Genomic DNA, 56,597 nt, shown 5'->3' with positions numbered 1-56,597 from the left:
GCTGCATCACCTCTTCGCCGAAGTCATCGACAACTCGATGGACGAGGCGCTGGCGGGCCATGCGACCTTCATCGAGGTGGACTTAAGCGCGGACGGGTTCCTGACCGTCACCGACAACGGTCGCGGCATCCCGGTCGATCCGCATCCGAAATTCCCCAAGAAGTCAGCACTCGAAGTCATCATGTGCACGCTGCACTCGGGCGGCAAGTTCGACTCCAAGGTCTATGAGACCTCGGGCGGTTTGCACGGCGTCGGCATCTCCGTTGTGAACGCCCTCTCCTCGCGCCTCGAGGTGGAAGTCGCGCGCAGCCAGAAACTCTATCGCATGACGTTCGAGCGCGGCCACCCGAAGGGCAAGCTCGAGGACCTCGGCAAGGTCAACAACCGCCGCGGCACGCGCGTGCGCTTCAAACCGGACACCGACATCTTCGGCGCCAAGGCCACGTTCAGGCCACAGCGCCTGTTCAAGATGACGCGCTCGAAGGCGTATCTGTTCGGCGGCGTCGAGATCCGCTGGAATTGCGCGCCCGAACTGCTCAAGGGCGTCGAGGACGTGCCGGCGGAAGCGACGTTCCACTTCCCCGGCGGCCTGAAGGATTATCTCGCCGCCGCGATCCACGCCGACACGCTGGTGCATCCCGACATCTTCTCCGGCAAGTCGGGCCGCAACGGCGCGCACGGCGCCTGCGAATGGGCCGTCGCCTGGACCGCGGATGCCGACGGCTTCCTGTCGTCCTACACCAACACCGTGCCGACGCCCGATGGCGGTACGCATGAGTCTGGCCTGCGAAGTGCGCTGCTGCGCGGCCTGAAGGATCACGCCGAACGCGTCGGCCAGGGCAAGCGCGCGGCCTCCGTCACCTCGGAAGACGTGATGGTCGGTGCGGCCGTGATGCTCTCGGTCTTCGTGCGCGAGCCTGAATTCCAGGGCCAGACCAAGGATCGTCTCGCCACCGCCGAAGCGCAGCGCATCGTCGAACAGGCGATGAAGGATCCGTTCGACCACTGGCTCTCGGGCAATCCGAACCAGGCCAACAGGCTCCTCGACTTCGTGATCGATCGCGCCGAGGAGCGCCTGCGCCGCCGCCAGGAGAAGGAGACCGCACGCAAGACCGCCGGCAAGAAGCTTCGCCTCCCCGGCAAGCTCGCGGACTGCACCGACGCCGGCACCGAAGGCTCCGAGCTCTTCATCGTCGAGGGTGACTCGGCCGGCGGCAGCGCCAAGCAGGCGCGCGATCGCAAGACGCAAGCCGTGCTGCCGCTCCGCGGCAAGATCCTCAACGTCGCCTCAGCCGGCAAGGACAAGTTGACGGCGAACGCCCAGCTCTCCGATCTCGTGCAGGCGATCGGCTGCGGCCAGCTTGCGCATTATCGCGAAGAGGATCTGCGCTATCAGCGCATCATCATCATGACCGACGCCGACGTCGACGGCGCACACATCGCTTCACTGCTGATCACCTTCTTCTACCGGCAGATGCCGCGGCTGATCGATGAGGGCCACCTCTTCCTGGCCGTGCCGCCGCTCTACAAGCTCACCCACGGCTCCAAGTCGGTCTACGCCCGCGACGATGCGCACAAGGAGGCGCTGCTCAAGAGCGAGTTCAACGCCAATGCCAAGGTCGAGGTGAATCGCTTCAAAGGCCTCGGCGAGATGATGCCGGCGCAGCTCAAGGAAACCACCATGGACCCGAGCAAGCGGACGCTGCTGAAGGTGGTGCTGCTCGCCGACGATCGCGACACCACGGCGGATTCGGTCGAGCGCCTCATGGGCACCAAGGCCGAGGCGCGCTTCGCGTTCATCTCGGACAAGGCCGAGTTTGCCAACGAAGAGCTGCTCGACGTCTGAGCAGCTTCCTGACATCACGCGCAAAGCCCCTGGCCTCGGGCCGGGGCTTTGCTTTTTGCACGGCAACATCGCGGCCGTTGGCAGCCCAGAATCGAATCGCCGCGACTCGGCCAATGGGCTGGTTGGCCCCAAGGTGGAGCACGCCTTGCCTTCATTTCGGACAAGGCCGAATTTGCTAACGAGACATTACCGAAATTCCAGGTCCGAGATTTCCCGCAACGCATTGAAATTATGCGATTTTTAATGGGCCAGGCAACGACGCCCCAAATCCCTGCCGGCTGGTCTTTTCCGGCGACTGTGCCTGCCCGGCAACAGCATTTTGGCAGGAACCGTCTATAGTCCGGGCATCAGATCACACGGACTTCAGCGCGCTCGCGCCTGCCGGACAGACCTAAGGTTGGGGATTTCAACATGAAGAAGATTTTGCTCGCTCTGACCGCGGTTGCGGCGATGACGGGCTCGGCCTCGGCGGCCGACCTTGCGGCCCGCCCCTACGTGAAGGCCCCGGCCCCCGCGCCGGTTGCCAACTGGACCGGCTTCTACGTCTTCGGTGGCGGCGGCGGCGGCGTCTCGGCTTCTGACCAGTCCGTCCAGAGCACGGTCGGCCAGATCCCGCTCACGATCACCCAACGTCAGGGTGGTTCGGGCTGGTTCGGCACCGTCGGTCTCGGCTACGACTGGCAGTTCAGCGGCACCTGGGTCGCCGGCGTGTTCGCTGACGGTCAGTTCGGCAGCATCCGCGCCACCGTGCAGGATCCGATCGCCGGCATCACTGGCAACCAGAAGCTGGAAGACTCCTGGGCTGCTGGTGTTCGCCTCGGCTGGCTGGTCGCTCCGAACGTTCTCTCCTACGTCAACGGCGGTTACTCGGGCGCTCACTTCGGCAGCACGAACTTCCTGACGCTCGCTGGCGCTCCCACCGGTATCCACCTCAACGGCTTCAACCGCAACGGCTGGTTCATCGGTGGCGGCGTGGAAAACAACCTGAACATCTTCGGCATCACTGCGCCGGGCTGGTTCATGAAGACCGAGTATCGTTCGGCCTTCTACAACGCGAAGAACCAGACCGAGCTGGACAACGTCACCAATCTCCCGGCCATCACGGGTCACGACATCCGCGCCAACAGCTGGAACCAGACGATCTCGACCTCGCTAGTCTATCGCTTCAACTGGACCGGCCCGGTCGTCGCGAAGTACTGATCCGGCGTAAATCGCCAGACGTCAAAGCCCCGGCATCGTCCGGGGCTTTTTCGTTTTGGACATCTCAGCGGCTGACGCTCACCCTTGAGCGCTCCGTACGCGCCGACGAGCTGCGCCTCGATCGCCGCCCAATCGGCGCGCCGCGCTGCGACCGCCGGCATTGTATCCGCACCGAAGCTACGGTTAGTCTGCGCCCAAGTTTTCGCGGCGACGGCCGGACGATGCGCAATCGTTCCTGCCGCAACGCGACAGAAGCGGACTGATGGGGAGGACACGATGCGCAGATTTCTGCTGATCGCAGGCCTGTTTGCCCTCGCCGTCGGCTTGCTCTGGATCGGACAAGGCACGGGCATCATCGCCTGGCCCCGATCGAGCTTCATGATCGACCAGCTGCAATGGGCCGGCTATGGCGCAGCCATGGCCGGCTTCGGGCTGGTCCTGATCTGGCAGAGCAACCAATAGAAGAAACGAGGGAATAAAAGCATGACAACCAGTCGGTTCGATCTCCGCGGCAAGGTCGCGGTCGTCACGGGAGGCAATGGCGGTATCGGCCTCGGAATGGCCCGCGGGCTCGCCGACGCCGGGGCCGACATCGCCGTCGTCGGACGCAACGAAGCGAAGTCGAAAGCGGCGGTCGAAGAGCTCAAACAGCGCGGCGTCAAGGCCATCGCCGTCGCGACCGACGTCACTGACAAAGCCGCGATCGAAGCCATGGTCGCGCGCGTCGTGAAGGAGCTCGGCCGCATCGACATCCTCGTCAACAACGCTGGTATGAGCATCCGCAAGCCGCCGCACGAGCTCGAGCTCGACGAATGGAGCAAGGTGATCGACACCAACCTCACCAGCGCCTTCCTGTGCTCCAAGGCCGCCTACCCCGCGCTGAAGGCATCGGGCAGCGGCAAGGTGATCAATATCGGCTCGATGATGTCGATCTTCGGCGCGAGCTTTGCGCCGGCCTACGCGGCCAGCAAGGGCGGCATCGTGCAGTTCACGCGCGCCTGTGCCAACGCCTGGGCGCCCGACAACATCCAGGTCAACGCCATCCTGCCCGGCTGGATCGACACCGACCTCACGCGCGGCGCGCGCCAGCAGGTCGCCGGTCTCTACGAGCGTGTGCTCGCGCGCACGCCAGCCGCACGCTGGGGCGCGATCGACGATTTTGCCGGCATCGCTGTGTTTCTGGCATCACCCGCATCGGACTTCGTCACCGGCACTGCGATTCCCGTCGATGGCGGCTTCTCGGTGATGGCGTAAGATCGCTGCGTGCAATGAAAAAAAGCCCCGGGCAGCGCCCGGGGCTTTGCTTCGGTCTTGACGTTGCGCAGCTCAGTAGCGCGCGATGACCGGCGCGTCGAACTTGTAGCTCGCACGGACGACAGCCCACTGAATGTCGCGCGGCTTCGCATCGAACGTGTAATTACCTGCGGTGCCGCCGAGCTGATAGGTCTGGCTGCCGAAGGCCGCGTAGTTGTACTCGAGGCCGACGATCCAGTTGCGGGTGATGCCGTATTCCCAGCCGGCACCGACGGTCCAGCCGTTGGCCCAGTGGGTCTGACCGCCCGAGCCCGTTGCCGGTCCGACCGTGTCACTGACGTTGAGACGGTTGTTCACGCCGGCATAGCCGCCCTTGATGTAGAAGAGGTTGTTCTGCACGGCGAAGCCGGCGCGGCCGACAATCGTCGCGAGCACGTTGGCGCGCCAGGTGAAGACATCGTCAGCCGCGCCGAACGCGGTGTTGACGACCGTACCGTGGTTGTCCAGCCCGGAGATCGTGCCTTCCATGCCGAACACGTAGTTGTTGGCCTGCCAGTTGTAGCCGATCTGGGCACCGCCCATGACGCCTGATCCACGCTGACGATAGCCCTGCCCCGGCGTCAGATCGCCGAACGCGGCACCGGTCCCGTTGTTGATGAACTGCTCGTTGGTCCAGGCGCCGCCGATGTGGCCGCCGACATAGAAGCCGGTCCAGTTGAAGAGCGGCTCGATATAGGCGGGCGCCTTGGTGTAGGGCCGCGCGGCAAGATCAGCGGCGGAAGCAGCGCCAGTCGAAACGAGCGCGGTCGTGCAGGCAAAAGCAGCAATCAATTGGGAACGCATGGTACACCCCTTGTCCTCGATGGGCGCACGCTCACATGCAGTTCTTACTAAAATTGGAATCAACCGATCGGGCGTGTCGGGATTCGCTTTTCGACACTTCGAATCTGCTCGGGCTGTTGCAGCAGCGCAACGCGCGGCGATGGCTTTAATGCGCTGTTATCCCTACCGAATTCTTGTTTGCTCAACGCTTGCGATCACGACGTTTGCGCGGCTTTGGAATGCACATGTTCAGGACGGATGCCGAGCGCGAGCAGGCGCGCCGGAATGCCCTGGAGCCACGGCAGCGCCGTGATCAGACGAATGATCAACGGCACCTTCAGCGGCTGGTTGCCGGGCTTCAAGGCACCGCTGATGATGTGGTTCTGCACGACCACCTGCATCGCCTGCGTCATCTTCACCGGAAATTCGCGCCGAGCGCGCACGGCGTCGAGCTCCTCCTCGGACGGACAACCCCGACTGATCCTGTCGGCCAGGAGGTTCGCGGTCGCGACCGCGTCCTGCACGGCGAGATTGACACCGACGCCACCGACCGGTGACATCGCATGCGCGGCATCACCGATGCAGAGAAGCCCCGGCCGCGTCCAGCGCTTCAGCCGATTGATCGCGACGGTGAGCAGCTTGACGTCGTCAAAGCTCTTCACGTCGGCAATTCCGGAGCGGAGGATCGGCGCCATACGCACGACGTCGTCGAGCAGCGCCTGCAATCCCTTCGCCTTCACGGCCTCATACTGTCCCTTGGCGATGACATAGGCGCATTGCCAGTAGTCGCCGCGGTCGAAGGTGACCATCATCTTGCCAGGCTCGATGCGCGCGAACAGGTTCTCGGTCTCGTTCGCCCTGCGGCCGACGCGGAACCACAGCACGTCCATCGGTGCACCGATTTCCTCGACGGTGAGGCCCGCGCGCTCGCGCACGATCGAATGCCGGCCGTCGCAGGCGATGGTGATATCCGCTTCGATGTCGATCGGCCCCTCGGGCGTTGTCGCGCGCACGCCGGTGACCGTCTCGCCGCGGCGGATCAGATCGACAGCCTCCGTGCTCATCATCACCTTGAGCGAAGCGAAGCGCTCGCCGGCCTCACGCAGGAAATTCAGAAAGTCCCATTGCGGCATGAAGGCGATGAAAGGATATTTGGTGTGGAGCCGGCTGAGATCGGCGATCCGCACGTGCGTACCGCCGAACAGGCCTTCCATCTTCTGCAGGCGTTGATGCGGCAGCGTCAGGAAGCCGTCGATCAGCCCGAGTTCGTCCATCACCTCGAGCGTCGAGGGATGCACGGTGTCGCCGCGAAAGTCGCGGAAGAAATCCGCATGCTTCTCCAGCACCACGACATCGACGCCGGCGCGCCCCAGGAGATAGCCAAGCATCATGCCGGCGGGCCCCCCGCCAACGATGCAGCAGCGGACTTTGAGGGTGCGACCTTCGAGCGGCTGTTGCGACGTGCCTGGTTCCACGATCAGCTCTCCGCTAAGACTTTAGTCCTCATCGCACCGCAGCGAACCGGAATTGATTTGCCGCTGTCGCGAATGACCAGTAATTAGGCCGCAGAATACTACCGATTTCAGGATTGTCGCGTTGCGCACGATACTTCTATTGGTCGGCGTCTGGATATTGATCAACGTGCTTTTTGTCGTGGTCATGCTCCCGCCGCGCAAGCCGCGAAAATCGGATCCAGGAGAGCCCGGTCTGCTTGCCCCGGTGCGGGTCGACCAGAACACCCATCCGTTGGAGGAGCAGGACAAAACCTTGTTCCGCCACGTCATCATCTCGATCGCCCTGGGTGCGTTCTTTTCGCTCGCGCCGCTTTTGATGGAGGCGATCGACTCCATCAAGAGCTTCATCAGGAAGCATCGCGAATAGCGGCTGCCCGCAGAGGAGACGCTCAACTCGGGGCGTCAGTGCACGCTCAATTGTTGCTGCGGTTCGCCGTGCGGAAGCTCTTGATCTCCGAGACGCTGCCGTCGCGATAGGTCAGCTCGACCGAGATGAACTGCGTGGCCGGCGCGAGCTTCATGTAGAGCGGCATGCCGGCCGTGATCGCGCTGGGATCGCGCATGTCGCAAGCCGGCATCTTCAGCACCTGATTGGGCACGGCCGTGTCGATGCCGATGCGGACCTCGCGGATCGCGCAGCGATACGACACGAGATGCGTGTAGTAGACGAGCAGCCCGTTGAACTCGCGGAACGACAGCCAGCTCGTCGCGGTCATGTCGAGGATCTTGCGCTGGTCGCGGATCAGCGCAGCCTCGGGATCGAACTTGATCGGGAACGGACCCTGCATGTCGCCGGATTGATCGACATAGCGGACCTCGATCGTGCCGGACTGTGCGTCGGCAGGCAGCTCGATCGACGGGTTCGGCATCCGCTTGCGCGTGCGCGGATCGAGCGTGTCGATGAAACCGGTCTCGCGGAAGTCGCCGCCGCCGGCCATGCGCCAGGAAATTCCGAGCGTCGGATCGGCGAAGGAGAACACCACGGTCCAGCCGCCATTGTGACGCGAGAAGCTCGCGATCGGCGCGTTGGTGGATTCCTCCTTCGGCACGCGCGGCACCGACACCGGCGGCAGCGCCGCGACTTTCTGCGGCGGCGGTTCGGCCGGCCGGGCAGCTGCGGCGGCCACATCCTTCGCCGGGCCGCTCAGGAAGACGTCATCGACCATCTGGTCGAAATAGACCGGCACCTGCTTGTGCTTGACGGTCTCGGCCATCTCGCTGACGAGACGGCGGGTCCGCTGCGCCACCTGCACGAGGTTCTCGCCGGGCTGCAGCAGCTCTTTCGCGAAAGTGCGGGTGAACACCGAATTGGGATTGGCATCGTCGTTGGAGAGGCGATCGAGCGCGGTCTGGCGGGGACCTGCCGAGAACACCGAGAACACGCCCTCGGGCAGCTGCGTCATCGGCGCAAGCCCTCCGCCGCCGGCAACGGCGCGCGTGCCGGCACGCTCGAACGGATTGTTGCGGCAGGCGTCGAACACCAGGATCGAGGTCCGCGCCTTCTTGTTCTGAAGCCGCTCGATGATGCGGTCGGCCAGGATGGAGGCGTCGCGGACCAGCTCTTCCTGGCCCTCGGTCGCCGCCGGCACGTCGGTCGGCAGCAGAAAGTTCTGGCCCGCGATCTCGAAGCCGTGGCCGGCATAGAAGAAGAACGCGGTGTCGCCGGGCTCGATCGCCTTGTCGAAAGCGAGCAGCGTCTCGGAGAACTGCTGCCGGTTCTGGTTTTCAGCGACCATCACCGCGAAGCCGAGCTGCTTCAGCGTGTCGCCCATCGTGCGGGCGTCATTGACGGCCTTCAGGAGTTTCGGAACGTTCTTGTAGTCATTGTTGCCGACGACGAGCGCGACGCGCTTTTCGGCGTAGGCGACACTAGCGAAGCCGCTCAGGCTGGCCGCAAGGCCAAGCGCCGCCAAGATTCTGAAAAGCCGACGTGCCATCGAAATCCCCGTTGCGGGAAGGCTCCCCGACCGGTTCCATCGACCGGCCCTTTGCCCCTGCCGCTGCTGATGTCATAGTCGGCCGAGTGGCGGCGGCGGTTCAACAGGCAGGACAGCCCGCCGCGTCATATGACCTATGGCAGATTCTGGCGGAATCTGCTTTTTCTTTGTCGATTCCGTTTGAGGCCGGGGATTGCCGTGTATCGCTGGTGCACCGACGAGGTCGAACCGCACGAACGCTTCGACTACTGGCGCGAGGTCCGCGCCAAGGGACTGTTCGGCGTCACGGCGGAGCTCGAGCGCGAACGGCGCGCGGACTTTTTCGGCGAGTTCTCGCTGCGTCAGCTCGGCGGCGCCGGCTTCGTCGAGCTCAAGGCCTCGCCCTACACCGTCGAGCGCAGCAAGGCGGACATCGCCTACGCGCCGGGTGACAGCGTGTGCGTCTATCAGCAGCTCGGTGGCGGCGGCTGGTTCGGCGGCATGCGCGGCAGCGATTTCGCGATCCCCAATGGCAGCTTTGCCACCAGCCATACCGACCTGCCCTACCGCACCGTGCCGCTCGGAGCCGCCGGATTCCACCTGCGGATCCTGAAGGTCCCTGTCGGCGGCATTCCCACCCAGGACCGGCGCATGCGCGAGCTTGTGCCGAAGACCTTCAACGATCCCGCCCTGGCCCCCCTGCTCAACTCCTGCTTTGCCGATCTCGGCGAGACCGCCGGGGACGACGGATCGCCCGAGACCACGACGCTCGTCCAGGCGTTGGCGCATCTGGCGCTGATCGAGCGTGGTATCGTCGGCCCGGGCAGCCGGCGTGGCCAGGCCGCGCTGCGGACCGCCCGCCTGTCGCTGGCGCGCCGCCTGATCGCGCAGCATCTGAAAAACCCGGACCTGACGCCGGCGATGGTGGCGGACCTGCTCGGCGTCTCCGTACGCCACCTGCACATGCTGTTCGAGATGGCCGAGAAGAGCTTCTCGCAGACCGTGACGGACGAACGACTGAAGCAGAGCCGCCGCCTGATGCGCGAAGCGCCGGAGCGGCTGATCGCGGATATCGCTACGGCCTGCGGCTTCGAGAGCCTGGCGACCTATTACCGGGTGTTCAATGCCGCCTACGGCATGGCCCCCGGTGATTTCCGGGCCCAGGGCTCCGAAGGGCGCTGACGGTTCCCGCCGGACCGGCTGGCAGAGGCGGAAAAGCCGAGCCGCGCCCGCAATTTGAGCAAAAACCTTAGGGTTTTTAGGGTCTTCCCGCGCCTGCTCCATTGACTTTGGCCGATTCCACCCTATGTTCCGGTCGACGCGGCTCGGTGTCGAAGAGCGATTCCTGAGCCTGGCGCTTTGTTCGCGTAAGTCAGCACCCCCAGCTTCCTTGAGAGCGCGCCGTTTCGGGGTGGAGCGCGGCAGCCTTTTTACCCTCGATTCCGAACGGCGGTTTCGACCAGAGGCTCAATGTCCTTTTCAAATCTCGGACTATCCGAAAAAGTCCTCGCCGCAGTGGCGGCCACCGGTTACACCAACCCCACCCCCATTCAGGAACAGGCGATCCCCCACGTGCTCGCTCGGCGGGACGTCCTCGGCATCGCCCAGACCGGCACCGGCAAGACCGCGGCCTTCGTGCTGCCGATGCTCACCATCCTCGAGAAGGGGCGCGCCCGGGCGCGCATGCCACGCACGCTGATCCTGGAGCCGACCCGCGAGCTCGCGGCGCAGGTCAAGGAAAACTTCGACCGCTACGGCGCCGGGCAGAAACTCAACGTCGCGCTCCTGATCGGCGGCGTCTCTTTCGGCGACCAGGATGCCAAGCTGATGCGGGGCGTCGATGTCCTGATCGCAACGCCGGGCCGCCTGCTCGACCACACCGAGCGCGGCGGCCTCCTGCTCACCGGCGTCGAACTGCTCGTCATCGACGAAGCCGACCGCATGCTGGACATGGGCTTCATTCCCGACATTGAACGCATCTGCAAGCTCGTCCCCTTCACGCGGCAGACCCTGTTCTTCACCGCGACCATGCCGGCCGAGATCCGGCGCATCACCGAGGCTTTCCTGCACAATCCGCAGAAGGTCGAAGTTTCCAAGCCCGCCACCACCGCCGTCACCGTCACGCAGTCCCAGGTCCCCGCAGGTCGCGAGGCGCATGAGAAGCGCGAATTGCTCCGCCGCCTGCTCCGCGAAGCCAAAGACCTCAAGAACGCGATCATCTTCTGCAATCGCAAGCGCGAAGTCGCCATCGTTCACAAGTCACTTCAGAAGCACGGTTTTAGCGTCGGCGCGCTACACGGCGACATGGACCAGCCGGCCCGCATGGCGGCGCTGGATCAGTTCCGCAAGGGTGAGCTGCCGCTGCTGGTTGCTTCCGACGTCGCCGCCCGCGGCCTCGATATTCCCGAAGTGAGCCACGTCTTCAATTTCGACGTTCCCCATCATCCCGACGATTACGTTCACCGCATCGGCCGCACCGGCCGCGCGGGCCGCACCGGCACCGCGATCTCGATCGTGACGCCGCTCGACCAGAAGTCGATCGCCGCGATCGAAAAGCTGATCGGCCAGAGCATTCCGCGCGCCGAAGGCGATTACGAAGTCCACACTGATGCAGCCGAGCAGAGCGAGCGCCCGCGCGAGCAGCGCGGCCGCGAACGCTCCCGCGGCGGCCGCGGCAAATCGGCGCGCGGTCAACAGCGCAGCCACGAACCGCGCAGCGAAGCGCGTCACGATTCCGAACCCAGGCATGCGCCCGAGCCGCGTCGCGGTTCGCGTCAACAGCCCCACGCCTCGCACGTGCCGTCGATCGGCCGACCGGAACCGCGCCGCCAGCGCGAGGTCGACACCGAGCCCGGCGATCACTCGCATCTCCCCGCGTTTCTGCTGCGACCGGTACGCTCGCCCGCGGGCGCGTAAGGAACGGCCGTTTACCGGCCGTTCACGATCGTCCGTTAGCCTACGAACATAATTTAAGCATTGCAGCGATCGGCCGCGCACCGATCGCCGTGGGGAATGTTCAGTGGTCAACGTGCTCGACGAACACGAACGCACGATGGCGTTCGCCGAGGTGGCGCTCGGTCAGATCCGGTCACTTCGACAAACTGCAATCCCCCGCAATTACGAGATCTGGTACGTCTACGCCACGGGCTATAACGCGCCGCTGAACAAGATCATCAACGAGACGCTGGCGCGCAACGGCAAGCTGACCGAAGCCGATCTCGAGCAGATCTACGAGACCTATCTCTCCCACATCAAGACGACCGACCGCATCGACAAGGTCGGCGCGCGCGTCATCGGCGAGATTGACGACGTGGTGACGGTGCTGAGCGAAGCGCTAGGCATGACCAGCTCTTACGATGCCAGCCTGTCGGGCGCGGCGGAAAAACTGTCGTCGGCCACGAGCCGCGAGCAGATCAAGTCGATCGTCGAGACGCTGGTGCGATCGACCCGCGAGATGCGCGAGACCAACAAGGCGCTCGAAGACCGGCTGTCGCTGTCGAAGAACGAGATCAGCAATCTCCAGCAGAGCCTGGAGGCGATCCGCGCCGAGAGTCTGACCGATCCGCTCACGGGCCTGGGAAATCGCAAATATTTCGACCGCATGATCGGCATGGCCGTGCAGAGCGCGCTCGCCTCGGGCGAACCGTTGTCGCTGCTGCTGCTCGACATCGACCATTTCAAATCGTTCAATGATTCCTACGGCCATCTCACCGGCGATCAGGTGCTGCGCCTGGTCGGCCTGTCGCTGAAGCAGACCATCAAGGGCCAGGACATCACCGCTCGCTACGGCGGCGAGGAGTTCGCGGTCGTGCTGCCCAACACCTCGCTGCGCCAGGCCCTCACGGTTGCCGATCACATCCGCCGCGCCGTAATGGCGAAGGAATTGAAGAAGAAATCCACCGGCGAGATCCTCGGCCGCGTCACCATTTCCGTCGGCGTCTCCATGCTCAAACCGGGCGACGACACCGACTCCCTGATCGAGCGCGCCGACGCCTGCCTCTACGCCGCCAAGCGCAACGGCCGCAACCGCGTGATCTGCGAGGCCGATCCGGAATATGCGATCGAGACGCACAACAGGGTGGCGTAATCAGCCGTAGGGTGGACAAAGGCGCACCGCGCCGAGCCCACCATCTCTCCGAGATCACGATCTTGAGCGGTGGGCACGCTTCGCTTTGCCCACCCTACGAACTGCAGCCTTCTTGGCTACAGCTTTCTTGCCCGGCTTCTTCGCCGGCGCTTTCGCAACCTTGGCGGCCGCCTTCTTCGGCCGCTTCTTCACCTTGGCGCGCTGCGCGGCGGCTAGCGCTGCCCTCGCCCATTGCGCAAGCTCCTCGGAATCGTCGAACAGACGCGCGGGCAGTTGCCAGTAGGAGTTGACCGTCACGGTCTTGGCGCGGGTCGAATACTGGAACGGCCCTGAGCCCTCTGCTTCGTAGTCAGGGATGGTCTGCTCATCGGCGCGAAAGAACAGGCCGGCGCGCAAGGCGAGCGCGAAATTGGTGCCGTCGGCGGAGATGCCGTAGCCGGAGAACATTTTTCGGATGGTGACGGGGCCGAAATCGGCGAACAGATCGATCAGGAATTCGCGGTCCATGGCCCACATGCCTCCCCATGGTCGTCCCGGCGAAGGCCGGGACCCATAACCCCAGGGAGCAGTTTAGCGAAGATTGCCAGCCGTGCCATCGCCGGTACGGATATCTCGCGTCAACGAGAGATCACGCGGTATGGGTCCCGGCCTTCGCCGGGACGACGACCTTGTGTTGGGCTACCCCTCAACCTTCGCCGGCCGCAGCTCGACGGACTCGCCGCAGCCGCAGGCGGAAACCTGGTTGGGGTTGTTGAAGACGAACTGGGCCTGCATCTTGTCGGCCTTGTAGTCCATCTCAGTGCCGAGCAGAAACAGCACGGCCTTGGGATCGACCAGGATCTTGACGCCCTTGTCCTCGACGACCTCGTCGGTCGGGCGGATCTCGTGGGCGTATTCGACGGTGTAGGACTGGCCGGCGCAACCGCCGTTCTTCACGCCGACGCGCAGGCCCACGATCTCGGAGTCGGCGCGCTGGGTCAGCTCGGTGATGCGCTGCGCTGCAGCGTCCGTCAGCCGCATCACCTGCGGGCGCGGCCGCCGCGGCTTGGGGGTGGAAGCTGGTGTCGAGCCCGAAGATATCTGGGTCATGTCACTCATGTGGTCCGTTGCGGAGCAAATTCAATGCCGGAGGCGCCCTCACCACATGTTGAGCACGAGGCGCGCCTCGTCGCTCATGCGTTCGGGTGACCAGGCCGGCTCCCAGACGACCTTGACGTCGACCACGCCGACGCCGGGAACGCTGGCAACCGCGTTCTCCACCATGGTCGGCAGCTCGCCGGCGGCCGGGCAGTTCGGCGTCGTCAGCGTCATCAGCACGTCGACGGAGCGGTCGTCCTTGATCTCGACCTTGTAGATCAGGCCGAGCTCGTAGATGTCGGCCGGGATTTCCGGATCGAACACGGTCTTCAGGCCCGCGATGATCTCGCGCGTCAGCCGCTCGGTCTCCTCCGGCGGCAGCGCCGAATGGGTTTCCATCGGATTGGCTTTGATTTCGGCCGTATCGGTCATGCGAACAAATCCCGCGCCTTCAGCAGCGCCTGAGCCAGATGGTCGACTTCTTCCCGCGTATTATACATGCCGAACGAAGCGCGGCATGTGGCGGTGACGTTGAACCGCTCTAAAAGCGGCATCACGCAATGGGTGCCGGCGCGGACCGCGATGCCCTGGCGGTCGATTACGGTGGCGACGTCGTGGGCATGCGCGCCCTTGAGCTCGAAGGAGATCACCGGGCCCTTGTTGCGGGCTGTTCCGAACATCCGCAACGAATTGATCTCGCGCAGCCGCTCCTGGGCGTAGGTGACGAGGTCGTGCTCGTGCGCGGCGATGCGCTCCTTGCCGATCGAATTGACGTAATCGATGGCGGCGCCAAGGCCGATCGCTTCGACGATCGGCGGGGTGCCCGCCTCGAACTTGTGCGGCGGATCGCCATAAGTGATCCAGTCCTTCGCGACCTCGCGGATCATCTCGCCGCCGCCGTTGAACGGCCGCATCGCGACGAGGTGCTCGTGCTTGGCATAGAGTGCGCCGATGCCCGTCGGGCCATAGACCTTGTGGCCCGTGAAAGCGTAGAAATCGCAGTCGAGGTCCTGCACGTCGATGGGCAGATGCACCGCACCTTGCGCGCCGTCGACCAGTACCGGAATGCCGCGGTCGTGAGCCAGCCGCACGACCTCCTTGATCGGAACGAACGTGCCGAGCGCGTTCGACATCTGGGTGATGGCGACAAGCTTGGTCTTCGGAGTCAGCAGCTTCTCGAACTCGTCGATCAGGAAGTTGCCTTCGTCGTCGACCGGCGCCCATTTGATCACCGCGCCGTGGCGTTCCCTGAGGAAATGCCAGGGCACGATGTTGGAATGGTGCTCCATGATCGAGAGGACGATCTCGTCGCCGGCCTTGATGTTCGGTTCGCCCCAGGACGACGCCACGAGGTTGATCGCCTCGGTGACGTTGCGGGTGAAGATGATCTCGTCGGTACGCCGCGCGTTGACGAACTGCGCAACTTTTGCGCGCGCGTCCTCATAGGCTTCGGTGGCGGCATTGGCGAGGTAATGCAGGCCGCGATGCACGTTGGCGTATTCGGATATATAGGCCTTGGTCATGCGGTCGAGCACGGCCTGCGGCTTCTGGGCCGACGCGGCGTTGTCGAGATAGACCAGCGGCTTGCCGTAGATCTGCATGGTGAGCGCCGGAAAATCCTGGCGCACGCGCGCAACATCGTAGGCGCCGTTCAGGACCGCCGGATGCGCGCTCATGACCGCCGCCCCAGCCAGCGCTCGGCGACGCCGATCACGTGCTCGCGCAAATCATCATCGGCGATCTGCTCGATCGCCTCGCCCACGAAGGCCTGGATCAACAGCGCCTGCGCGTCCTTCTCCGGCAGCCCGCGGGCGCGCAGATAGAACAGCAGGCTGTCGTCCAGCGCGCCGGCGGTGGCGCCGTGGCCGCAGGAGACGTCGTCGGCGAAAATCTCGAGCTCGGGCTTGTTGTCGGCTTCCGCCTCGTCCGAGAGCAGCAGCGCGCGGGTCATCATCTTGCCGTCGGTCTTCTGCGCGTCGGGACGGACGATGATGCGGCCCTGGAACACCGAATGGGCACGATCATCGATCACCGCGCGAAAAGTCTCGCGGCTCATGCAGTTCGGCACGGCATGATCAACCAACAGCGTCAAGTCGCCGTGCTCGGTCTTCTTCAATAGATTCACGCCGTTGACCGAGAGCTCGCTGCCCTCGCCCGCAAACGTGATGAAGCCCTGCAGGCGGCTGACGGCGCCGCCGGTCGTCATGTTGAAGTAGTTGAGCTTCACATTGGCGCCGACGGTCACGAATTGCGAGGTGATGTTCACCGCGTCAGGCGCATCATCCATCAGGCGGATATGCGCGACATCGGCGTCATCGCCGATCGAGACGAGGACGGCGTCGTTGACCTGGTAGGCGCTGGCGCCGGCCGACACGAAGCTCTCGATGATGGTGGGGCGAGCGCCCTTCCCGATCCGCACCTGCGAGCGGGTGAAGGCCGACGCGGAAGGAGCTGTTGCAACGTGAATAATCTGGACGGGCGCGGAGGGCTGGGCACCGTCCGCGATCGACAGCACGACGCCATCGGTCGCCATCGCCGCGTTCAGCGAGATCACCGCGTCGGTCGATGCGGTCGTCAGGAGATCAGCGGTCTTGTCCAGTGTCTCGCGCAGCGTCGTCACGCTCACCCCGGCAGGCAGCGCCTTCACGTCCGACAGATCGGCCGTGAACACGCCATCGACCAGCACCAGCTTGCGGGCGCCTTCAAACGCATGTGCCTTCACGGCGTCCGCCGCGCGCGACAGCGCGGCAGCGTCGGGCGCAACCGCCAGCGGCAGCACCTCGCCGACCATCGCGCGCAGATCGGTATATTTCCACTCTTCGAGCCGGCGGTGCGGCAGGCCGAGACGCTCATAGGTCTCGAATGCCTCGCGGCGCACCGCAACGACCGCCGGCGAACCCGGCAGGCGGCCTTCGGCGCTGGCGAAGAGATCGCTCACCGCGCGGCCGCTCTCGGTCTTTGCCACAGCAACGTTCATCCTGAAATCCTTTACGCCGCATCCTCGAACTGGGCGTAGCCGGACTCCTCCAGCTCCAGCGCCAGTTGCTTGTCGCCGCTCTTCACGACGCGGCCACGCGACATCACGTGCACGAAATCGGGTATGATGTAGTTCAGCAGACGCTGATAGTGGGTGATGACCACTATCGCGCGCTTGGGCGTGCGCAGCGCGTTGACGCCATCGGCGGCAATGCGCAGCGCGTCGATGTCGAGCCCCGAGTCCATCTCATCGAGGATGCACAGGGCAGGCTCGAACAGCGCCATCTGAAGCACCTCGTTGCGCTTCTTCTCGCCGCCGGAGAAGCCGACATTGACGCCGCGCTTGAGCATGTCCTGCGGGATGTTCAGCGACTTCGAGACCTCGCGGACTTTCCTGAGGAAATCCGGCGTCGAATATTCATCCTCGCCGCGCGCCTTGCGCTGCGCGTTCAGCGCAGTGCGCAGGAAGGTCATGGTGGCGACTCCGGGGATCTCGACCGGATACTGGAACGCCAGGAACACACCCTTCGCGGCGCGCTCTTCCGGGTCCATCTCCAGGAGGTCCTCGCCCCTAAACAGGATCTGGCCGTCGGTGACCTCATAGCCAGGCTTGCCGGCAATGACGTGGGAGAGCGTCGACTTGCCGGAGCCATTCGGGCCCATGATGGCGTGGATCTCGCCCTCGTTCACGGTTAGCGTCAGCCCGTGGAGGATCTCACGTTCCTCGACACGAACCTTCAAATCCTTCACTTCAAGCAAAGCCATCTTGGTTTCCAGTCTATTCAAATGATGCATGGAGCGCGAGATGCGCACCGCGAGGGTCGGCGATTAACCGACCGACCCTTCAAGCGAGATCGAGATCAGCTTCTGCGCTTCCACCGCGAACTCCATCGGGAGCTGTTGGAGCACGTCCTTGACGAAGCCGTTGACGACGAGGCCGACCGCTTCCTCCTGGGAAAGGCCGCGCTGGATGCAATAGAACAGCACGTCCTCGGAGATCTTCGAGGTCGTCGCCTCATGCTCGAACGTCGCCGACGAGTTCTTCGCCTCGATGTACGGCACGGTGTGCGCGCCGCATTTGTCGCCGATCAACAAGGAATCGCAGGCCGTGAAGTTGCGCGCGCCGGTCGCCTTACGATGTGCCGTCACGAGCCCACGATAAGTGTTCTGCGACTTGCCGGCCGCGATGCCCTTGGAGATGATCCGGCTCGACGTGTTCTTGCCGAGATGGATCATCTTGGTGCCAGAGTCGACCTGCTGGAAACCGTTCGAGATCGCGATCGAATAGAACTCGCCGCTCGAATTGTCGCCGCGCAGGATGCAGCTCGGATACTTCCAGGTGATCGCCGAACCCGTCTCAACCTGGGTCCAGGAAATCTTGGAGTTGCGGCCGCGGCAGTCGCCACGCTTGGTGACGAAATTGTAGATGCCGCCCTTGCCTTCCGAATTGCCGGGATACCAGTTCTGCACCGTCGAGTATTTGATCTCTGCATCATCGAGCGCGACGAGTTCGACCACGGCGGCGTGCAGCTGGTTCTCGTCGCGCTGCGGCGCGGTGCAGCCTTCGAGATAGGAGACGTAGGAGCCCTTGTCGGCGATGATCAGCGTGCGCTCGAACTGGCCGGTGTTGCGCTCGTTGATGCGGAAATAGGTCGACAGCTCCATCGGGCAGCGCACGGCCGGCGGCACGTAGACGAACGAGCCGTCGGAGAACACGGCCGAGTTCAGCGTCGCGTAGAAATTGTCAGAGGTCGGCACCACGGAGCCGAGATACTTCTGCACCAGTTCGGGATGCTCGCGGATCGCCTCAGAGATCGGCATGAAGATCACGCCGGCCTTCTTCAGCTCCGCCTTGAAGGTGGTCGCAACCGAGACCGAGTCGAACACCGCATCAACGGCAATCTTGCGCTGGGCCGGATCCTGCTCGCCGACCTTCGGCTCGATACCTTCGAGCATCGCCACTTCCCGCAAGGGAATGCCGAGCTTCTCGTAGGTCTTGAGAATCTCCGGATCGATCTCGTCGAGCGAGGCGACCGACTTCTTCGGCTTCGGCGCCGCGTAATAGTAGATGTCCTGGAAGTCGATCTTGGGATACTCGACGCGCGCCCAGGTCGGCTCGGTCATGGTCAGCCAGCGCCGATAGGCCTCGAGCCGCCACTGGAGCATCCAGGCGGGTTCATTCTTTTTCTGTGAGATGAACTTTACGATCTCTTCCGACAGCCCCTTGGGGGCCTTCTCGGAGTCGATCAGGGTTTCAAACCCATAACGATACTGGTCGACGTCGATGCGCTTCACGCGCTCGACCGTCTCTTGTACGGCTGGCATTCCATCCTCCGCTCGCGGTTTCAAGGACCGCGGTGGATCAAACTCGGACGACTATTACGATGTTTCTCGGCGGAAAGCACGTGCTTAGAACCATTCAAGCCGTGTTTCGTCGCTTATTCCCTAAGTAGGGTATTACTCAGCTTTCGCCAAGCCTCTAACGCCCTATTGATGTCCTCGGCCTGCGTGGACCAGCCCAGACTGAGGCGCACCGCTCCCTGAGCGACGGCGGGACCGAATCCCATGGCCGAAAGCACATGGGACGGCTGCACCTTTCCTGATGAACAGGCCGAGCCCGAGGACACCGCGATGCCTTCGAGGTCAAATCCGATCACGGCGGTCTCGGCCTTCAGCCCGGGCGCGGTGAACAGGACGGTATTTGGCAACCGCTGAACGTTCTCGGAAAAGATCGTCGCGCCGGCAACGGTGCGGAGCCCATTTTCCAAATGATCTCTGAGGGTTGTCATGCGCTCCGCCTCTTCCGGGAGAACCCGAACGGCTACTCTCACCGCCGCACCGAAGCCGGCAATGCCCGCGACATTCTCAGTTCCCGCCCGGCGGCCGAGCTCCTGCCCGCCGCCGCGCAGTACGGGCTCAAGTCCAGCAACCCCCTCGGCCACGACCAGCGCGCCGACGCCCTTGGGGCCGCCGATCTTGTGTGCAGAAAAGGTCGCAAGGTCTGCACCTGCCGCCTTGATATCGAACGGCATCTTGCCGAGTACCTGGATCGCATCGACGTGCAGCAGGCCGCCGGCCTCGTGCACCATCGCCGCCGCCTCCGCGACCGGCTGAAGCGCGCCCGTCTCGTTGTTGGCAGCCATGATGGAGACCAGCGCCGGCGGGCCGGCGCCGAGCAAGGCCTTGAGGTGGTCGAGATCGACCACGCCCGACCGCGTGACCCGGATCTGGCCGATCCTGTCGGCCGGGAACCGGCCGCCAGCCAGCACCGAGGCATGTTCGACCGCCGAGACCAGCAGTCGTTCCACCGGCCCGCCAGCCGGCCCTCGCAGACCGGGCGACAGCGCCAGCGCATTGGCTTCGGTTCCGGCCGAGGTGAAGACGACATTCCGCGGCAGGGCACGCACGGCCGAGGCCAGCACCCCGCGCGCCTCCTCGACCAGCCGTCGTGCCTCGCGGCCCTCGGCATGGACCGAGGACGGATTGCCGATGAGGTCCCAGGCGGCCAGCATCGCTGCCCGCGCTTCCGCGCGGAGCGGTGTGGTCGCATTCCAGTCGAGATAGACGCGGTTGCGCATAGAGTAATATATTACCTAAACCTGCGGGACATGGTCTGCGCATCGATCGCTCGACATGGGCCGTGGCCACGCGCTTGGCAACCTCGATTCCAGATCCGCGGCTCGCGATGACGCAGCGGTGACAGGCTAACATCTTGACCACATTGGGAGATGTTCAAGATGCTTGCTTTTTGACCCTCAGCCTATGTTAGAACGCGCGCGTCAAGTCACCGCGCGCCTCTCGCGCATCATCCGAAGGCGCCCTTTCACCCCATTTGCGCTTTCGTCGGCGGAGCAGCCGATGAAGCCGGCACAAACGGTTGATTGCTGAGGATCGTCTCTCAAGGGAATCAATCAAGAGATCATCGATGCCTGAAGTCATTTTCGCCGGCCCCGCAGGCCGCCTCGAAGGCCGCTATCACCCGGCCAAGCAGAAGAACGCGCCGATCGCGATGATCCTGCATCCGCATCCGCAGTTTCACGGCACGATGAATCATCAGATCGTGTACCAGTGCTACTACGCCTTCGCGCATCGCGGATTCTCCGTGCTGCGCTTCAACTTCCGCGGCGTCGGCCGCAGCCAGGGCTCGTTCGATCACGGCACCGGCGAGTTGTCGGATGCCGCAGCTGCGCTCGACTGGGCGCAGACCATCAATCCCGAAGCGCGCGCCTGCTGGGTCGCCGGCTTCTCCTTCGGCGCCTGGATCGGCATGCAGCTCCTGATGCGCCGCCCGGAGGTCGAGGGTTTTATCTCGATCGCGCCGCCGGCCAATCTCTATGATTTCTCGTTCCTCGCGCCCTGCCCGTCCTCCGGGCTGATCGTGCACGGCGAGAAGGATGCGGTGGTGCCGCCCAAGGACGTCAACACGTTGGTCGAAAAGCTGAAGACGCAGAAGGGCATCGTGATCGACCAGCAGGTCATCCCTGGCGCCAACCACTTCTTCGACGGCAAGCTCGAGCCGTTGATGGAGACCATCACCGCCTATCTCGACATGCGGCTCGCCAACGTGCGCTGAGGCCTCAAGTGGGCTCCTTCGTCGCCTTGCTGCGTGCCGTGAATGTCGGCGGCACCGGCAAGTTGCCGATGAGCGAGCTCAAGGAGATGTGTGAGGAGCTCGGCCTCGCCGCCGTGCGCACCTACATCGCCAGCGGCAACGTGGTGTTCACGTGCCGCAAGTCGGAGGCCGCCATCAAGACCGCACTCGAAAGGCGCCTGCACGCCTATGCCGGCGCGCCGGTCGGCGTGCTCGTGCGCAGCGCCGCCGAGATGGCGCGGGTCGCGGCCGAAAATCCCTTTCCGAAGGCCGCGCCCAACCGCACCGTCGCGATCTTCCTCGACAAGGCCCCGCCGGCCGATGCACTCGCCGGCATCCGCGGAAAGATGAACGAAGAGCTGCGTCTCGGCCGCCGCGAGATCTACGTACATTATGGCGACGGCATGGGGACGTCGAAGCTCGTCATCCCCGCCGCGAAAACCGGCACCGCGCGCAACATGAACACGATCGCGACGCTGGCGAAGATGGCCGCGGAACTCTAGCAATGAAAGCGTATCTGGTGCTCGACCTGTCGGTGAACGACTTTGCCGGCTTCAAGACATACATCACTGAAATCCCGGCTTTCATCGCCAGGCATTCGGGACGCTACATCGTTCGCGGCGTCCAGCCGACGACGATTGAAGGCGACTGGACACCAGAGCGCCTCGTCATCATCGAATTTCCGGAGCGCGAGAAGGCAGAGGCCTTCCTGAGCGATCCCGACATTCAAGAGCTCTTCAAGCTGCGCCACGCAACGACGACGAGCAGACTGCTGCTTGCCGACGGCTGCACCTGATCGCTGCCTGCACGTTAGGCCAACTTGAGCGCGGCGATTCCCATCAGCACCAGCACGATTCCTGCGACCTTCAGCGCGCTCAGCGTCTCGCCGAACAGGACGACGCCCATGAGAAAAGTGCCCGCCGCGCCGATGCCGGTCCAGACCGAATAGATGCCGGTCCAGACCGAATAGGCGACGCCGACCTCCAGCACCTTCAAGGCCCGCCCGAGCAGGAAGACGAAGGCGGCGAGCAGCACGAGCGAGGCGACACTCCAGCCAAGGCGCGTATAGCCTTCGGCATATTTCATCGAGATCGCCCAGCCGACATCGAGCGCGCCTGCAATCACGAGCGTGAGCCACGCCAATGACGGTGACATCGCCCTGCCCTTAGGCCGCGAGCTTAAGCAGATGTGCGTCGTGGCGCGCGAGGAAGGCGCGCAGCAATTGCGGATAGTCCGCGCCGACCGCCGTGCGCACGCTTCCACGCTTCGCAAGCTCCGCCCGCCACGCCCGCACCTTCGGCGCATCCTTGAAGATGCCGAGTTCGGCCAGTTCATCGAACACGTCGAAATACCGGAATATTGGAGCGAACACCGCGTCGACCATGCTGAACTGCTCGCCGGCGAAGAACGGACCAGCGCCGAGAGCGGCCTCGACGCGGGCGAATTTGCCGGCGATGGCTTGGCGCTTGCTCTCGAAGGTCGCGGGATCGGTCGTGGTCTCCAGTCCCCAGAGGTCACCGAGGATCGCCGAGCCGAACTCCATCCAGGCGCGGTGCTCGGCCCGCTTCAGCGCATCGGCCGGATGCAGCTTCGCACCGCCTTGCGTCTCCTCGATGTACTCGCAGATCACGTTGCTCTCGAACAGCGCGACCTCGGCCTGCTCGGTCGTCACCACCAGCACCGGCACCTTGCCGAGCGGCGACAGCTTCAAAAACCGGTCCGGCTTGTTGGCGAGATCGATGTCGATCCGCTCGAACGGGACGCCCTTCTCGGAGAGCGCGATCACCGCGCGCTGCACATAGGGGCAAAGCTTGTGGCTGATCAGTTTGAGGGCTGCGGTCATGGCCATGATCCCGGCGGTTGAATGCAACTGCATCCAAGATAGATGCACCTGCATACATTCGTCAAGATCGATGCATTCGCATCAATCGCCTGTGAACTATCGGGGGAGTCTCGAGTTTGAGTTTGCGGGGCGCGGAAGGTCTTCAAATCCCGGACAGGCGCAGTCTTTGCAGCTACACCTATCGCCCTCCAGATGGTGATAGCCAATGGGGTGCTGGCAATGGATACAAGTGCCCTGCAAATTATAAGAGTTACCCGGACGGGGATCTTCCGCAGAACCGTTCATTTCAATTTTCCTAATGCCTGCCGGTGGCGCCCCCTCGCTCAGGGCCGCGCGATCACGCCGCCCGTCATCGGCATCGGCACGCCCGTCGTAGCGGGATAGGACAGCGGCAGGCCTTTCAGGCCACGGGCGGCAAGGAAGCCGAACGCCTGCGCCTCGATGGCATCGGATGCCCAGCCGAGCGTCTCGGCGGCCTCGACGGTGGCCGATCCCACCCGCTCCCGCAGCATACGCAGCATGGTCAGGTTGCGGGCGCCGCCGCCGCAGACGATCCAGCTCCGCGGCCGTCTCGGCAAGAGTGGAATAACGCGGGCGATCGCCGCCGCGGTGAAGGCGGTGAGCGTCGCGGCGCCGTCGGCCGGCGCGACTTCGCCGAGCTTGAGCGCGGCAAAATCGTTGCGGTCGAGCGATTTGGGCGGCGGCAGCGCGAAGAACGGCAGCCCCAGCGCCCGTGCGATCCAGGCCTCGTCCGCCTTGCCGAGCGCCGCGAATTTTCCCTCCGCATCGAACGCCTGGTTCATGGTGCGGTACATGAAATCGTCGAGCAGCGCGTTGCCGGGCCCGGTATCGCAGGCGATCAGCGTCTCGTTGCCGTCGATATAGGTGATGTTGGAAACGCCGCCGATATTGACGACGCAGATCGGTCCCTCGCGCTCCAGCGATTGCGCCAGCGCCCGGTGGTAGACCGGAACGAAGGGCGCGCCCTGCCCGCCAGCCTCGACATCGGCCGCACGGAAATCATGCATCACGGGAATATGGATCGCTTTCGCCAGCGCCGGCGCATCGCCGATCTGCACCGTCATCCGCCGTTCGGGCCGGTGCAGTACCGTCTGGCCGTGGAAGCCGACGATGTCGATGTCCTCCGGCTTCATCCGGTTCTGGGCGGTGAAGGCGGCCACCGCCTCGGCATGCGCCAGCGTCACCGCGCGCTCGGCCTCGGCCAGCACCCCGGGCCGGGCATCACGCTGCGGCAGGTTCACGGCCTCGGTGAGCGCCCGGCGCAGCAGGCTGCGCTCGGCAGGATTGTAGGGCCGGTAGCCGGACGGCCCGAACGCCTTCACCTGCTTTCCATCGGTTTCGATCAGTGCAACGTCGACCCCGTCAAGCGAGGTCCCGCTCATCAGACCGAGCGCAGTTAACATCATCCCAGTAAGCCTCGACGTCTTCCTACCCCGACGCCTGGCTTGTATCAAACAAGCACATCTTATAATGCCACAGCGCGCTTTGTGGCGTCAGCCCGGTTGGCGCGGGTTCCGCAACTTGCCGCAATTACCGTAAAATAAGAATGATCAGAGCCGCCGACAGATGACTGCATTTAAATCGGATTTCCTCAACACCTTGCAGGAACGTGGTTTTATCCACCAGTGCTCCGATTTCGAGGGGCTGGACGCGCTTGCCGCCAAGGGCGAAGCGACCGCCTATGTCGGCTACGACTGCACGGCCCCCTCGCTGCATATCGGCAACTTCCTGACCATGATGATGCTGTACTGGCTGCAGCAGTCCGGCAACAAGCCGATCACGCTGATGGGCGGCGGCACCACCATGGTCGGCGACCCCTCCGGCAAGGACGAGACGCGTGCGATCCGCACCGTCGCCGAGATCGAGGCCAACAAGGCCTCGATTCGCGGCGTGTTCGCCAAGGTGCTGCGTTACAGTGACGGCGCCAGCGACGCCATCATGCTCGACAACGCCGAGTGGCTGACCAAGCTCAACTGGATCGAGATGCTGCGCGACATCGGCAAGCACTTCTCGGTCAACCGCATGCTGACCATGGACTCCGTGCGCCTGCGCCTCGAGCGCGAGCACGAGATGAGCTTCATCGAGTTCAACTACATGGTCTGCCAGGCCTACGACTTCGTCGAGCTCGCCAAGCGCACTGGCTGCCGCCTGCAGATGGGCGGCTCGGATCAGTGGGGCAACATCATCATGGGCGTCGATCTCGGCCGCCGCATGGGAGCGCACCAGCTGTTCGCACTGACCACGCCGCTGCTCACCACGGCATCGGGCGCCAAGATGGGCAAGACCGCGCAAGGCGCGGTCTGGCTCAACGCCGACCAGTTCTCGCCTTACGATTTCTGGCAGTACTGGCGAAACACCGAGGACGCCGATGTCGGCAAGTTCCTCAAACTGTTCACGACGCTGCCGATGAGCGAGATCAGGAAGCTCGAGGCGCTCGCGGGCTCGGAGATCAACGAGGCCAAGAAGGTGCTCGCCACCGAGGCGACCGCGCTGCTGCACGGCCGCGACGCCGCCAATGAAGCCGCCGAAACCGCGCGCCGCACCTTCGAGGAAGGCGCGCTGGCCGAGACCTTGCCGTCGGTGGAAATTCCGCGCGGCGAACTGGACTCAGGCCTCGGCGTGCTCAACGCCTTCGTCAAGGCGGGCCTCGTCGCCTCCAACGGCGAGGCGCGGCGCCAGATCAAGGGCGGCGGCCTGCGCGTCAATGACGAACCCGTCACTGACGAGAAGATGACGCTCTCTCCGGCCAATCTGACGCCGGAAGGCGTGATCAAGCTGTCGTTCGGCAAGAAGAAGCACGTCCTCGTCAAGCCTGCATAGGCGTATGAGCTTTTGATGCTTGTCAGGAAGCGCCGAAGCGCGCTCCCTGATCGGCAATGGACCAGAACACGCCCAGGGAACAAGTAACGGCGACACGGCAAGAAGCCGTACGTGTTGCACTCGTCGTGCTCGCGCTGTGCTTCACGCTGGCCGTGCTCGGCCGCGGCCTCAGCGAAAGCTTCACCGTCTTCCTGAAGCCGATCTCGGAAAGCTTTGGCTGGGATCGCGGCCAGGTCGTTTCGATCTATTCACTGACGTGGCTCATCAGCGGACTGACCGCGCCGCTGGTCGGACGCCTGTTCGATCATTCCGGACCGCGCATCGTCTATGCGCTCGGGCTGCTATTGCTCGGCTCGGCCTTCCTGATCGCAAGCCGCGCGCAGGCGCTCTGGCAATTCCAGCTCTCGATCGGCATCTGCGTCGGCATCGGCGTTGCCTTCATCGGCAACGTGCCGAATTCGATCCTGCTCGGCCGCTGGTTCGGGCCGCGGCTGCCGACGGCAATGGCGGTGGTCTATTCGGCGATGGGCGGCGGCGTGCTGGCGCTGCTGCCGGCCTCACAACTCCTGATCGATCATCTCGGTTGGCGCGAGACCTATCAGGTGTTCGGCTTTGCCACACTCGCGCTGTTGGTGCCCTTGATGCTGCTGCCGTGGCGGCTGTTTGCCTCGGGCTCGCCTCATGTCGTCAAGAAGACCGATCCGCATTTCGTCGATCACGGCTGGACGCTTCTGAGCGCCATGCGACACCACGCCTTCTGGGCGCTGTTCTCGACCTTCTTCTTCACCGCCGTCGGCATGTATGCAATTGCGGCGCAGATCGTGGCCTATCTGATCGACGCCGGCTTTCCGCCGCTGCAGGCCGCAACTGCCTGGGGATTCTCCGGCATCGTGCTGGTGTTCGGCATGCTCGGCGTCTCCGCGCTCGATGGCCTGATCGGACGCCGACCGTCCGTGCTGCTGAGCTACGCGATCTCGATCCTCGGCATCCTCCTGCTCTGGCTGCTGCAGTATTATCCGAACATCATTCTGCTCACCGGCTTCGTCGTCTGCTTCGGCAGCATGATGGGCTCGCGCGGACCGCTGATCACCGCGACCGCGATGAAGATCTTTCGCGGCGAACGTGTCGGCACCATCTACGGCACCATTTCGATCGGCAGCGGACTAGGCTCGGCGTTCGGCTCCTGGAGCGGCGGCCTGATCCACGACGCGACCCACGGCTACAACGCGCTGCTCGTCTTCGCACTTGCGAGCGTCGTGCTCGGCATGATTCCATTCCTGGTTGTGCCTGCCTTGCGGCGGTAAGTCTCCCCAAGGTAACCTGCGATCATCGACGTCACCGGGAAAATACGGGCTGACGTGTCGCCGATACACGCAAAAATGCGGATCGTGTAGGGCTCAAGTCCCCGTCTACGGTGTTTTGTTCTTACATGACGAAAATGTCAGCGCGAATGTAAAACGTGCAGCTTGCAGGGTGGAACCGAATGCGATTCAAGTCGCTGTATTGGATGGAAGGGCGCAACTCATGAACTTTCTCTCTCGCTTTCAGCCGGCTCTCCTGAGCCTGTTTCGCTTGATCACCGGACTCCTGCTGTTCCAGTACGGCGTGGCCAAGCTGTTCAAGTTTCCGGTGCTTCCCTACTTCGCCGACATCCCGCCGCTGATCTATGCGGCCGGTACGCTCGAGCTAGTGCTCGGCGCGACCCTGATGCTCGGCCTCTTCACCCGGCTCTCGGCTTTCATCCTGTCGGGTGAGATGGCCTTCGCATACTTCTTGGGCCACATGTTCAAGACCGGCACGCCGGTGTTCCTGCCGCTGATCAACGGCGGCACCGCCGCCATCCTGTTCTGCTTCGCCTGCCTCTACCTCTCTGCCGCCGGCGGCGGCCCGATCAGCATCGATGCGCTGATCGGCAGGGAGAGTGGCGAGCCGGGCGGCGCGTACGCGCGGCGCTGAGTCTCCCCGAGTAAGATGGCACCGGCACATTTGCCGGTGCCATCTCACCGTGTGCCCAGCACAATCCAGATGATCGCCAGGGCCGCGACGAGCAGCACGGACAAGATGATGCGGTGAACGAATCGGTTCATTGCCGGTCCGACCAGGCTCGGTAGCCACCAAAGTTTAAGATCGATTTTCTCCAGCTCATGAACCGGCGCAAGTCGGTCCGTGGGCTTTTGTTTGCACAATTGCGCATATGACTGCGGAGGTCCACCGCGCGGCGGCGCGTCGCAGGCGTCCATTCATGATTGGTAAGAACTTCATGCTACCGACGCGAGCAATAACAACCATTCCGTAGAGGCCGCGATGAAGCTGCTGAGTCATCTGAGAATCCGCACCAAGCTTGCCAGCATGGTTTGTCTTGCGGCGCTCACGGTCACAGCCATCATCGGGGTATCGGCCGTCCTCAGCAAGAGCCGCATGATGGATGACCGCGTCCAGCAGATGCGGACCGCGGTCGATATGCTCTACAGCCTGGCCCAATCGCTCCAGGACGATGTTGCCGCCGGCAAGCTGACGCAGGCCGAGGCCAAGGCCCAGTTCCACCAGCGCGGCCGACGCATGAGCTTCAACGGCGGCCAAGGCTATCCCGTCGTCTATAATCCCGACACGTCGCTCCTCGTGAACGGGGCCAACCAGCAGCTCGAAGGCAAGATCACCGGCGCCGTGGACTCCAACGGCGTCATGATCGCCGACGCGATCATGAACGTCGCCAATCAGAGTGCCCAGGGCGGCGTGACGTCCTATCTCTATCCGCGCCCCGGCCAGACTGAGCCCGTGCGCAAGATGGTGTTCGCGCGCAAGTTCGCGCCCTGGAACGCGACGATCAGCTACGGTCTCTATGTCGACGACATCGACGCCGACGTGCGCGCCCTGACGCTGGAGCTCGGCGCGATCGGCATCGGCCTGATGCTGCTGATGGCCACGCTGTCCTGGCTGATCGCCCGCGACGTGCTCGGCGCGCTCGACCGCCAGAAGAACCGCATGCAGGAGATTTCGGAAGGCGCTCTCGACAAGCCGGTCGAGGAGACCGACCGCGGCGACGAGATCGGCCGCATGGCCGAGACGCTGGAAGTGCTGCGCAAGACCGCGCTGACGGCGCGTGCGCTGGAAGCCGAGCAGGTCGCCACCAAGGCGCGCAGCGAGCAGGAGAAGCGGGAGGCCCTGATCGCGCTCGCCGATCGTTTCGATGCCTCGGTCGGCCAGCTCGTCGGCCTGATGGCCTCGGGCTCCGGCGAACTCGAGACCACCGCCAAGTCGATGTCCTCGACCGCCGAGGGCACCAACCGCCGCGCCGCCGTGGTCGGCTCCGCGGCGACCGAAGCCAGCCAGCGCGTCCAGACGGTCGCGGCCGCCGCCGAGGAGCTCTCCTCCTCCATCACCGAGATCAGCCGCCAGGTCGCGCAATCCGCCGAGGTCACCGGCCGCGCGGTGGACAGCGCACGCCGCACCGACACCATCGTCCGCGCGCTGTCCGACGGCGCCCAGCAGATCGAGCATGTTGCCGAACTGATCTCCAGCATCGCGGCCCAGACCAACCTGCTCGCGCTCAACGCCACCATCGAGGCCGCGCGCGCGGGCGATGCCGGCCGCGGCTTTGCCGTCGTCGCCTCCGAGGTGAAATCGCTCGCCAGCCAGACCGCGGAAGCCACCCGCGAGATCGGCGACAAGATCGCGCAGATCCAGGGCGCAACCAAGGAGGCCGTGGAGGCGATCGGTGGCATCACCGCCACCATCGAGGAAGTCAGCCGCATCGCGACCTCGATCGGGGCTGCGATCGAGGAGCAAGGTGCGGCGACCGCCGAGATCGCCCGCAGCGTCTCGCAGACCGCCGAAGCGACCAGGGAAGTCACCACCAATATCGGCGGCGTCAGCACCGCGGCCAACGAGACCGGCAATGCGGCCGGCATGGTGCTCGCGGCAGCGTCGAACCTCTCCAAGCAGGCCGAGCAGCTCTCCGGCGAAGTCGGCACCTTCCTCGCGGGCGTCCGCGCCGCCTAGGCGGCGCAACCACCCTCACAGCAATTGATCCGCGGGAACGAGTTCGCGCTGAAGCGCAATGCGGTTTGGTCGAACTCAGAGAGAGCCCAGAACACGGATCACCTCTCCCGTAGGGAGAGGTCGGATCGCATCGAAAGATGCGATCCGGGTGAGGGGTTACGGTCTCACTGAGCGCTGCGGCCCCTCACCCGGATTGCACTGGACGATGCTCCGCATCGCCAGGCGCAATTCGACCTCTCCCCGCTGGGGAGAGGTGATCTGAACGGCCGACCGCCTCAAACTGGCATGCGCTATCGCCGCGCGAGGTTGCAGCCGTTCGACAGCTGACGCGATGACGGTCCGGGCGGATCGTTCGACTGCTGCGACGGGAGCTCGTCGATCGGCGAGTTCTGCTTGCCGGTGTTGAACTCGAAGATCTTGCGGAACAGGCCCGGCGCCATCGCGGAGATCGGATTGACGCGCATCACCGGCGCGGCGGGCGTGCCGACGACCTCATAGGTCACGCCGATCAGGCCCTCATTGTTGCCGCCGCCGAGGAAGATGCCGAACAAGGGTATCTGGCCGAAGATGTTGTTGACGCCGTACATCGGCACGAAGGTGCCGCTCATGCAGACCTGGTTGCCGGGATAGTCGATCGAGCCCTCGATGGTGGCGCCGATCATCGGCCCCTTGACCACGCCGTCGCGGATCGTCAGCGCGCCGTTTTGCCGCGTGAACTCCGCGCGCAGCGCGCTGAAGGAGACGCCGCTCCCCGTCCCGTTGGGCGCGCCTGCGGCAACGCGCTCGAGCTGCGCTTCGCCCTTCACCGTGAAGTCGCGGACGTTGATCAGGCCTTCCCTGGCGGTCGAAGGCTCTGACGTCGGCGGCTCCATCGCCACCACCATCTGGCCGCCGACGGCCTTGGTGTAGGTGTCGGTGAAACGCAGGAAGGCGCCAGCGTCGTTGGTCTGGAGATAGATCACCTCGCGGCTGCCCTGCGCGCGACCGCCACGCAGATCGGCTGCCACCGGCGTGTCGCGGCCGACCTTGCCGCTCAGGGTGAAAGCTTTGACGGCACCATTGCGTTTCGACATCTTGGCATCGACGCTGCGCATCGCCTCGCCGTTGAAACCGGCAACCGCGCCGAGCTTCACGTCGATGTCGAAGTCGACATTCTTCAGCTTGCTCTTGCCGTCGTCCTTGGAATTGCCCGAGATCGCCGACTTGAGGAAACCGCGGCCGTCGAACACGTCGCCGCGCATGCTGCCGCGAATTACGCCGTCGGGACCGCGCTCGACCTTCAACGACGCCTTGTCGCCGTCGGAGGGCGCGTAGGTCGGGAAGTTCGCATTCATCAGATCGCCGTTCTGATCGACCTCGAGCGAGCCCTTGATCGAGGCGCCGCTGCCTTCGATGACGATATCTTCGAGACGCGTCGATTGCGCCGTCGGCACCACCTTGAAGGTGGCCTTGCCCGATTTGCCCGGCAGCTTGACCCAGCCAGGCAGGATGTTGTCGAGCTTGACCGAAGTCAGGTCGGCCTCGATGCCGAGCTTAGTCGTCTGGTCGGGGCCACTTGCAATCTTGCCGGAGACCTTGATCGGCAGCGAGCCGCTGACGGCGGGGCTGAGATCGAAGCCCAGACGCGCCCGGCTCGCGTCGTCGAGCGTGGCCTGCAAACGGACGTCCGCATCGCCTTCAGCCGGCTTGCGATAGTCGAGCGAAGCCGCCTGCCCGTTGATCTTGACGTCGCCCTTGACCTGATAACCCTGATTATTGGCGACGATCTTGAGATTGTTGGCTTCGAGCTTCTGGTTCATCACCAGCTTGTCGGCGGCGAAGCCGTTGAGATCGGCGGTGACGGCATAGGTGGTGTCGGCCTTGGTCAGCTCGCCCTTGACCGGCATGCCGAGCTGGATGTTCGCCGAGAACGTCCCCTTGCTGGTGTTGGGATCGACGACGGTCGCCGACAGATCACTCAGGCGATCATTGGCGAGCATTTCGGCCGCCGCAGGCACGGGTCCGTCAACGCGGAATTTGCTCCGCGAGGGCGACGGCTTTGGCGCCATGTCCGGCACCTCGAAGGTGAAGTCGGAGATCGTGATCTTGCGTCCGGCAGGCGTATCCGCAATGCCCTGCCCGATCGTCACGGTCGCCGTGCGCCCGGTCACGCGCGCCTTCAGATCGGCATCATGCACCACCGGCATGCCATCGACGGGACGAACCGCCACGCCGTTCGCCACGATGTTGACCGACAGGCCGTCGTCGGGGATCGGCGGCCCCTTGCGCGGAAGGTTGCGCACCGGCGAGTTGATGCCGATCTCGATGCGCTGGAGCGTGCCGCGCTCGATCCGCTCGATCACCCATTCGCGTAGCTCTGGAACAATAAGCGTCGGCCACATCCGCTTCAGGGCGGAGGCCGACATCGGCGTCCCGGCAAACCCCAGCGTCAGCCGCGGCTCGCCCGAATAGTCAATGGCGCCCGTGCCGGCGACGCCGATCTCGCCATTGCTGATATCGGCCTGTGTCAGCAGCACGCGCTTGTGGTCGGAGTCGAAGCGGAAGCCGATCGCGATGCGGTTGAAGACCAGGGGCGGCTCGTTGTCGATGCCGCCGAGGAGAATCGAACCGCCGCTGAAGCCGAGCTGCCAGTCGTTGGTGGTGCCGTTGGGCGGCTCGAGATGCGCCAGAAGCGTGACACGGTTGGCGCCCGAGATGATCTTGAACGGCGCGACCAGCACACGCCGGCCGGCATCCCACTCGACATTGATCTCGGCGGAATCGATCGCCATCGGATAATCGGGCGTATCGGTGTCGATGATGTTGCCCTCGCCGACTGCGATCTTGCCGCGGAAATAGGTCGGCACGCCGTCGCGGCCAAGCTCGCCCTTGAGCTCGCCGGTCAGCGGCAGGTCGGCGTTGTAGGTCAGGTCCTTGACCCGCAGCGCCAGGAGGATGTTGGAGGTCGAAACCTTGTCGGCGCGGATGTCGACCGAGCGCACGCCGTTCTCGACCGGCCCGATCGTGGCGCGCAGCATCCATGGGCGCGCACCTTCCTCGCCGAGGCTGAGCGCGACGCCACCATGGCTTGGCCGGCGCAGGTTGAGCGTGATGTTCTCGAACGTCCATTTGCTGCCGCGCTGCTGATCGTCGACGATCAGATTGCCGTTCTTGAGACCGATCTCGTTGAGGTTCTGGCCGTCGAGCCCGGTCATGCTCAGGCTGTCGAGCCAATCGAGACCAGCGAGAATGCCGCTCTGGGCGTTGCTCGCAGGTGCCGCCGCCGGCGCGTTGGGGCTGGCAGATGCATCGGGTGTCACCGCCGCGGGCGGCGGCGCAGATCCGTTGCGCGGGAACGTCGGCGGGAAGCCGGCTTCCTTCTTCGACGCGACTCCGGTCGCCAGAGGCTTGGCGGTGTCGCCGGCCGACACCGTGACGGTCCCGTCAGGCGCGATGCGGATAGCAAGCTCGGCATCGACCAGATTAAGACTCTCGGCGCGCAGCCGGCCCATCAGCAGCGCGGTGCCGGACAGCCTCACCTCGGCCTTGGGCGCGCTTGCCACGATGGCGCGGTCGCGGTCGCGAACGATGATGTCGCGGATGCGCACAGCGATACGGATCCGGCCGGCCCGCTCGATCTGGGTGCCGCCGACCTCGACGGTGTTACCGTTGCCGATATTGTCCTCGATCGCCGCCGCGAGCCAGGGCGTCGCGATGTCGAGGTTGATGGGGCCGGCGCCGAGCCGCCACCACAGCGCGCCGAAACAGCCGACGAAGATAACGATGAGGGCACCGACGACGACGGCTAGTCGCTTCAGCCAGCGATCAGCGGCCAGCCACCGCCGGAAGGAGCCAAAACCGCCACCGAAGCGATGGAAGCCCGAACCGGAACGCGACAACAGCCGGCGTGCACGATCGCCCGCCGCCTCCTCCTGATCCGGATCCCAGTCGGCCTCGTCCCATTCCTGCGGCGCCTCGACGCCGCCGCGCCGATCGTAATCCCGATATTGATCCTGGGGCGACGTGTCCCTTGCCATTGCCTCTCGATACAGGCGCCCATCGTAGGATTGAGCGCCGCCGGGGCCGCACCCGTCGAGGGGGATCGAAGGCCCCCGCGCCGGCATTGCCGCCATTCCTCGAATATTCCTGCTGTTCGTCATTTAGCCCCGGGAGCGCGTTCAACGAGCAGTGGGGTGATGCTTGGAATTCCTTGTAACCATACTCCGCCGCCGTCAGACTTGCCCAGCCGAGGGCGCGAATCCGCCACACCTGACGGGAGCTGCAATACCTCTTTGGTTGACCCGCCGAAAGCGACGAAAGGAAGGCGTATGTCCAAGAAATCCCGAAAGAAATCGTCCAAAACAGCCTCCGGCGGTCCGACAGCAAGGAAGAAGGCCCCGAAAACGCGGGCATCGGCACAAGCAAAGCCCGCGAAATCGCAACGGGCGCCAGCAAGCAAGTCAGGCAAGACAACAGCAAAGGCAGCATCGCATAAGGCCACATCGAAACGGTTAACATCTTCCAAACCCGCCGCCGCGTCTGCGACCACCGCCAAAGTCGCCCTGACCGAGGGCCATAACGCCCCCGCGTTCCGCCTGCCCCGCGACGGCGGCGGCGTGGCCACGCTGTCGGACTACGCCGGCCGCAAGCTCGTGCTGTTCTTCTATCCCCGCGCCGACACCCCGGGCTGTACCCGCGAGGCCATCGACTTCACGCGCCTCGCGGACGCGTTCGCTGAGGCCGGCGCGGCCGTGCTCGGCATCTCCGCCGACCCGGTCAAAGCCCAGGAGAAATTCCGCGACAAGCACAAGCTCGGCGTTCCTCTCATTTCGGACGAGCAGCATGAGATGCTGGAGGCGTATGGCGCCTGGGGCGAAAAATCCATGTATGGCAAGACCTTCCTGGGGATTCTTCGCACCACGGTGCTGATCGGCGCCAACGGCAAAATAGCCAGGATCTGGCGCAACGTCCGCGTCGAAGGTCATGCCGACGACGTGCTCGCCGCGGCAAGAAGCCTTCTTTAACCAGGCCTTCGAATTCGAATGTTCCCGTTTCCGGAAAATTAACCATGACCGACCCAGATTGCTGCGGCAATTAGGCCGCAAGGAACCTTTCCGACCGGCGCGGGAGTGCCGATGTCGAAAAGTTCTGCCCACTACTCGCACTACCCCCAACATCATCCTCACGACCACGGCCGGCCCTCCAACCGGCGCCCCGTCGCTGCAGCGGCCGCGATTCCCCTCCCCGCAACGGACGACGCCTACACCATCGTCCACGCCGGCAAGCAGGTCCGCTTCGGGCCTGTGGTGTTCTGGATCGTGGTCGGCACAGTGGTGCTGCTCGGACTGTGGTCGGCTGCGACCGCCACCTATTTCGCCTTTCGCGACGACGTCCTGACCCGGCTGATCGCCCGCCAGGCCGAGATGCAATATGCCTATGAGGACCGGATCGCCGAGCTGCGCGCGAAGGTCGACCGCACCACCAGCCGTCAGCTGCTCGACCAGGAGCAATTCGACCAAAAGCTCGACCAGATCATGAAGCGCCAGACGGCGCTGGAGTCCCGGGCGACAGCGCTCGGCGCCATGCCTGACGTCACCGGATCGATTCCCCGCGTCGCCCCGCAACGTGGCGATGCAAACCAGGGCGCGATGCAGGGCACGCCGAAGCCCTCGCCGATCAGCGACACCGTCATCTTCGTGGCGCCGCCGGATCGCGAAGCGCGGCTTGAATCGCGTACGCCTGCCGTCGCCAGCCCGCCGCCCAGTCAGTTCGCCAAGAACCAGGGTTTCGACAATGTCCTGGTCCGGCTGCAGAACTCTCTTGATCAGGTGGAGCGTCGGCAAATAGCGGCGCTCAGCGCCGTCGAGGACGGCATGGAATCGCGGGTGCGCCGGATGCGGGGCGTCGTCAGCGATCTCGGCCTGAACCTCGCCGACCTCGAGGCGGCCGTGCCGCGCAGCGCCATGGGCGGACCTTTTGTACCTGTCAAACTAACCGCGAATGCCGGGCCGTTCGAGAAGCAGCTCTATCGAATCAACACCACCCGCGCCGAGATGGACCGGCTCAACCGCACGCTGGCGCTCGTGCCCTATCGAAAGCCCGTCATCGGCGAGGTCGAATTCACCTCCGGCTTCGGCGTGCGCAGCGACCCCTTCCTCGGCCGGCCGGCGATGCATACCGGGCTCGACTTCCGCGCCGCGACCGGCGATCCCGTTCGCGTCACTGCCAACGGCAAGGTGGTCTCGGCCGGCTGGTCGGGAGGCTACGGCCGCATGGTCGAGGTCGATCATGGCAATGGCCTTTCGACCCGCTACGGCCATCTCTCCGAGATCAACGTGAAGGTCGGCGAGATCGTGAAGATTGGCCAGGTGGTCGGTCTCGTCGGATCGACCGGCCGCTCGACCGGCCCGCACCTGCATTATGAAACGCGCATCGACGGCGAAGCGGTCGATCCGCAGAAATTTCTTCGCGCCGGCGTGCGGCTGAGCGCGGGCTAGTCTCCTCGAGGGCGCGCCGCTAATGCGCGCCGAATCTTAGCGCCGGCCGCCACCCATGCCGCCGCCGGGACCGCCGAAGCCTCCACCACCCATTCCACCACCAGGCCCCATCGGCCCGCCGGGCGATCCCATGCCGCCGGGTCCAGACGGCATGCCAGGGCCCGAAGGCGCAGGACCCGGAGTCGGTCCGGGCGCGGAGCCAGTGCCGGGGGCACCAGGCGCACCCGGGCCGCCGGCCGGGCTGGGCGCGCCGCTTTGGGGATGCAGGATCGAGCCGCCGGGCGCGTGGCCGGGCGCACCGGGGGCGCTCCGTCCCGGCGACTGCGCCGGCGATCCCGGGAATTGGCCGACCGCTTGCGCGGAATCGACCTGCAGCCCGCGCGAACGATCGAACACGCCGTTGATCACCATGCGCGCCTCACCCGCCGCCGGCCCGAAGCGCGACCCGTCATGGGCCACGAGCCCGGAGCCGAGCTGCAGGTTCGCGCCCGCCCGCTGCACATAGGCCTCGATCGATAGCCGGCTCGCGCCGACGAGGTCGGAGAAGTCGTCGATCCGCGTGCGCGACGCCTGCATCACGCCCTGGCTCGTGCTGCCTTCGATCTGGACGCGCTGGCCGACCAGCAAGGGATCCACGCCGTTCAGCTTCAGCCCGCCAATGTGCAGCCCGTCGGGGCTGCGCTCGACCAGACCGGTGACGCGCGGCACGGCATTGCCACGCTGTTCGACCAGGCTTGCGACGATCACGCCGTCGGTACGGCGCAAGCCGAAGACCGCGACCACGGTGCCCGCGCGGCGCCAGCTCTCCCTGCCGCCCGACAGCACCTTCTGGCCGAGCACGGTCAGCTCGTTGCCCTTCACCGACTCGATCGGACCCGAGACTTCGCTTGCGATGGTGATGTTGCGGGTGACGAGTGTGCCGTCGGCCTGGCGGGTCGCGACCACGCGCGCGAGCTGGCCGATGCGCAAGGCCTTCGTGCTCGCCGCATCGCCGTCGATGCGGACCGGCACGTCGCTCGCGTAAGTGATGCGCTCGCCATTGACGTAGATGCTGCCGAAGCGCTGGATCACGCCGACGATGCCGGTGCCGCCGATGCCGTGATCGTCGCCACGCGTGATGCCGGTGCCGCCGATTCCCTGGTCGGTGCCGCGCTTGACCTGTGCGCGGGCAATGGCTGTTCCGGCGAGCCAAAACCCTGTCAGCAGCAGACGGCGAGAGATGAGCGGCGGCCGGCTCATGAAGAACCGCCTTCGTTTCCGTCACCTTCGTCGTCGGCATCCTCGCAATAGATGTAGATGCCGAAATTCCAGCGGGCGTCGCCGCCCTTGTCCTTGGCGAGCGCGCGGTTCGCCTCGCGGTTGGCGGTCTTCAGCGCGTCCATCGCGAGCTCGCGCGAGCGCGCCTCGAGGCGCCGGGCGAGCTTCGGCGAGATATTGTTGTAGTGAACCGCGCGCTCGAGGAAACGCGGCGCCGGCCCGGACACGTTCTGTGCGGCGGCCGCGATATGGTCATGCAGGTTGCGGCCAAGATAGTGCCATTTGCTGTCGTCCTCGCCGGTTGGGACGAAGGCCGCCTCGACCAGCTCGATCTCGTCGTCGCCGTTAATGGTGACGAGCTTGCGGTCGAGCCATTCGTCGAGCACCGCGCGCGGGCGCACGTCCTTGGTGACGGAGGCAACGAGCTGCTCGAATGACGGTGCATCGTCCTCGGCGGTACGCGGCAAGGCGAGCGGTTCGCCTTTCGCATCGGTGAATTCGGGCGCAGCGAGCCAGCGCGCGATCACCGCGCTCGTCAGCGACACCGCCGCCGGCGCCTCGTGCACGGGCGCGCCGGCCCCGCGCAGCCGCGCCACCTCCTTGCGGTGGATTCCCGTGAGCAGGCTGACGCGGCTGTCGGTCTGCTCCTTTCCCTCGAGGGCGAAATCGTGCTCGGCGACGTTGACGAAGAGCTCGCGCAAGAGCTGCGCCAGCGCCGGGAACGTCATGCCGCTGCGGATGCACAGCCGCACCAACGGGCGCAGCAGCCGCGCCAGCGGCGCGTGCAGCTTCGCTGCGGCGTTCGGCTGTGGGGATGCCGACTTATCAGCCGCCTTGGACCCGAGCTTGGCATTCATGACCGAATATTACCGGTGCTCCGCGTGGGACACAATCCCACTTTTTCCCAGCTGCCGATTGACGTGGTAAATTTTCCCACATATACGAGACGCCACTGAGGGCGCGACTAGAAGGGACATTGACCATGGCCGACCGTTTGGCCCGCATTTCCAGCTCACCGCGTGTTGTTCCGATTCTCGACCAATGTCGTCGCGACCTGGTCGACTCGACGCTGCTGGCGCTCGTGCGGGTGGTTATCTTCATGTCTTTGGTGGCCGCGCCGTTCGTCGCCGCGCTCCTCGCAGGCTGATCGCCATCATGAACTCCGCCAGCGAAACCACGCGCCGCCCATCGGTGCTGCACATCTTCAAGATCTACTATCCCGACCTGTTCGGCGGCACGCTCACGGTGATCCGCGACATCTGCGCGAGCCTGAGGGACAGCTTTGCCTCCGCCGTGCTGGTCTGCTCGCAATCGTCAAAGCGGCGCGAGGTCATCAACGACGTCGAGGTCGAGCGTGTGCGCTCGTTCGGCAACGTGCTATCGCTTCCGGCCGCCCCCGCCTATCCTTGGCGGCTGTGGCGGCGGATCCCGGAGCACGACCTGCTCGCGCTCCACGCGCCCTTCCCGCTCGCCGACCTCGTCTTCGCCTTCGGATTCGGGCGCAAGCGGCCGCTGGTCGTGCACTGGCATGCCGACATCGTCACCCATGCCGGCCTGCGCTGGTTCATCGAGCCCTTGATGCGCCGGACGCTGCGGCGCGCGAAAGCGATCATCGTGTCCGACCACGTGCTGGTCGACAACACGCCGCTGCTGCGGGAATTCGAGGACAAATGTCATGTCGTGCCGTTCGGTATCGACACCACGACATATGACTGGTCGAAGATCGAACCCCATCACGTCAACGATCGCGGCCGACTCGTGCTCGCCTGCGGCCGACTCGTTCCCTACAAGGGATTTGATGTACTGATCCGCGCCGCGGCTGCGCACAACTTCGAGGTCTGGATCATCGGCGAGGGCGTCGAGCGGCCGCGGCTCGAGCAACTGATCCGCGAGCTCGGCCTTCGCAACCGTGTCCGCCTGCTCGGCTCCGTCAATGACTGCGAGCGCATCAAGCTGATGTGCATCGCCGATGTCTTCGTGATGCCGTCGCTCACCAATGCCGAGACCTTCGGCCTCGCCCAGCTGGAGGCCATGGCCGCCGGCCGCCCGGTCGTGAACACCGCGCTGGACACCGCAGTGCCCCGCGTCGCCCGTCACGGCATGGAGGCGATCACGGTGCCGCCCGGCGACGCCGGGAAGCTCGGCGATGCCATCGACACGCTGATCCGCGATCCCGAGCGCCGCCGCCGCATGGGCCTGTCGGCGCGGACACGGGCCGTGACCCGCTATTCCGCCACAGCCTTCAAGGAAGGCATGGAAACCGTCTACCGCGAGGCCATCGCCACGCCGTGCAAGGAGGCCACGGCCACCGCCGAGCTGCGGCAGGCCAGTGGCTGGCCCGACACCGTCAGGATCGCTGCAGCGCTGGCCTGGTCCGACATGCGCCACCGCTATGTGCGCTCACTGCTCGGTCCGTTCTGGATGTCGCTCCAGATGGCGATCGTGGTCGCGGTCCTGGGCTCGGTCATCGGCCAGATGTCCAATGCCGGCGTGCTGGCGCGCCTGCCCATGCTCGCACTCTCGATGACCGCCTGGACCTTCCTGAATAGCGTCGTGCTCGATGCGACCACGGCGCTGCAGGGCTCGGCGAGCCTGATCCGCGACCGCGCACTGCCGCCGGTGATCTTCCTCCTGCAATGCACGTTCCGCCAGGCGCTGTTCGCGCTGCACAACGCCTGCGTTCCGCTCATCCTTTGGCTCGTCCTGACCCCGCGCAATTTCTCCGGCGCGCTCGAAGCGGTGCCGGGCCTGCTGCTGTTCGTTGCCTGTACGTTTGCTCTCAGCCTCGTCCTCGGCGCGATGGCAACGCGCTATCGCGACCTCAAGCCGATCATCGAATCCTCGTTGATGCTCGCCTTCCTGTCCTCGCCGGTGATCTGGTCGTCCGACATGATCAATCACCGCTCGACGGTAATGCGGCTCAATCCGCTGACGCATCTGTTCGCGGTCTGGCGCGAGCCGCTGGTGGGCGGTCACGTCGACACCGTCAGCATCGTCTACGTCCTGGTCGCGCTGGCGCTCTTGATCCTTGCGAGCGCGCTGACCCTGGTGCATCTGCGCAAAGCAGCTTTCTGGATCTGACGCATGGTCTCGATCAGTCTGCGCAACGTCTGTCTCGATTATCCGCTCTATGGCGCCTACGACTTCTCGCTGAAGCGGCGGCTGCTCGGCCACCTCATCCGCGAACAGGGCGAGATGCGGATCATCCGCGCCGTCGACAACGTCTCGATCGAGGCGGAAGCAGGCAGCCGCATCGGCCTCGCCGGCCCCAACGGCTCAGGCAAGTCGACATTGCTGCGCCTCATCGCCGGCGTCTACCCGCCGAGCAGCGGCAGCGTCGCGATCAAGGGCAACGTCGTGCCCTTGCTCGGCCTGAACGCCGGCGTCAACCTGGATTTCGTGGCGGAGGACAACATCGCGCTCTTGCTGCGGATCAGCGGACGCAAGCCGAGCCGCGCCGTCATCGACGAGATCTGGGCCTTCACCGAGCTCGAGGAGCGCATGCAGCGGCTGCCTCTGCGCATGTTCTCCTCGGGCATGCTGATGCGGGTGCTGTTCGCGACCGCCACCGCCTTTCCGGCCGACATCCTCCTGCTCGACGAATGGCTGAGCGTGGTCGACGAACGTTTCGCGGAAAAGGCGCAGACGCGCCTGCTGAACCTCGTCTCGCAGGCCGCGATCGTGATCATCGCCTCGCACGACCAGCCGCTGCTGCGCCGCACCTGCACCCGGATCATCAATCTCGACCATGGGCGCGTCGCCTCGACCGCCGTGGTCGAGCCGCCGTCAACACACCCTTTCGAGCTCCGCGAGAAACGCGCATGAAGCAGAACATCCTTGTCGTGTCCGAAGCGCTCGGCGAGCCCAACCACAAGCGCGGCATCTTCCACTTCACGCGCGAGCTGATGCGCTCGCTTGCGGCCGAAGGCCACGAGCTCACGCTGCTGGTCGAGACCACGCGGCGCTACCGCAAGCTGCGCAGCCGCGAGCGGCGGACGCGGCTGTTTCCGGCCCAGTCGCGCAACATCGAGCTGCTCGCTCTCTACCGCTTCCTCGACGAGGTCAACATGAGCGAGCCGGTGACGCGCGGCGGCCTCAGGCGCACGCTCGACTGGCTCCGGCATCGCCTCACGATGTCGGTGTCGTGGGAATACACCGTCTGCTTCCTGCGCGCGATCGGTGTGCGGACCTTGGGCGCGCGGCTCATCGAGAACCGGACCGCGGCGCTCGAATACATCCCGCCGGACCTGCGCCACCTCGAACTGTTCCGCGACTTCCAGCTCGAGCCCGGGTTCTACAGCTACCAGGACTCCTCGGCCTTCTTCCTGCTGCCCCCGCCGCGGATCGACGCGCGCGAATATGACGTTATCGTCGTGGACACGCCGACCCGGGTCGCGATCAAGCGCGGGCCGAACGCAAAAGTGATCTGCGTGGTCCACGACCTGCTGCCGCTCACCGACCTCAAGCTCAGCGACGTCGCAACGCGGCTGTTCCTGTCGCGGCTCCTCACCAGCCTGCGTCAGGCCGACGAGCTCGCCTTCGTTTCAAACTATAGCATGATGCGGTTCAGGGAACTGTTGCCGCAATTTGCGCACCTGCCGGCGCGGGTCGTGTATCCCCGCACCCGGTTCGACGCCCCGGATGTCCTGCATCTGCCAGCCCCGTCGGGGCGTCCGGGGCGGCCGAGCTTCGTCGTCATCGTGTCGAACGAGCCGCGCAAGAACGTCGCCACCGTCATTCGTGCCTTCCGCAACGTGCCTCAGGCCGATCTCGTGGTGATCGGCTATGCCGGCCACATCAGCCGGACGCGCAATCTTCCGCCAAACGTCCGTTTCGCCGGCTATGTCGACGAACATGAGAAGGCCGCTCTGATCGCCGAGTCGCACGGCCTGATCATGCCGAGCTTCGCGGAAGGGTTTGGCGTGCCGATCATCGAGGCGCTGGCCGCGAATACGCCGGTGCTGTGCTCGGATATCGCCGTGTTCCGCGAGGTCGCGGGCGAACTCGCGGACTATTTCGATCCGTTCTCCAATGACTCGATCGCCGCCTCCGTCATCCGCGTGCTGGCGCGGCAGGAGGAATGCCGCGGCAGGATCCGGGCAAGACGCGGCGAGCTTGCGGAACGTTTCGGCTACCAGACCCAGGCCCGTGACTTCCTCGGCCAATATATGCCCGCGGAAAGCCTGATGGCTGCGCAATAGGCAATTCGCCATGACAGTTGATCCCGCGGCATGGTCTGACCCTGCCGATCCACAGCCATGGCGCGGCCGGTCGCAGGCCTGGCGCAGCCCGGACACGTTGCTTCGAGCTGCCGACGTGCTCGCCGCCCTGATCGCAGCCTCGCTGCCCTGGTCGACCACGGCGCCTTCTATCTTCGTCGGGCTCTGGCTGCTCGTGGTGACAGCGACGATCGACTGGCGCGACTACGCGCGCAGTCTCGCGAAGCCCGCACTTGCTTTGCCTTTTGCTTTCCTTCTGCTCGCGCTCGTCGGCACCCTATGGTCGGACGGCGCTTGGGCTGACAGGCTGCATGCGATCAAGCCGGTGGCAAAACTCGTGCTGATTCCGCCGCTGCTCTATCGCTTCAGCCGGTCGGAGCGCGGCGTATGGGTTTGCCTCGCCTTTCTCGGCTCCTGCGCGCTGCTCGCGATCTTCTCCTGGATCGTGCTGCTCAATCCCGCCTGGAAGATCACCGCGACCGCGTCCGCCGGTGTTCCCGTCAAGAACTACATCGACCAGAGCCAGGAATTCACCCTGTGCGCGTTTGCGCTCGCGCTGCCCGCGCTGAGCTTCTGGCGCGCGTGGCACACCGTTGCGACGATCGCCTGCCTGGCGCTGATCCTGCTGTTCGTCACCAACATGGTCTTCGTCGCCTCGGCCCGCACAGCGTTGTTCTGCATCGCGGTCCTGCTGGGGCTGTTCGCCTGGCGTCACCTGAGCCGACGCGCCGCCGTGCTCCTGCTCGCGAGCGCCGTTGCCGCGAGCGCGCTCGCCTGGACGACATCGTCCTATCTGCGCCAGCGCATTAACGATATTGCGGTTGAATATCAGCACGGTCACGAGGACATCAGCCGCGCCTCGACCGCGCAGCGCCTGACCTATTGGCGAAAGTCAGTCATAGCCTTCGCCGAATCGCCGCTGCTCGGGCACGGCACCGGCTCGATCAAGCGGCAATTCGAGCGCGCCGCCGTCGGCCAGAGTAGCCTCGACACAGAAATCGTCAGCAACCCGCACAACCAGACCCTCAATGTCGCCGTGCAGTGGGGCCTTCTGGGCGTCGCCCTGCTCTACGCGATGTGGCTCGCCCACCTTCGCCTGTTCACGGGCGGAGGCCTTGCGGCCTGGATCGGCCTCGTCGTCGTGGTGCAGAACATCGCGAGCTCGCTTCTGAACTCGCATCTGTTCGATTTCCACGAGGGCTGGATGTATGTGCTCGGCGTCGGCGTCGCCGGCGGCATGGCGCTGCGCGCCAATGCCGAACGTTGGAACAACGCCGCACCATGACTACTGGCTGCGTTCGTGGCCGACCTCGCCAGTGATGACGTCGCCGAACAGCTCCCAGGCCTGGCCGTTGAAGCGCATCAGCTGCATCTGCTCGATCGGAAAATAATCGTCCGGCGAGGTGTTCACCATGATGCCGGGCAGCATGAGGTCGGTGTGGAAATTCTTCAGGTTCGCGGCCTGCTTCATGACGTTCTCGCGGGTGAGATTGTCTCCACATTGCTTCAGGACCTGCACCATCGCCTCGGCCTGAACATATCCGTAGATATTGTTGGCATTGGCCTTGTCGCCCTCAGGATAGTACTTGTCCATGAATTCCCGCCATTTCAGCACGGCCGGATCCTTGTCCCAGGTCGGATCAGTCGGGTCTTTCAGATAGACCGTCGAGATGATGTCCTTGGAATATTCAAGCCCCGCCGGCTTCAGCACCGAGGCCACCGACGTCGCCGTGTTGGCCAGGAAGAATTTCGGCTTCCAGCCGAGCTCGCCGACCTTCCGGATCGCCTGCGCCGAGCCTTTCGGCGCGGCCCACGAGAAGAAGATGTCGGCGCCCGAATCGTGCAAGGCGACGATCTGCGAGTCGATCGAGGGATCGCTCACCTCGTAGGACTTGTCTGCGATGATCATGTTGGCCTTGTCGCCAAGCCCATCCTTCAAGCCCTTGAACTGGTCCTTGCCGGCATCGTCGTTCTGCCAGAACACGGCGATCTTGCCGTTCGAGAAATGATCGCGAATGTACTTTGCGTAGATCCGCCCCTCGCTCTGGTAGTTGGGCTGGAAGCCCATGGTCCATGGGAAGTTCTTGGGATCGCCGAACTTGGTACCGCCTGAGGCGACGAAGAGCTGCGGCACCTTCTTGGCGTTCATGTATTTCATGATCGCGGAATTCGAGGGCGTGCCGAGCGGCTGGAAGATCAGCAAGACCTCGTCGCTCTCGACGAGCTTGCGCGCCTGCTCGATCGCCTTCGGTGGGGAATAGGCGTCGTCATAGCTGATGAAGTTGATCTTGCGGCCGTTGATCCCGCCCTGGTCGTTGATCATCCTGAAGAACGCGGCCTCGGTCTTGCCGATCACGCCATAGGAGGACGCCGGCCCGCTATAGGGCATGATGTTGCCGATCTTGATTTCGGTGTCGGTGGCGCCGGGGTCGTATTTCTTTTGCGCCTCGGCCGGTGTTGTGGCCAACACTCCGGCAACAAGCATGGCGAGGGCAGCAAGGCTTCCGCGACGACCCGGCATCGTTCTCTTCCCTATATTTTGTAGTCTTGTTTTGACGGGAGTGTCGCAAGGAGGCCGGCGGCTGGCAAGTGACCTGATCTTCCGCCGCGTGGAATGGAGTTGTGTGCAGCATAGTTTGGAAGCGCGGATCGCGGACGGCGTACAGATCGCTGCAGCGCACCCGGACTGCGTCCATTGATCACAACGATGCGTTGCCGGTGACCACTGCGCCCACGATCTCACGTACAGAGACGGGCTCTCCCGGCGATGTTGCCCAACCTCGCTAGGCGTCCTTGCGAACGTAGAGCCACAACAAGTCGCTTATTTGCGTCCGCCGTTGCCGCCGCGCCCTCTTCGATGTCATGTCGTATCCGAATTGCGGCTGGAACGTGTGCCTGTTGGCAACGGAAAAGAAGCACAATGAGCTAAGCGTCATGTGGAGTTCGACCGGGTCGATTCCCGACCGGATCACGCCCGCTTTCTCTCCGCGAGCCAGGACCCTCTCGATCTGCGCGATGATGGGCCGCGTCATCGCACGGGCCTTGAGGGATTTGGTCAAATGGCGCCCGCGATGGATGTTCTCGATCGTCACGAGCCGAACGAACTCCGGATTATCGTTGTCGAAATCGAACGTGAATTCCGCCAGTGTCCGAATGGCCGTCTCGGGTTCCAGTTCGTCCAGCCTGAGATCCCGCTCCGCGTCGCGCATCTTGGCATAGGCCTCTTCGAGGACCGCCGTGAACAACTTCTCCTTGGTGTTGAAATAGTAGAAGACGAGCCTTTTCGTGATGTTGGCGCGAGCCGCAATCACGTCGGTGTTGGTGCCGCTGAGGCCTTTTTCCGCAAATTCCTGGAAGGCGACATCCAGAATTTCCTGGCGGGTTCTTTCCCGGTCGCGCTTGCGGCCGCGACCCGTGGCCGATCCCGATGCTTTGCGTGGGGTTTGGACGTCCATGGGCATCTGTCGTCGGTTCTCCTGCATCGGCAGTTGTAGCAGCGAACGCCGATTGACATCAATTATCCAACCGATTAATTGGTGCCAGTAATTATCCAATAAGGTAATTAAAAAAAATGGAGGAGACGACATGCTGACCCGTCGAACGTTCGCGCTTGCCACGGCTGCGCTCCCGCTTTTCGCCGTCCGGCGAGCGGTTGCCGCGGACTTCGTCCTGAAATGCGGCATCACGACCGCTCCGTCCCACCCCTTGTCCATAAGGCTGATGGAGGCGAGCAAGCGCATCAACGAGCAATCGAACGGCCTCGTCGACTTTCAGGTCTACCCGGCCAGCCAGATGGGCGGCGACGTGGACATGCTTTCGCAAACCAAGGCCGGAGCGCTGCAGTTTCAGTGCATTTCCGGAATCACCGCGGCGGTGCAGGCTCCGGGCGCGGCCATCAGCGGCATAGGATTCGCGTTCGACAACTATGAGAAGGTGTGGAGCGCCATGGACGGCGAGCTCGGCGCCTTGATCTGCAAGGACTACGAGAAGGCCGGTTTCTACGCCGTGCCGAAGATGTTCGACAACGGCTATCGTCAGCTCACGACCACCAGCCGGCAGGTGAAGACCGTCGCCGATGTGAAGGGGCTCAAGCTGCGCGTTCCCCCGGCAAATCTTTGGGTGTCGCTCTGGCGCGCTTTCGGCGCCAGTCCCACCACCATCGATCTGAGCGAGGTCTATTCCGCGCTTCAGACGAAGATCGTCGATAGTCAGGAGAATCCGCTGGCCCTGATCGAGGCCAACAAGATCTACGAGGTCCAGAAATTCTGCACCTTGACGTCCCATCAATGGGATGGGTGGTGGATGCTCGGCCACAAGGGCACGTGGGAAAAGCTTCCCGATCAGCTGAAGGACGTGCTGTCGCGCAACCTCGATCAGGCCGCCATGGAGGAGCGGGCCGACATCAGCGCCGCGACCGATGCCCTGCGCCAGAAGCTCGCGGGCGCCGGGGTCACCTTCCTCGAGCCCGACCGCGCCTCGTTCCGCGCCGCGCTGTCGGCCAGTTCCTACTACAAGGACTGGCGCGCGAAATTCGGCGATGCCGCCTGGGATACCCTGCAGCGTTATACCGGCGCGCTTGGGTGAGCGCCGTGGTCGTCGAGAACGTCTCGGCGCCGAGCCGGCTGCCGCCGGAAGCGCTTGCGGGCGTTGTCCATCCGACGTTGCCCGCGAACATCATCGAACGGTACGTCGGCGCCACGGCCGGCGTCCTCGGCGCCGCGCTGGTCGTTGTCGAGATCGGCATTCTCGGTTGGGGCGTGTTCGCGCGCTACGTGCTCGACAATCCGGCGACCTGGACCGACGAAGTCGCGACCATCCTGTTCATATGGCTCTCGATGATCGGCGCCGTCATCGCCCTTCAGCGCGGCGAGCATATGAGGCTCACGGCAGCCGTCGATATGCTGCCGCAGTCGTGGCAGCCGCGCTTTGACGCCTTCGCCCACGTCGTGAGTGCGACATTCCTGGCGATCGTGAGCTGGTATGCGATCCAGTACACGATTGCCCAGGCGGACGCGATCACGCAGGCACTCGAAATTGCCGATTCCTGGCGGGCCAGCGCCTTGCCCGTCGCCTTCCTCGCCATGTTGCTCATCGAGTTGGGCCGCCTCGGCCGGCACCGTCCAACGCATCTCGCCGGCTCGGCCGCGATCGCCGCCGCGATCCTCGTTCTGCTGTTCGCCTTTCGGGGAACCTGGCTGGCATGGGGACCGATGAGCCTGACAGTGTTCTTTGGACCACTCGTCATCCTTTTCATCTTCTCCGGGGCGCCGATCGCCTTCTGCTTTGCCAGCGCGACAATCGCCTATCTCTATTTCGGAACCGGAACGCCGCTCACCATCGTATTGATCAGGATGGATGTCGGCATGTCCAACATGCTGCTCCTTGCAGTGCCGATGTTCATCTTCCTCGGTCTCCTGATCGAGGTCGTGGGCATTGCAAAGACGATGGTGAGCTTTCTCGTCACCTTGCTCGGACATGTGCGCGGTGGGCTGGAATACGTGCTCCTCGGAGCCATGTTCCTGGTATCCGGCATATCCGGCTCCAAAGTCGCGGACATGGCGGCCGTCGCGCCGGTTTTGCTCCCGGAAATGAAGCAGCTGGGCAATGATCCCGGGCGGATGGTGGCTCTGCTCGCCGCGTCCGGTGTCATGGCAGAGACGATCCCGCCATCCCTCGTCCTCATCACCGTTGGCGCGGTTGCCGGAGTGTCCATCGCCTCATTGTTCGCGGGCGGCGTTCTGCCGGCCGCAGTTGCAGCGCTCGCTCTCGTTATCTTTGTGTCGCTGCAATCCCGCCGAAGCGGGGCCAAGTCGGAACGGGCATCGGCGCGAGACATTTGGAATGCCTTCCTGCTCGCGGCTCCCGGATTGCTTTTGCCGCTGCTGATCCGCTTCTTCGTGCTGGAAGGCATCACGACGGCGACAGAGGTCTCGACGATCGGCGTGTTCTACAGCCTGGTTGTCGGCCTCTGCACGTGGCGAAAGGTGGCCTGGCGACGCCTTTTTCCGATCATGGTGGAAACGGCAGCCTTGTCGGGCGCCGTGCTGCTGATCATCGGTGCGGCGACGGCCATGGCCTGGGCGTTGACACAATCCGGATTCTCGCGGGGCCTGGTGCAGGTCATGAGCGGAACAGGCTCGGTCGTGCCGTTCATGGCATTGTCGATCCTCGTCTTCATCGTGCTCGGCAGCGTGCTGGAAGGCCTGCCCGTCATCGTACTGTTCGGGCCCTTGGTGTTCCCGGTCGCCCGCGCCCTGCAGATCAACGACGTGCACTATGCCATGGTGATCATTCTCGCCATGGGCCTCGGCGTGTTCGCGCCACCATTCGGCCTGGCGTTCTACGCAGCCTGCGGAATTGGCCGCGTGGATCCTTCCACGGTGATGAAGTGCATCTGGCCGTATCTCGGTGTGCTGCTGCTTGCGCTGCTGGTCATCGCGACATTTCCCGTCATCACCACCGCCTTGCTCTGAGGAACTACGAATGGAACGCTATCTTGCCGGTCGCCGCGCGATCATCACGGGGGGAATACGCGGCATCGGGCTCGGCATCGCGCGGCGCATCGCCGAGCGAGGCGCCGAGGTGATCGTCTGGGATTTGAACGTGACCTCACCCGAAGCGGACGGTGATGAATTCAAACCCGCGCTTGTCCAGCGTGTCGATGTCTCGTCGGCAAAGGAGGTGCAGGCGGCATTCGATGCGGTTGTGGAACAGGCAGGTCCGGTCGATATCCTGGTCAACAACGCCGGAATCAACGGCCCTGTCACGCCGTCCTGGGAATACCCCGTCGAGACCTGGGAAAAGGTCATCGGCATCAATCTCAACGGCGTGTTCCATTGTTGCCGGGCCGCCATTCCGCACATGCGCGCCAGAGGCTATGGCCGCATCATCAATGTCGCCTCGATAGCGGGCAAGGAAGGCGTGCAGTTCATCTCGGCCTATTCGGCGGCCAAGGGGGGCGTGATCGCCTTCACCAAGGCCGTTGCCAAGGAGCTGGCGCAGGACGGCATCCTGATCAACTGCGTCGCACCGGCGATGGTCGAGACCGCGCTGCTGTCTCAGATGACCGAGGAGCATATCCGCGCCAGCAAGGCCAAGTTGCCGATGGGACGCCTGCTGAAGGTCGACGAGGTCGCCTCGATGGTCTCCTGGATCGCTGGCCCCGAATGCTCTTTCACCACGGGCTTCGTCTTCGATCTGACGGGTGGCCGTGCCACCTACTGAATGCATCAACCGTTCTGGAGGAAACATGCGAGCTCTCGTATTTCTCGGGCCCGCTTCCATGCGTTATTGCGACGTACCTGACCTGGAGGAAGCCGACGGGGAAGTGCTGATCCGGGTGGAAGCCAGCGGCATCTGCGGTTCCGACATGCACGGCTGGCACGGACAGGATCCACGCCGCGTGCCGCCACTCGTGATGGGGCATGAAGCAGCGGGCTCGATCATCGCAGGGCGGCGGGCCGGCGAGCGCGTCGTCATCAACCCTCTGCTGGCCTGCACGAGCTGCGATCAATGCGTCGCCGGCAATCCGCAGCTATGCGCGAACAAGCAGAGCCTCGGCATGCCGGGTCGCCCGGGCGCATTCGCCGACATCGTACGCGTGCCGGCACGCAATGCCATTCGGATACCGGACAGCATGAGCTTCTCGACGGCCGCCTTGGTCGAGCCGGTCGCCGTTTCCTATCACGCCGCCAATCTGGGCGAGCGGCTGCTGCGCCGTCCCATTTCCGCTATGCGAGCACTGGTCATCGGGGTCGGAGCCATTGGGCTCGCTGCTGCCCTCGTCCTGCGCGCCCGCAATGCCGGACAGGTGCTCTTGGCCGGGACCAATCCGCTGCGTCGCAAAGCCGCCGCCGAAGCCGGGATCGAGGGCGTCTTCGATCCGGCCTCCCAGCCCGTCGTCGACGGATCGGTCGATCTGGTCATCGACGCGGTAGGCTCGGCGGCATCCCGCGCGATGGCCTCGCGCGCTGCCCGCTTCGGCGGCGCGATCGTGCATCTTGGCCTGCTGCCTGGCAATGACGGGCTGGACATGCGGCGGCTGACCCTCGGTGAGATCGCGTTCAGCGGCTCGTTCTGCTACGACGCGGCGGATTTCCGAGAGACGGTCTCCTTGCTCGACAGCGGCCGGATGGGAGACCTGAGCTGGGTCGAGGAACGGCCGATGGCTCAGGGGCCGGAGGCATTCGCCGCTCTCGATCGAGGCGAGGTCCGCGCTTCCAAGATCATTCTGCGCAATTTCGCGCACTAGATGCCTGGTCACTCGCATGAAGCGCGCCCTCTCCCTTGCATTCATGACAGTCGCGGAGCTATCGCCACCCGACGCGGTGTCCGCGGCGCGACATGCGGGCTACGACAGCGTCGATCTGAGGCTCCTGCCGGTCGCGCCGGGCGACAAGACCTACGATCTTTCCGCTCGCTCGCCGGTCATCAGGCAGGCGCTTGAGCGCATGGCCTCAACCGGCATTCCGGTTTTCGACGTCGAGCAGATCAAGATCACGCGGGAGCTCGACATTCGCCTGCTCGAGCCCTTCTTCGAAACCGTCGTTCGTCTTGGCGCTCGTCGGGTCAAGGTGGCAGCCGTCGAGCCAGACCGATCCATGGTCGTGGACAAGATGGCGGCAATCTGCGAGCGAATGCGTCCACATGATATCTCCGTGGATCTGGAGTTCATGATGTGGTCCTCGGTTCCCACTCTGAAGGATGCCGAGCAGGTTGTCGCGGCCATGGGCTGCGACAACGCGGGCATTCTTGTGGATGCGCTGCACCTCTCCCGCAGCGGCGGGACACCGGCCGACATCGCGGGCATTCCCCCACGACGTTTCGGCTATGTGCATCTTTGCGACGCACCGGCGGCGCTTCCCGCGGATACGGCTGCAATGCTCGAGGAGGCCCGAACACAGCGCGAGTTTCCTGGCGAGGGCGAGCTGCCACTCGTGTCGCTTCTGCGAACCCTGCCGGCCGGGCTGACCGTTAGCGTCGAGCTGGCTCTTCGAGATCGCGGATACGACGCGCAGACGCGCGCGAGACTTGGGGCAGAAAGCGCGCGGCGCGTCATCGCGCTCGCAGATCATCGGGACTAAACGATCGTACCAGCGCGCCGCCGCAACCACAGCACGCGTCCGTCAATCACGAGCAATGCGCTGCCGATGACGATGGCGCCCGCGATCTCACGCATAGAGATCGGCTCGCCCAGCACCAGCCATCCCAGAAAAATGGCGGTCACAGGAATGAGCAGCGTCACCAGCATGACATTGGATGCGCCCGAACGCTGCAGTATCTGAAAGAAGACGATGTAGGCGAGCGCCGTCGACAGAGCGGCAAGGCCGAGCACTGCGAGCCATGTTGCTGCGCTTAGCGTTGGAAGACGCCATGGCTCCTCCACCACGCCGGCGACGATCGCCATCATCACCGTGGACGCCATCAACTGAAAGGTTGCCGCGCCGAGCGGCGGCGAGTCCTTCAGCAGCCGGCGCGCGGCCAGCGCTGCGAGGCCGTAGCTGAACGCACCGCCGAGGCAGAGCAGGATGCCGAGTCCCTGTCCCGGCCTGGTCTCGATGCCCCATCCGCGCAGGATGATCACACCGGCGAGGCCGAGCGCCACGCCGGCCACCCGGCGCACATGCAAGGCCTCTTCGCCCGCCGCGGCCATCACCATCACCGTGAACAGCGGCGTGGTCGCGTTCAGGATGGACGCGAGCCCGCTCGGAATAAAAGTCTGGCCGATCACGATCAGCGAGAACGGAATGACGTTGTTCAGCAGCCCGATCGCGAAGAATGCCCGCCAGCCCGTCATGCCCCTGGGAAAGCCGATCCCCTGCACGCGCAGCAGCGGCAGCAGAATGGCCGCGCCGAGGCCGACACGCAGGAACACCAGCGTCAGCGGCGACAATTCCCGCAGCGCCGCGCCGTTAAAGAAGAACGAACCGCCCCAAAGGATCGAGAGCAGGCCGAGCAGCGACCAGTCTCGCGCGTCGATCCTGTTGTCGTGGGCGGGCATGGCGTCTCGCATTGGCGGCCGAGCCTGCTCGCCTAATACGGCGCGACGGACACTGCCACCCGATTTCCGAGACGCGCACCCTAAGGGCCCGCGTTCTGGCCTCCCTCACGCTTCCGCGCATCCCCGGCGATGTCAGCGACCACCGCCCCGATCACCAGAGCGCCGCCGATGAGCGCATGGACGGCCGGCATCTCGCGGAAGGCAACCCAGATCCAGAACGGCATCAATGGCGTTTCCAGCGTCGCGATCAGAGACGCTTGTCCTGACGGCAGCAGGCGCGAGCCGAGCATGTAGAACGTCAGGCCAAGTGCGACCTGAAGGCAACCAAACATCGCAAGGATTGCAAGGTTGTTACCGCCAACATGGGCAATGTTGTGGGCGAACGGGAGGCTGACGAGACTTCCCAGGAAATTCGACAATGCCGCCGCCGCCACCATCGACGTCTGCCGGTAGCGGCGAATGACAACCGTCATGGCCGAGATGGCGAGCACCATCAGGCAGCCCAGGGCAATTCCGCTGATGTCCCCGGCGGCTTCAACGCCACCGACCGTGATGACCACGCCGGCAAAGGCGATGAGGCTCGCGATCAGCGTGCGCCACGTCGCGGCTTCGCCGAGCCACAGCCACGCCAGCGCCGCCGCAACGAAGGGCTGGGTTGCGATCAGCACGGCCACGTTCATCACCTTTGTCATCTGAAGCGCGGGGATGAACGAGATCATGCCAAGCGTCGACAATGACGCCACCAGCCAGCCGCCGCGTCCCGGAGCCACCAGTTGCCGCAGCCCGCCGCGTCCCTGCAGCAGGACGAGAAACACGACGATCAGGCTGCCGCCGAACAGGCCGCGCCAGAACAGGATGGTCCAGGGATCGAATGGGAGCAGGCGCGTGAAGAACGGCGCCGTGCTCCAGGCAATCGCGGCGGCAACAACGAGGGCAATGCCAAGACCGCGTTCCGACCGAGGCTGCCCCATGTCACCTCGACCGGCTAAGAGGTCTTCGTCGTCTTCGGTTGCGAGACAAGCTCGATCATCCTGCCTTCATCGTCGTCCGGCATCGCGGCTTTCGCCCGCGCGTAGGACTCGACGGCGGCGCGCGCGACCAGTGGCTTGTCGGCGAGCAGGGTCTCGGCGAGCTTCACGGCATAGGCGGCATCCTTGTGCCGCAGCGCGGACGTGAAGGTCGCGCCGCTGAAGTCGCGGGCGACCATGCGCCTGGAGTGACGCTGCACCTGGGGGCTGGCGGCAACGCCCGCCTGGATCGACTCCAGCACCAGGTTCATGTCGAGCCCGGCCTGCTCGGCGATCGCAAGTCCCTCGGCGAGCCCTGCGATCTGGATCGCACCCATCAGATTGTTGATGAGCTTGTAGACCGTGCCGGTGCCGACCGCGCCGAAATGGCGGATCGTCGAGCCGATCGGCGTCAGATATGGCCGCGCGCGGTCGAGATCAGCGCCGTCGGCACCGACCAGCAGCGTCAGCTTTCCCGCCGCGGCGGCATCCGGCAATCCCGTCACCGGGCAGTCGATGTAGATGAGCCCGCGGCCGTTCAGTTCGCGGGCCATGTCGCGCGCATGGTCGTAGGAAACCGTGGAGCATTCGATCGCGATCGTTCCGGCCTTGGCGGTCTTGGCCGCTCCCTTGGGCCCGAGCCAGACCGCGCGCGAGGCTTCATCGTCGGCGACCATGGTCACCACGGCGTCGGCATCGATCGCGGCGTCCTCCGGCGAGGTCGCCCACTGCGCGCCGCGCGCGATGAGGTCTTCGGCTTTGGCCTTGCTGCGATTCCAGAGCGTCACCGTGAAGCCGGCATCGAGAAAGCGGCCGGCCATGCCATGGCCCATCCGCCCCAATCCGATGAAGGCGACGCGGGGCATGATCAGTCCACGTCCTCGATCTCGCCGGCCGTGGTGCCAAAGGCGCGCTGCGCCAGCGTGGCGGCCATGAACTCGTCGAGCTCGCCGTTGAGCACGCCCGACGTGTCGGAGGTCTGCACGCCTGTGCGCAGATCCTTCACCATCTGGTAGGGCTGGAGCACGTAGGAGCGGATCTGGTGGCCCCAGCCGATATCGGTCTTGGCGGCCTGATCGGCGGCGGCCTTCTCCTCGCGCTTCTTCAGCTCGATCTCGTAGAGGCGCGCGCGCAGCATGTCCCAGGCCTGCGCCCGGTTCTTGTGCTGGGAGCGGCCGGCCTGGCAGACCACGGCGATGCCGGTCGGGATGTGCGTCAGGCGCACCGCGGATTCGGTCTTGTTGACATGCTGGCCGCCGGCGCCGCCGGAGCGCATGGTGTCGACGCGGACGTCGGCTTCCTTGATCTCGATCTTGATGCTGTCGTCGATGACCGGGAACACCTGCACGCTCGAAAACGAGGTGTGCCGGCGCGCATTGGAATCGAATGGCGAGATGCGGACCAGGCGGTGCACGCCCGCTTCCGTCTTCAGCCAGCCATAGGCATTGTGGCCGGAGACCTGGATGGTCGCCGACTTGATGCCGGCCTCTTCGCCGTCGGACTCCTCCAGCACCTCAACCTTGAAGCCGTGCGTTTCGGCCCAGCGCGTGTACATGCGGAGCAGCATCTGTGCCCAGTCCTGGCTCTCGGTGCCGCCGGCGCCGGCATGGACCTCGAGATAGGAATCGAAGCGGTCGGCCTCGCCCGACAACAGCGCCTCGAGCTCGCGTCGCGCGACTTCCTTCTTCAGGTTCTTGAGCGCAGCTTCGGCTTCGGCGACGACGCCCTCATCGCCCTCGGCCTCGCCGAGCTCGATCATGCCGATATCGTCCTCGAGCTCCTGCTCGACCTTGCCGATGCCCGATAGCGCATCCTCCAGCGAGGTGCGCTCCTGCATCAGCTTCTGGGCTTTCTGGGGATCGTTCCAGAGGTTGGGATCTTCAGCGAGCTTGTTCAGCTCAGCGAGGCGCGCCGTCGATTTCTCGACGTCAAAGATGCCTCCTCAGCAGCCCGACTGACTGCTTGATCTCTTCTACCAACCGTTCGATTTCGGCGCGCATGTCGTTCTCTGGTCTCGCGGAATTGTTCCCGCGTGCAATTGAGATGGGGATGTAGCGGCGGCGGCTGCAAAGCGCAACCGCCGGGGCTTAAGATCGTCCGTCTTATCCTAAGGGGCCTAGTACAGCCCGCCGGTGCCCGGACGCATGAAGAAGCCGGAATCCGGCGGCGGCTGCTGCGGCATGCGGCCGTCGGCATCGGCCACGCCGATGACCGAGTAGTTGTCAGGCGGCGCCGTGCCCGGCTTGAAGGCTTCGAGGATGGTTCCACCGGTCTCGCCGGGGCCGGCGCGCATGCCGGTCTTGGCGACGACGCGGATCAGCTTGATGCCGGCCGGCACCTTGAACGGAACCGCGGGCTTGTCGGCGAGCGCGAGCTTCAGGAAGTCACGCGCGATCGGCGCGGCCAAATGGCCGCCGGTCGCGGCGTTGCCTCTGCCGAGCGGACGCGGCTTGTCGTAGCCCATGTAGATGGCGACGGCCACGTCGGGCGAGAAACCGACGAACCAGGCGTCCTTGGCCTCGTTGGTGGTGCCGGTCTTGCCGGCGATCGGCTTGCCGACCTCCCTGACCACGGTCGCTGTACCGGCCTGCACGACGCCTTCCATCAGCTCGGTGATCTGATAGGCGGTCATGGAGTCCAGCACCTGCTCGCGGCGGTCGATCAGCTGCGGC

51 protein-coding genes and 1 pseudogene (1 of these 52 only partly in view) are annotated in these 56,597 nt (G+C 64.6%); 27 read left to right on the top strand and 25 right to left on the bottom strand.

The features are described from left to right. The 4 genes from parE to AYJ54_RS27440 all read left to right on the top strand — a co-directional run. On the top strand, positions 1 to 1,846 hold the 3' portion of the coding sequence (parE, locus tag AYJ54_RS27455) for a DNA topoisomerase IV subunit B (RefSeq protein WP_063703836.1). The gene continues 200 nt to the left of window position 1, outside the view; 1,846 of the gene's 2,046 nt are visible here — the last part of the coding sequence; its start codon lies beyond the left edge, outside the window; the stop codon is at positions 1,844 to 1,846. Between the two features lie 411 nt (positions 1,847 to 2,257). Beyond that, entirely contained in the window at positions 2,258 to 3,046 is a 789-nt protein-coding gene (locus AYJ54_RS27450; protein ID WP_063703834.1) for an outer membrane protein, read from the top strand. A 276-nt stretch (positions 3,047 to 3,322) separates the two neighbouring features. Further along, positions 3,323 to 3,508 carry a hypothetical protein gene (locus tag AYJ54_RS27445; protein WP_063703832.1) on the top strand — a complete coding sequence of 62 codons (186 nt, stop codon included), beginning with the start codon at positions 3,323 to 3,325 and terminating at the stop codon, positions 3,506 to 3,508. A gap of 21 nt (positions 3,509 to 3,529) precedes the next feature. Then, positions 3,530 to 4,300 (top strand): SDR family NAD(P)-dependent oxidoreductase, encoded by a 771-nt coding sequence (locus AYJ54_RS27440; RefSeq protein ID WP_063703830.1) that lies wholly within the window; start codon positions 3,530 to 3,532, stop codon positions 4,298 to 4,300. 72 nt (positions 4,301 to 4,372) lie between these two features. Here AYJ54_RS27440 and AYJ54_RS27435 read toward each other — a convergent pair whose 3' ends face one another. Next, entirely contained in the window at positions 4,373 to 5,143 is a 771-nt protein-coding gene (locus tag AYJ54_RS27435; RefSeq protein WP_063703828.1) for an outer membrane protein, read from the bottom strand. A gap of 194 nt (positions 5,144 to 5,337) precedes the next feature. Next, the gene (locus tag AYJ54_RS27430) at positions 5,338 to 6,597 is read right to left on the bottom strand and encodes an FAD-dependent oxidoreductase (protein ID WP_082905877.1); all 1,260 of its coding nucleotides are present in this window, start codon (positions 6,595 to 6,597) and stop codon (positions 5,338 to 5,340) included. A 139-nt stretch (positions 6,598 to 6,736) separates the two neighbouring features. On the opposite strand from AYJ54_RS27430, the gene AYJ54_RS27425 reads away from it, so the two are divergent. After that, complete coding sequence (locus AYJ54_RS27425) at positions 6,737 to 7,003, top strand: hypothetical protein (RefSeq protein WP_245329146.1); 267 nt, start codon at positions 6,737 to 6,739, stop codon at positions 7,001 to 7,003. 46 nt (positions 7,004 to 7,049) lie between these two features. On the opposite strand, the gene AYJ54_RS27420 is transcribed toward AYJ54_RS27425, so the two are convergent. Beyond that, positions 7,050 to 8,573 (bottom strand): caspase family protein, encoded by a 1,524-nt coding sequence (locus AYJ54_RS27420; protein WP_063703823.1) that lies wholly within the window; start codon positions 8,571 to 8,573, stop codon positions 7,050 to 7,052. 198 nt (positions 8,574 to 8,771) lie between these two features. Between AYJ54_RS27420 and AYJ54_RS27415 the strand changes: the two genes are divergently transcribed. The 3 genes from AYJ54_RS27415 (at position 8,772) to AYJ54_RS27405 (ending at position 12,639) form a co-directional block, all read left to right on the top strand. Next, positions 8,772 to 9,734 (top strand): helix-turn-helix domain-containing protein, encoded by a 963-nt coding sequence (locus AYJ54_RS27415; RefSeq protein WP_063703821.1) that lies wholly within the window; start codon positions 8,772 to 8,774, stop codon positions 9,732 to 9,734. A 288-nt stretch (positions 9,735 to 10,022) separates the two neighbouring features. Continuing rightward, positions 10,023 to 11,468, top strand: coding sequence for a DEAD/DEAH box helicase (locus AYJ54_RS27410; RefSeq protein ID WP_063703819.1), 1,446 nt, complete (start codon positions 10,023 to 10,025; stop codon positions 11,466 to 11,468). Positions 11,469 to 11,571: 103 nt separating this feature from the next. Beyond that, positions 11,572 to 12,639, top strand: coding sequence for a GGDEF domain-containing protein (locus AYJ54_RS27405; RefSeq protein ID WP_063703817.1), 1,068 nt, complete (start codon positions 11,572 to 11,574; stop codon positions 12,637 to 12,639). A 54-nt stretch (positions 12,640 to 12,693) separates the two neighbouring features. Here AYJ54_RS27405 and AYJ54_RS27400 read toward each other — a convergent pair whose 3' ends face one another. The 8 genes from AYJ54_RS27400 to AYJ54_RS27365 all read right to left on the bottom strand — a co-directional run bounded on the left by AYJ54_RS27400 (position 12,694) and on the right by AYJ54_RS27365 (position 20,270). Next, entirely contained in the window at positions 12,694 to 13,146 is a 453-nt protein-coding gene (locus AYJ54_RS27400) for a TfoX/Sxy family protein (protein WP_063703815.1), read from the bottom strand. 171 nt (positions 13,147 to 13,317) lie between these two features. Continuing rightward, positions 13,318 to 13,728, bottom strand: a complete 411-nt coding sequence (locus AYJ54_RS27395; protein ID WP_082905876.1) for a HesB/IscA family protein — start codon at positions 13,726 to 13,728, stop codon at positions 13,318 to 13,320. A gap of 48 nt (positions 13,729 to 13,776) precedes the next feature. Next, positions 13,777 to 14,148 (bottom strand): SUF system Fe-S cluster assembly protein, encoded by a 372-nt coding sequence (locus AYJ54_RS27390; protein WP_063703813.1) that lies wholly within the window; start codon positions 14,146 to 14,148, stop codon positions 13,777 to 13,779. Continuing rightward, complete coding sequence (locus tag AYJ54_RS27385; protein WP_063703811.1) at positions 14,145 to 15,392, bottom strand: cysteine desulfurase; 1,248 nt, start codon at positions 15,390 to 15,392, stop codon at positions 14,145 to 14,147. Before AYJ54_RS27385 ends, AYJ54_RS27390 begins: the two co-directional genes overlap by 4 nt. Next, complete coding sequence (gene sufD, locus AYJ54_RS27380; RefSeq protein WP_063703809.1) at positions 15,389 to 16,693, bottom strand: Fe-S cluster assembly protein SufD; 1,305 nt, start codon at positions 16,691 to 16,693, stop codon at positions 15,389 to 15,391. The genes AYJ54_RS27385 and sufD overlap by 4 nt, the downstream gene beginning before the upstream one ends. 11 nt (positions 16,694 to 16,704) lie before the next feature. After that, complete coding sequence (gene sufC, locus AYJ54_RS27375; protein ID WP_063704268.1) at positions 16,705 to 17,457, bottom strand: Fe-S cluster assembly ATPase SufC; 753 nt, start codon at positions 17,455 to 17,457, stop codon at positions 16,705 to 16,707. Between the two features lie 63 nt (positions 17,458 to 17,520). Beyond that, positions 17,521 to 19,017, bottom strand: a complete 1,497-nt coding sequence (gene sufB, locus AYJ54_RS27370; protein WP_063703808.1) for a Fe-S cluster assembly protein SufB — start codon at positions 19,015 to 19,017, stop codon at positions 17,521 to 17,523. Between the two features lie 113 nt (positions 19,018 to 19,130). Beyond that, positions 19,131 to 20,270 (bottom strand): cysteine desulfurase family protein, encoded by a 1,140-nt coding sequence (locus AYJ54_RS27365; protein ID WP_063703806.1) that lies wholly within the window; start codon positions 20,268 to 20,270, stop codon positions 19,131 to 19,133. A gap of 347 nt (positions 20,271 to 20,617) precedes the next feature. Between AYJ54_RS27365 and AYJ54_RS27360 the strand changes: the two genes are divergently transcribed. Genes AYJ54_RS27360 through AYJ54_RS27350 form a run of 3 tightly spaced genes read left to right on the top strand, consistent with a single transcriptional unit; the run spans position 20,618 to position 22,079 of the window. Then, positions 20,618 to 21,265, top strand: coding sequence for an alpha/beta hydrolase (locus AYJ54_RS27360; RefSeq protein ID WP_027524593.1), 648 nt, complete (start codon positions 20,618 to 20,620; stop codon positions 21,263 to 21,265). An 8-nt stretch (positions 21,266 to 21,273) separates the two neighbouring features. Next, on the top strand, positions 21,274 to 21,786 hold the full coding sequence (locus AYJ54_RS27355) for a DUF1697 domain-containing protein (RefSeq protein WP_063703805.1): 513 nt from the start codon (positions 21,274 to 21,276) through the stop codon (positions 21,784 to 21,786). 2 nt (positions 21,787 to 21,788) lie between these two features. Next, positions 21,789 to 22,079, top strand: coding sequence for a DUF1330 domain-containing protein (locus tag AYJ54_RS27350; protein ID WP_063703803.1), 291 nt, complete (start codon positions 21,789 to 21,791; stop codon positions 22,077 to 22,079). A 14-nt stretch (positions 22,080 to 22,093) separates the two neighbouring features. Here the strand turns inward: AYJ54_RS27350 and AYJ54_RS27345 are convergent, their stop codons facing one another. The 3 genes from AYJ54_RS27345 to AYJ54_RS27335 all read right to left on the bottom strand — a co-directional run bounded on the left by AYJ54_RS27345 (position 22,094) and on the right by AYJ54_RS27335 (position 24,553). Next, complete coding sequence (locus AYJ54_RS27345) at positions 22,094 to 22,438, bottom strand: DMT family transporter (RefSeq protein WP_063703801.1); 345 nt, start codon at positions 22,436 to 22,438, stop codon at positions 22,094 to 22,096. A 10-nt stretch (positions 22,439 to 22,448) separates the two neighbouring features. Continuing rightward, a complete protein-coding gene (locus AYJ54_RS27340; protein WP_063704266.1) occupies positions 22,449 to 23,126 on the bottom strand; it encodes a glutathione S-transferase family protein in 678 nt (225 codons plus the stop codon). Positions 23,127 to 23,449: 323 nt separating this feature from the next. Continuing rightward, positions 23,450 to 24,553, bottom strand: a complete 1,104-nt coding sequence (locus AYJ54_RS27335; RefSeq protein WP_063703799.1) for an anhydro-N-acetylmuramic acid kinase — start codon at positions 24,551 to 24,553, stop codon at positions 23,450 to 23,452. Between the two features lie 160 nt (positions 24,554 to 24,713). On the opposite strand from AYJ54_RS27335, the gene tyrS reads away from it, so the two are divergent. The 3 genes from tyrS to AYJ54_RS27320 all read left to right on the top strand — a co-directional run bounded on the left by tyrS (position 24,714) and on the right by AYJ54_RS27320 (position 27,923). Further along, positions 24,714 to 25,967 carry a tyrosine--tRNA ligase gene (tyrS, locus tag AYJ54_RS27330; protein WP_063703798.1) on the top strand — a complete coding sequence of 418 codons (1,254 nt, stop codon included), beginning with the start codon at positions 24,714 to 24,716 and terminating at the stop codon, positions 25,965 to 25,967. A gap of 56 nt (positions 25,968 to 26,023) precedes the next feature. After that, entirely contained in the window at positions 26,024 to 27,271 is a 1,248-nt protein-coding gene (locus AYJ54_RS27325) for an MFS transporter (RefSeq protein ID WP_063703796.1), read from the top strand. 220 nt (positions 27,272 to 27,491) lie between these two features. Continuing rightward, positions 27,492 to 27,923 (top strand): DoxX family protein, encoded by a 432-nt coding sequence (locus AYJ54_RS27320; RefSeq protein ID WP_063703794.1) that lies wholly within the window; start codon positions 27,492 to 27,494, stop codon positions 27,921 to 27,923. Positions 27,924 to 27,967: 44 nt separating this feature from the next. On the opposite strand, the gene AYJ54_RS27315 is transcribed toward AYJ54_RS27320, so the two are convergent. Next, positions 27,968 to 28,207: a hypothetical protein gene (locus tag AYJ54_RS27315; RefSeq protein WP_063703792.1), complete on the bottom strand. Its 240-nt coding sequence runs from the start codon at positions 28,205 to 28,207 to the stop codon at positions 27,968 to 27,970. Positions 28,208 to 28,271: 64 nt separating this feature from the next. On the opposite strand from AYJ54_RS27315, the gene AYJ54_RS27310 reads away from it, so the two are divergent. Next, a complete protein-coding gene (locus AYJ54_RS27310; protein ID WP_063703791.1) occupies positions 28,272 to 29,966 on the top strand; it encodes a methyl-accepting chemotaxis protein in 1,695 nt (564 codons plus the stop codon). 290 nt (positions 29,967 to 30,256) lie between these two features. On the opposite strand, the gene AYJ54_RS27305 is transcribed toward AYJ54_RS27310, so the two are convergent. After that, positions 30,257 to 34,069, bottom strand: coding sequence for a YhdP family protein (locus AYJ54_RS27305; RefSeq protein WP_063704264.1), 3,813 nt, complete (start codon positions 34,067 to 34,069; stop codon positions 30,257 to 30,259). A 204-nt stretch (positions 34,070 to 34,273) separates the two neighbouring features. On the opposite strand from AYJ54_RS27305, the gene AYJ54_RS27300 reads away from it, so the two are divergent. Then, positions 34,274 to 34,969 carry a peroxiredoxin gene (locus AYJ54_RS27300; RefSeq protein ID WP_082905874.1) on the top strand — a complete coding sequence of 232 codons (696 nt, stop codon included), beginning with the start codon at positions 34,274 to 34,276 and terminating at the stop codon, positions 34,967 to 34,969. A gap of 111 nt (positions 34,970 to 35,080) precedes the next feature. After that, positions 35,081 to 36,442 (top strand): M23 family metallopeptidase, encoded by a 1,362-nt coding sequence (locus AYJ54_RS27295; RefSeq protein WP_201724262.1) that lies wholly within the window; start codon positions 35,081 to 35,083, stop codon positions 36,440 to 36,442. Between the two features lie 36 nt (positions 36,443 to 36,478). On the opposite strand, the gene AYJ54_RS27290 is transcribed toward AYJ54_RS27295, so the two are convergent. Next, positions 36,479 to 37,681 carry a DUF5666 domain-containing protein gene (locus AYJ54_RS27290; RefSeq protein WP_063703788.1) on the bottom strand — a complete coding sequence of 401 codons (1,203 nt, stop codon included), beginning with the start codon at positions 37,679 to 37,681 and terminating at the stop codon, positions 36,479 to 36,481. Then, complete coding sequence (locus tag AYJ54_RS27285; RefSeq protein ID WP_063703786.1) at positions 37,678 to 38,556, bottom strand: DUF6502 family protein; 879 nt, start codon at positions 38,554 to 38,556, stop codon at positions 37,678 to 37,680. The genes AYJ54_RS27290 and AYJ54_RS27285 overlap by 4 nt, the downstream gene beginning before the upstream one ends. 125 nt (positions 38,557 to 38,681) lie before the next feature. Here AYJ54_RS27285 and AYJ54_RS51435 point away from each other — a divergent pair, with 125 nt between their 5' ends. From AYJ54_RS51435 to AYJ54_RS27265, 5 genes are read left to right on the top strand one after another with little or no spacing between them, the layout of a single operon-like run. Further along, positions 38,682 to 38,846, top strand: coding sequence for a hypothetical protein (locus AYJ54_RS51435; protein ID WP_201724261.1), 165 nt, complete (start codon positions 38,682 to 38,684; stop codon positions 38,844 to 38,846). Between the two features lie 8 nt (positions 38,847 to 38,854). Beyond that, positions 38,855 to 40,780, top strand: coding sequence for a glycosyltransferase (locus AYJ54_RS27280; RefSeq protein WP_063703785.1), 1,926 nt, complete (start codon positions 38,855 to 38,857; stop codon positions 40,778 to 40,780). Positions 40,781 to 40,783: 3 nt separating this feature from the next. Then, a complete protein-coding gene (locus AYJ54_RS27275; protein WP_063703783.1) occupies positions 40,784 to 41,524 on the top strand; it encodes an ABC transporter ATP-binding protein in 741 nt (246 codons plus the stop codon). Beyond that, entirely contained in the window at positions 41,521 to 42,900 is a 1,380-nt protein-coding gene (locus tag AYJ54_RS27270) for a glycosyltransferase family 4 protein (RefSeq protein ID WP_063703781.1), read from the top strand. Before AYJ54_RS27275 ends, AYJ54_RS27270 begins: the two co-directional genes overlap by 4 nt. A 10-nt stretch (positions 42,901 to 42,910) precedes the next feature. Beyond that, positions 42,911 to 44,203, top strand: coding sequence for an O-antigen ligase family protein (locus AYJ54_RS27265; RefSeq protein WP_063703780.1), 1,293 nt, complete (start codon positions 42,911 to 42,913; stop codon positions 44,201 to 44,203). Here the strand turns inward: AYJ54_RS27265 and AYJ54_RS27260 are convergent, their stop codons facing one another. Both AYJ54_RS27260 and AYJ54_RS27255 read right to left on the bottom strand, forming a co-directional pair. Then, complete coding sequence (locus AYJ54_RS27260) at positions 44,204 to 45,439, bottom strand: ABC transporter substrate-binding protein (RefSeq protein WP_063703778.1); 1,236 nt, start codon at positions 45,437 to 45,439, stop codon at positions 44,204 to 44,206. 262 nt (positions 45,440 to 45,701) lie between these two features. Continuing rightward, positions 45,702 to 46,535, bottom strand: a complete 834-nt coding sequence (locus AYJ54_RS27255) for a TetR/AcrR family transcriptional regulator (RefSeq protein WP_245329145.1) — start codon at positions 46,533 to 46,535, stop codon at positions 45,702 to 45,704. On the opposite strand from AYJ54_RS27255, the gene AYJ54_RS27250 reads away from it, so the two are divergent. The 5 genes from AYJ54_RS27250 to AYJ54_RS27230 are packed head-to-tail and all read left to right on the top strand — an operon-like array spanning position 46,504 to position 52,001. Then, a complete protein-coding gene (locus tag AYJ54_RS27250; RefSeq protein ID WP_063703776.1) occupies positions 46,504 to 47,502 on the top strand; it encodes a TRAP transporter substrate-binding protein in 999 nt (332 codons plus the stop codon). The genes AYJ54_RS27255 and AYJ54_RS27250 overlap by 32 nt on opposite strands. Next, the gene (locus AYJ54_RS27245; protein ID WP_245329144.1) at positions 47,499 to 49,391 is read left to right on the top strand and encodes a TRAP transporter large permease; all 1,893 of its coding nucleotides are present in this window, start codon (positions 47,499 to 47,501) and stop codon (positions 49,389 to 49,391) included. The genes AYJ54_RS27250 and AYJ54_RS27245 overlap by 4 nt, the downstream gene beginning before the upstream one ends. A 10-nt stretch (positions 49,392 to 49,401) precedes the next feature. Next, on the top strand, positions 49,402 to 50,142 hold the full coding sequence (locus AYJ54_RS27240; RefSeq protein WP_063703774.1) for an SDR family NAD(P)-dependent oxidoreductase: 741 nt from the start codon (positions 49,402 to 49,404) through the stop codon (positions 50,140 to 50,142). Between the two features lie 25 nt (positions 50,143 to 50,167). Further along, entirely contained in the window at positions 50,168 to 51,169 is a 1,002-nt protein-coding gene (locus AYJ54_RS27235) for a zinc-dependent alcohol dehydrogenase (protein WP_063703772.1), read from the top strand. A gap of 16 nt (positions 51,170 to 51,185) precedes the next feature. Next, a complete protein-coding gene (locus AYJ54_RS27230) occupies positions 51,186 to 52,001 on the top strand; it encodes a sugar phosphate isomerase/epimerase family protein (protein ID WP_063703770.1) in 816 nt (271 codons plus the stop codon). Here the strand turns inward: AYJ54_RS27230 and AYJ54_RS27225 are convergent. From AYJ54_RS27225 to AYJ54_RS52800, 5 genes and pseudogenes are all read right to left on the bottom strand, one after another. Further along, a complete protein-coding gene (locus tag AYJ54_RS27225) occupies positions 51,998 to 52,918 on the bottom strand; it encodes a DMT family transporter (RefSeq protein ID WP_063703769.1) in 921 nt (306 codons plus the stop codon). The genes AYJ54_RS27230 and AYJ54_RS27225 overlap by 4 nt on opposite strands. 80 nt (positions 52,919 to 52,998) lie before the next feature. Then, on the bottom strand, positions 52,999 to 53,889 hold the full coding sequence (locus AYJ54_RS27220; protein ID WP_063703767.1) for a DMT family transporter: 891 nt from the start codon (positions 53,887 to 53,889) through the stop codon (positions 52,999 to 53,001). Positions 53,890 to 53,903: 14 nt separating this feature from the next. Further along, the gene (locus tag AYJ54_RS27215; protein WP_063703765.1) at positions 53,904 to 54,791 is read right to left on the bottom strand and encodes an NAD(P)-dependent oxidoreductase; all 888 of its coding nucleotides are present in this window, start codon (positions 54,789 to 54,791) and stop codon (positions 53,904 to 53,906) included. Between the two features lie 2 nt (positions 54,792 to 54,793). Further along, positions 54,794 to 55,925, bottom strand: a protein-coding gene (gene prfB / locus AYJ54_RS27210) for a peptide chain release factor 2 (RefSeq protein ID WP_136623957.1) whose coding sequence is annotated in 2 segments (ribosomal slippage) — positions 54,794 to 55,855 and positions 55,857 to 55,925 — 1,131 coding nt in all. Because the reading frame shifts where the segments join, the coding sequence is not laid out codon by codon here. A 116-nt stretch (positions 55,926 to 56,041) separates the two neighbouring features. Next, positions 56,042 to 56,597: pseudogene (locus AYJ54_RS52800) on the bottom strand (penicillin-binding transpeptidase domain-containing protein); the annotation flags it as partial.

The sequence above is a fragment of the Bradyrhizobium centrolobii genome (genome assembly GCF_001641635.1).
GTDB classification, from domain to species: domain Bacteria; phylum Pseudomonadota; class Alphaproteobacteria; order Rhizobiales; family Xanthobacteraceae; genus Bradyrhizobium; species Bradyrhizobium centrolobii.
This window is presented reverse-complemented; position numbering and strand designations above follow the sequence as displayed.

Excerpts from the sequence above, each read along its gene's own strand:
- AYJ54_RS27450 (WP_063703834.1), top strand. The coding sequence starts at position 2,258 with ATGAAGAAGATTTTGCTCGCTCTGACCGCGGTTGCGGCGATGACGGGC.
- AYJ54_RS27445 (WP_063703832.1), top strand. The coding sequence starts at position 3,323 with ATGCGCAGATTTCTGCTGATCGCAGGCCTGTTTGCCCTCGCCGTCGGC.
- AYJ54_RS27440 (WP_063703830.1), top strand. The coding sequence starts at position 3,530 with ATGACAACCAGTCGGTTCGATCTCCGCGGCAAGGTCGCGGTCGTCACG.
- AYJ54_RS27435 (WP_063703828.1), bottom strand. The coding sequence starts at position 5,143 with ATGCGTTCCCAATTGATTGCTGCTTTTGCCTGCACGACCGCGCTCGTT.
- AYJ54_RS27420 (WP_063703823.1), bottom strand. The coding sequence starts at position 8,573 with ATGGCACGTCGGCTTTTCAGAATCTTGGCGGCGCTTGGCCTTGCGGCC.
- AYJ54_RS27410 (WP_063703819.1), top strand. The coding sequence starts at position 10,023 with ATGTCCTTTTCAAATCTCGGACTATCCGAAAAAGTCCTCGCCGCAGTG.
- AYJ54_RS27400 (WP_063703815.1), bottom strand. The coding sequence starts at position 13,146 with ATGGACCGCGAATTCCTGATCGATCTGTTCGCCGATTTCGGCCCCGTC.
- AYJ54_RS27395 (WP_082905876.1), bottom strand. The coding sequence starts at position 13,728 with ATGACCCAGATATCTTCGGGCTCGACACCAGCTTCCACCCCCAAGCCG.
- AYJ54_RS27390 (WP_063703813.1), bottom strand. The coding sequence starts at position 14,148 with ATGACCGATACGGCCGAAATCAAAGCCAATCCGATGGAAACCCATTCG.
- AYJ54_RS27385 (WP_063703811.1), bottom strand. The coding sequence starts at position 15,392 with ATGAGCGCGCATCCGGCGGTCCTGAACGGCGCCTACGATGTTGCGCGC.
- sufD (WP_063703809.1), bottom strand. The coding sequence starts at position 16,693 with ATGAACGTTGCTGTGGCAAAGACCGAGAGCGGCCGCGCGGTGAGCGAT.
- sufC (WP_063704268.1), bottom strand. The coding sequence starts at position 17,457 with ATGGCTTTGCTTGAAGTGAAGGATTTGAAGGTTCGTGTCGAGGAACGT.
- sufB (WP_063703808.1), bottom strand. The coding sequence starts at position 19,017 with ATGCCAGCCGTACAAGAGACGGTCGAGCGCGTGAAGCGCATCGACGTC.
- AYJ54_RS27365 (WP_063703806.1), bottom strand. The coding sequence starts at position 20,270 with ATGCGCAACCGCGTCTATCTCGACTGGAATGCGACCACACCGCTCCGC.
- AYJ54_RS27360 (WP_027524593.1), top strand. The coding sequence starts at position 20,618 with ATGCCTGAAGTCATTTTCGCCGGCCCCGCAGGCCGCCTCGAAGGCCGC.
- AYJ54_RS27350 (WP_063703803.1), top strand. The coding sequence starts at position 21,789 with ATGAAAGCGTATCTGGTGCTCGACCTGTCGGTGAACGACTTTGCCGGC.
- AYJ54_RS27345 (WP_063703801.1), bottom strand. The coding sequence starts at position 22,438 with ATGTCACCGTCATTGGCGTGGCTCACGCTCGTGATTGCAGGCGCGCTC.
- AYJ54_RS27340 (WP_063704266.1), bottom strand. The coding sequence starts at position 23,126 with ATGACCGCAGCCCTCAAACTGATCAGCCACAAGCTTTGCCCCTATGTG.
- AYJ54_RS27335 (WP_063703799.1), bottom strand. The coding sequence starts at position 24,553 with ATGATGTTAACTGCGCTCGGTCTGATGAGCGGGACCTCGCTTGACGGG.
- tyrS (WP_063703798.1), top strand. The coding sequence starts at position 24,714 with ATGACTGCATTTAAATCGGATTTCCTCAACACCTTGCAGGAACGTGGT.
- AYJ54_RS27325 (WP_063703796.1), top strand. The coding sequence starts at position 26,024 with ATGGACCAGAACACGCCCAGGGAACAAGTAACGGCGACACGGCAAGAA.
- AYJ54_RS27320 (WP_063703794.1), top strand. The coding sequence starts at position 27,492 with ATGAACTTTCTCTCTCGCTTTCAGCCGGCTCTCCTGAGCCTGTTTCGC.
- AYJ54_RS27315 (WP_063703792.1), bottom strand. The coding sequence starts at position 28,207 with ATGGACGCCTGCGACGCGCCGCCGCGCGGTGGACCTCCGCAGTCATAT.
- AYJ54_RS27310 (WP_063703791.1), top strand. The coding sequence starts at position 28,272 with ATGAAGCTGCTGAGTCATCTGAGAATCCGCACCAAGCTTGCCAGCATG.
- AYJ54_RS27305 (WP_063704264.1), bottom strand. The coding sequence starts at position 34,069 with ATGCCGGCGCGGGGGCCTTCGATCCCCCTCGACGGGTGCGGCCCCGGC.
- AYJ54_RS27300 (WP_082905874.1), top strand. The coding sequence starts at position 34,274 with ATGTCCAAGAAATCCCGAAAGAAATCGTCCAAAACAGCCTCCGGCGGT.
- AYJ54_RS27295 (WP_201724262.1), top strand. The coding sequence starts at position 35,081 with ATGTCGAAAAGTTCTGCCCACTACTCGCACTACCCCCAACATCATCCT.
- AYJ54_RS27290 (WP_063703788.1), bottom strand. The coding sequence starts at position 37,681 with ATGAGCCGGCCGCCGCTCATCTCTCGCCGTCTGCTGCTGACAGGGTTT.
- AYJ54_RS27285 (WP_063703786.1), bottom strand. The coding sequence starts at position 38,556 with ATGAATGCCAAGCTCGGGTCCAAGGCGGCTGATAAGTCGGCATCCCCA.
- AYJ54_RS51435 (WP_201724261.1), top strand. The coding sequence starts at position 38,682 with ATGGCCGACCGTTTGGCCCGCATTTCCAGCTCACCGCGTGTTGTTCCG.
- AYJ54_RS27280 (WP_063703785.1), top strand. The coding sequence starts at position 38,855 with ATGAACTCCGCCAGCGAAACCACGCGCCGCCCATCGGTGCTGCACATC.
- AYJ54_RS27275 (WP_063703783.1), top strand. The coding sequence starts at position 40,784 with ATGGTCTCGATCAGTCTGCGCAACGTCTGTCTCGATTATCCGCTCTAT.
- AYJ54_RS27270 (WP_063703781.1), top strand. The coding sequence starts at position 41,521 with ATGAAGCAGAACATCCTTGTCGTGTCCGAAGCGCTCGGCGAGCCCAAC.
- AYJ54_RS27265 (WP_063703780.1), top strand. The coding sequence starts at position 42,911 with ATGACAGTTGATCCCGCGGCATGGTCTGACCCTGCCGATCCACAGCCA.
- AYJ54_RS27260 (WP_063703778.1), bottom strand. The coding sequence starts at position 45,439 with ATGCCGGGTCGTCGCGGAAGCCTTGCTGCCCTCGCCATGCTTGTTGCC.
- AYJ54_RS27250 (WP_063703776.1), top strand. The coding sequence starts at position 46,504 with ATGCTGACCCGTCGAACGTTCGCGCTTGCCACGGCTGCGCTCCCGCTT.
- AYJ54_RS27240 (WP_063703774.1), top strand. The coding sequence starts at position 49,402 with ATGGAACGCTATCTTGCCGGTCGCCGCGCGATCATCACGGGGGGAATA.
- AYJ54_RS27235 (WP_063703772.1), top strand. The coding sequence starts at position 50,168 with ATGCGAGCTCTCGTATTTCTCGGGCCCGCTTCCATGCGTTATTGCGAC.
- AYJ54_RS27230 (WP_063703770.1), top strand. The coding sequence starts at position 51,186 with ATGAAGCGCGCCCTCTCCCTTGCATTCATGACAGTCGCGGAGCTATCG.
- AYJ54_RS27225 (WP_063703769.1), bottom strand. The coding sequence starts at position 52,918 with ATGCCCGCCCACGACAACAGGATCGACGCGCGAGACTGGTCGCTGCTC.
- AYJ54_RS27220 (WP_063703767.1), bottom strand. The coding sequence starts at position 53,889 with ATGGGGCAGCCTCGGTCGGAACGCGGTCTTGGCATTGCCCTCGTTGTT.
- AYJ54_RS27215 (WP_063703765.1), bottom strand. The coding sequence starts at position 54,791 with ATGCCCCGCGTCGCCTTCATCGGATTGGGGCGGATGGGCCATGGCATG.